52 protein-coding genes, 2 tRNA genes and 2 pseudogenes (1 of these 56 running past the window's edge) are annotated in these 56,757 nt (G+C 62.1%); 22 read left to right on the top strand and 34 right to left on the bottom strand.

The annotated features are described in order from the left end of the window. Window positions 1-206: 206 nt before the first annotated feature. From V1277_RS18445 to V1277_RS18425, 5 genes are all read left to right on the top strand, one after another. On the top strand, window positions 207-1,985 hold the full coding sequence (locus tag V1277_RS18445; protein ID WP_334417541.1) for a glucan ABC transporter ATP-binding protein/ permease: 1,779 nt from the start codon (window positions 207-209) through the stop codon (window positions 1,983-1,985). A gap of 211 nt (window positions 1,986-2,196) precedes the next feature. Then, entirely contained in the window at window positions 2,197-3,654 is a 1,458-nt protein-coding gene (locus tag V1277_RS18440; protein ID WP_334417540.1) for a D-alanyl-D-alanine carboxypeptidase family protein, read from the top strand. Between the two features lie 176 nt (window positions 3,655-3,830). After that, the gene (locus tag V1277_RS18435; RefSeq protein WP_334417539.1) at window positions 3,831-5,513 is read left to right on the top strand and encodes a long-chain fatty acid--CoA ligase; all 1,683 of its coding nucleotides are present in this window, start codon (window positions 3,831-3,833) and stop codon (window positions 5,511-5,513) included. A gap of 22 nt (window positions 5,514-5,535) precedes the next feature. After that, a complete protein-coding gene (locus tag V1277_RS18430; RefSeq protein ID WP_334417538.1) occupies window positions 5,536-6,087 on the top strand; it encodes a DUF924 family protein in 552 nt (183 codons plus the stop codon). Between the two features lie 186 nt (window positions 6,088-6,273). Then, complete coding sequence (locus V1277_RS18425) at window positions 6,274-6,759, top strand: peroxiredoxin (protein WP_028348108.1); 486 nt, start codon at window positions 6,274-6,276, stop codon at window positions 6,757-6,759. A 204-nt stretch (window positions 6,760-6,963) separates the two neighbouring features. On the opposite strand, the gene rnhA is transcribed toward V1277_RS18425, so the two are convergent. The 3 genes from rnhA to ispH are packed head-to-tail and all read right to left on the bottom strand — an operon-like array spanning window position 6,964 to window position 9,379. After that, on the bottom strand, window positions 6,964-7,428 hold the full coding sequence (rnhA, locus tag V1277_RS18420) for a ribonuclease HI (protein WP_334417537.1): 465 nt from the start codon (window positions 7,426-7,428) through the stop codon (window positions 6,964-6,966). Beyond that, window positions 7,425-8,405 (bottom strand): homoserine kinase, encoded by a 981-nt coding sequence (locus tag V1277_RS18415; protein WP_334417536.1) that lies wholly within the window; start codon window positions 8,403-8,405, stop codon window positions 7,425-7,427. Before V1277_RS18415 ends, rnhA begins: the two co-directional genes overlap by 4 nt. Window positions 8,406-8,410: 5 nt before the next feature. Then, window positions 8,411-9,379, bottom strand: coding sequence for a 4-hydroxy-3-methylbut-2-enyl diphosphate reductase (ispH, locus tag V1277_RS18410; RefSeq protein ID WP_334417535.1), 969 nt, complete (start codon window positions 9,377-9,379; stop codon window positions 8,411-8,413). A gap of 220 nt (window positions 9,380-9,599) precedes the next feature. On the opposite strand from ispH, the gene V1277_RS18405 reads away from it, so the two are divergent. Next, window positions 9,600-10,295, top strand: coding sequence for a DUF1013 domain-containing protein (locus V1277_RS18405; protein WP_057844387.1), 696 nt, complete (start codon window positions 9,600-9,602; stop codon window positions 10,293-10,295). A 223-nt stretch (window positions 10,296-10,518) separates the two neighbouring features. On the opposite strand, the gene V1277_RS18400 is transcribed toward V1277_RS18405, so the two are convergent. From V1277_RS18400 to V1277_RS18380, 5 genes are all read right to left on the bottom strand, one after another. After that, a complete protein-coding gene (locus V1277_RS18400; RefSeq protein WP_334370644.1) occupies window positions 10,519-10,737 on the bottom strand; it encodes an alkylphosphonate utilization protein in 219 nt (72 codons plus the stop codon). Window positions 10,738-10,881: 144 nt separating this feature from the next. Further along, window positions 10,882-11,088, bottom strand: coding sequence for a DUF6494 family protein (locus V1277_RS18395; protein ID WP_334417534.1), 207 nt, complete (start codon window positions 11,086-11,088; stop codon window positions 10,882-10,884). A gap of 12 nt (window positions 11,089-11,100) precedes the next feature. Continuing rightward, a complete protein-coding gene (locus tag V1277_RS18390; RefSeq protein ID WP_028348101.1) occupies window positions 11,101-11,361 on the bottom strand; it encodes a hypothetical protein in 261 nt (86 codons plus the stop codon). Between the two features lie 236 nt (window positions 11,362-11,597). After that, window positions 11,598-13,508, bottom strand: a complete 1,911-nt coding sequence (locus tag V1277_RS18385) for a propionyl-CoA synthetase (RefSeq protein ID WP_334417533.1) — start codon at window positions 13,506-13,508, stop codon at window positions 11,598-11,600. Window positions 13,509-13,776: 268 nt separating this feature from the next. Next, entirely contained in the window at window positions 13,777-14,541 is a 765-nt protein-coding gene (locus tag V1277_RS18380; protein WP_334417532.1) for a tetratricopeptide repeat protein, read from the bottom strand. 211 nt (window positions 14,542-14,752) lie between these two features. Here V1277_RS18380 and V1277_RS18375 point away from each other — a divergent pair, with 211 nt between their 5' ends. Together V1277_RS18375 and V1277_RS18370 are read left to right on the top strand one after the other, a co-directional pair. Beyond that, a complete protein-coding gene (locus V1277_RS18375; RefSeq protein ID WP_334417531.1) occupies window positions 14,753-15,523 on the top strand; it encodes a hypothetical protein in 771 nt (256 codons plus the stop codon). Between the two features lie 125 nt (window positions 15,524-15,648). After that, window positions 15,649-17,202, top strand: a complete 1,554-nt coding sequence (locus V1277_RS18370) for a cation:proton antiporter (RefSeq protein ID WP_334417530.1) — start codon at window positions 15,649-15,651, stop codon at window positions 17,200-17,202. Between the two features lie 28 nt (window positions 17,203-17,230). Here the strand turns inward: V1277_RS18370 and V1277_RS18365 are convergent, their stop codons facing one another. Further along, window positions 17,231-18,034 carry an SDR family NAD(P)-dependent oxidoreductase gene (locus tag V1277_RS18365; protein ID WP_334417529.1) on the bottom strand — a complete coding sequence of 268 codons (804 nt, stop codon included), beginning with the start codon at window positions 18,032-18,034 and terminating at the stop codon, window positions 17,231-17,233. 243 nt (window positions 18,035-18,277) lie between these two features. Between V1277_RS18365 and V1277_RS18360 the strand changes: the two genes are divergently transcribed. The 3 genes from V1277_RS18360 to V1277_RS18350 all read left to right on the top strand — a co-directional run bounded on the left by V1277_RS18360 (window position 18,278) and on the right by V1277_RS18350 (window position 22,929). Beyond that, on the top strand, window positions 18,278-20,305 hold the full coding sequence (locus tag V1277_RS18360; RefSeq protein WP_334417528.1) for a TRAP transporter permease: 2,028 nt from the start codon (window positions 18,278-18,280) through the stop codon (window positions 20,303-20,305). Between the two features lie 26 nt (window positions 20,306-20,331). Beyond that, window positions 20,332-21,291, top strand: a complete 960-nt coding sequence (locus V1277_RS18355; protein WP_334370654.1) for a TAXI family TRAP transporter solute-binding subunit — start codon at window positions 20,332-20,334, stop codon at window positions 21,289-21,291. A 420-nt stretch (window positions 21,292-21,711) separates the two neighbouring features. Then, a complete protein-coding gene (locus V1277_RS18350) occupies window positions 21,712-22,929 on the top strand; it encodes an EAL domain-containing response regulator (protein ID WP_334417527.1) in 1,218 nt (405 codons plus the stop codon). 7 nt (window positions 22,930-22,936) lie between these two features. On the opposite strand, the pseudogene V1277_RS18345 reads toward V1277_RS18350, so the two are convergent. Beyond that, a pseudogene (locus tag V1277_RS18345) lies at window positions 22,937-23,417 on the bottom strand (hypothetical protein). Between the two features lie 199 nt (window positions 23,418-23,616). Here V1277_RS18345 and V1277_RS18340 point away from each other — a divergent pair. Beyond that, entirely contained in the window at window positions 23,617-23,922 is a 306-nt protein-coding gene (locus tag V1277_RS18340; RefSeq protein WP_334370660.1) for a hypothetical protein, read from the top strand. 189 nt (window positions 23,923-24,111) lie between these two features. Here V1277_RS18340 and V1277_RS18335 read toward each other — a convergent pair whose 3' ends face one another. From V1277_RS18335 to V1277_RS18325, 3 genes are all read right to left on the bottom strand, one after another. Beyond that, window positions 24,112-25,305, bottom strand: a complete 1,194-nt coding sequence (locus V1277_RS18335; RefSeq protein WP_334417526.1) for a hypothetical protein — start codon at window positions 25,303-25,305, stop codon at window positions 24,112-24,114. Window positions 25,306-25,396: 91 nt separating this feature from the next. Continuing rightward, a complete protein-coding gene (locus V1277_RS18330) occupies window positions 25,397-26,377 on the bottom strand; it encodes a Bug family tripartite tricarboxylate transporter substrate binding protein (protein ID WP_334417525.1) in 981 nt (326 codons plus the stop codon). Between the two features lie 138 nt (window positions 26,378-26,515). After that, entirely contained in the window at window positions 26,516-27,145 is a 630-nt protein-coding gene (locus V1277_RS18325) for an NUDIX hydrolase (RefSeq protein ID WP_334417524.1), read from the bottom strand. An 80-nt stretch (window positions 27,146-27,225) separates the two neighbouring features. Here V1277_RS18325 and V1277_RS18320 point away from each other — a divergent pair, with 80 nt between their 5' ends. The 3 genes from V1277_RS18320 to V1277_RS18310 all read left to right on the top strand — a co-directional run bounded on the left by V1277_RS18320 (window position 27,226) and on the right by V1277_RS18310 (window position 29,173). After that, window positions 27,226-27,651 carry a PaaI family thioesterase gene (locus V1277_RS18320; protein ID WP_247510296.1) on the top strand — a complete coding sequence of 142 codons (426 nt, stop codon included), beginning with the start codon at window positions 27,226-27,228 and terminating at the stop codon, window positions 27,649-27,651. A 133-nt stretch (window positions 27,652-27,784) separates the two neighbouring features. After that, a complete protein-coding gene (locus V1277_RS18315; protein WP_334417523.1) occupies window positions 27,785-28,807 on the top strand; it encodes an aldo/keto reductase in 1,023 nt (340 codons plus the stop codon). 120 nt (window positions 28,808-28,927) lie between these two features. After that, entirely contained in the window at window positions 28,928-29,173 is a 246-nt protein-coding gene (locus tag V1277_RS18310; protein ID WP_334417522.1) for a PilZ domain-containing protein, read from the top strand. 88 nt (window positions 29,174-29,261) lie between these two features. On the opposite strand, the gene V1277_RS18305 is transcribed toward V1277_RS18310, so the two are convergent. After that, the gene (locus tag V1277_RS18305) at window positions 29,262-29,552 is read right to left on the bottom strand and encodes a hypothetical protein (RefSeq protein WP_028348084.1); all 291 of its coding nucleotides are present in this window, start codon (window positions 29,550-29,552) and stop codon (window positions 29,262-29,264) included. 356 nt (window positions 29,553-29,908) lie between these two features. Next, the gene (locus tag V1277_RS18300) at window positions 29,909-30,097 is read right to left on the bottom strand and encodes a hypothetical protein (RefSeq protein WP_334417521.1); all 189 of its coding nucleotides are present in this window, start codon (window positions 30,095-30,097) and stop codon (window positions 29,909-29,911) included. Window positions 30,098-30,260: 163 nt separating this feature from the next. Here V1277_RS18300 and V1277_RS18295 point away from each other — a divergent pair, with 163 nt between their 5' ends. Further along, entirely contained in the window at window positions 30,261-30,755 is a 495-nt protein-coding gene (locus V1277_RS18295) for a YciE/YciF ferroxidase family protein (protein WP_334417520.1), read from the top strand. A 789-nt stretch (window positions 30,756-31,544) separates the two neighbouring features. Here the strand turns inward: V1277_RS18295 and V1277_RS18290 are convergent. From V1277_RS18290 to V1277_RS18280, 3 genes and pseudogenes are all read right to left on the bottom strand, one after another. Further along, window positions 31,545-31,835: a hypothetical protein gene (locus V1277_RS18290; protein ID WP_334370674.1), complete on the bottom strand. Its 291-nt coding sequence runs from the start codon at window positions 31,833-31,835 to the stop codon at window positions 31,545-31,547. 60 nt (window positions 31,836-31,895) lie between these two features. Further along, window positions 31,896-32,094, bottom strand: a pseudogene (locus V1277_RS18285) (DUF3606 domain-containing protein). A 121-nt stretch (window positions 32,095-32,215) separates the two neighbouring features. Continuing rightward, complete coding sequence (locus tag V1277_RS18280; RefSeq protein WP_334417519.1) at window positions 32,216-32,593, bottom strand: tautomerase family protein; 378 nt, start codon at window positions 32,591-32,593, stop codon at window positions 32,216-32,218. 301 nt (window positions 32,594-32,894) lie between these two features. On the opposite strand from V1277_RS18280, the gene V1277_RS18275 reads away from it, so the two are divergent. After that, on the top strand, window positions 32,895-33,494 hold the full coding sequence (locus V1277_RS18275) for a TetR/AcrR family transcriptional regulator (RefSeq protein WP_334370678.1): 600 nt from the start codon (window positions 32,895-32,897) through the stop codon (window positions 33,492-33,494). 114 nt (window positions 33,495-33,608) lie between these two features. Next, window positions 33,609-34,574 (top strand): magnesium/cobalt transporter CorA, encoded by a 966-nt coding sequence (corA, locus tag V1277_RS18270; protein ID WP_334417518.1) that lies wholly within the window; start codon window positions 33,609-33,611, stop codon window positions 34,572-34,574. A gap of 155 nt (window positions 34,575-34,729) precedes the next feature. Here the strand turns inward: corA and V1277_RS18265 are convergent, their stop codons facing one another. Continuing rightward, the gene (locus V1277_RS18265; protein WP_334417517.1) at window positions 34,730-35,968 is read right to left on the bottom strand and encodes a CHRD domain-containing protein; all 1,239 of its coding nucleotides are present in this window, start codon (window positions 35,966-35,968) and stop codon (window positions 34,730-34,732) included. 621 nt (window positions 35,969-36,589) lie between these two features. Here V1277_RS18265 and V1277_RS18260 point away from each other — a divergent pair. Further along, a complete protein-coding gene (locus tag V1277_RS18260) occupies window positions 36,590-37,255 on the top strand; it encodes a glutathione S-transferase family protein (protein ID WP_334417516.1) in 666 nt (221 codons plus the stop codon). Between the two features lie 675 nt (window positions 37,256-37,930). Here V1277_RS18260 and V1277_RS18255 read toward each other — a convergent pair. The 11 genes from V1277_RS18255 to V1277_RS18205 all read right to left on the bottom strand — a co-directional run bounded on the left by V1277_RS18255 (window position 37,931) and on the right by V1277_RS18205 (window position 46,755). Next, a tRNA-Phe gene (locus tag V1277_RS18255) sits at window positions 37,931-38,006 on the bottom strand. A 137-nt stretch (window positions 38,007-38,143) separates the two neighbouring features. Beyond that, window positions 38,144-38,359, bottom strand: a complete 216-nt coding sequence (gene yacG, locus V1277_RS18250) for a DNA gyrase inhibitor YacG (protein WP_334417515.1) — start codon at window positions 38,357-38,359, stop codon at window positions 38,144-38,146. Then, complete coding sequence (locus V1277_RS18245) at window positions 38,349-38,972, bottom strand: Maf-like protein (protein WP_057845441.1); 624 nt, start codon at window positions 38,970-38,972, stop codon at window positions 38,349-38,351. The genes yacG and V1277_RS18245 overlap by 11 nt, the downstream gene beginning before the upstream one ends. A 384-nt stretch (window positions 38,973-39,356) precedes the next feature. Continuing rightward, window positions 39,357-39,824 (bottom strand): arsenate-mycothiol transferase ArsC, encoded by a 468-nt coding sequence (locus tag V1277_RS18240; RefSeq protein ID WP_334417514.1) that lies wholly within the window; start codon window positions 39,822-39,824, stop codon window positions 39,357-39,359. A gap of 26 nt (window positions 39,825-39,850) precedes the next feature. Further along, complete coding sequence (locus tag V1277_RS18235; protein WP_334370690.1) at window positions 39,851-40,354, bottom strand: UPF0262 family protein; 504 nt, start codon at window positions 40,352-40,354, stop codon at window positions 39,851-39,853. Next, window positions 40,351-41,646, bottom strand: a complete 1,296-nt coding sequence (hisD, locus tag V1277_RS18230) for a histidinol dehydrogenase (protein ID WP_334417513.1) — start codon at window positions 41,644-41,646, stop codon at window positions 40,351-40,353. Before hisD ends, V1277_RS18235 begins: the two co-directional genes overlap by 4 nt. A 179-nt stretch (window positions 41,647-41,825) precedes the next feature. Continuing rightward, window positions 41,826-42,278, bottom strand: a complete 453-nt coding sequence (locus V1277_RS18225) for a DUF2948 family protein (RefSeq protein ID WP_334417512.1) — start codon at window positions 42,276-42,278, stop codon at window positions 41,826-41,828. Window positions 42,279-42,288: 10 nt separating this feature from the next. Then, on the bottom strand, window positions 42,289-43,578 hold the full coding sequence (gene murA / locus V1277_RS18220) for a UDP-N-acetylglucosamine 1-carboxyvinyltransferase (protein WP_334417511.1): 1,290 nt from the start codon (window positions 43,576-43,578) through the stop codon (window positions 42,289-42,291). Window positions 43,579-43,788: 210 nt separating this feature from the next. Next, the gene (locus V1277_RS18215; RefSeq protein ID WP_334417510.1) at window positions 43,789-44,613 is read right to left on the bottom strand and encodes an alpha/beta fold hydrolase; all 825 of its coding nucleotides are present in this window, start codon (window positions 44,611-44,613) and stop codon (window positions 43,789-43,791) included. 137 nt (window positions 44,614-44,750) lie between these two features. After that, window positions 44,751-46,457, bottom strand: coding sequence for an FAD-dependent oxidoreductase (locus V1277_RS18210; RefSeq protein WP_334417509.1), 1,707 nt, complete (start codon window positions 46,455-46,457; stop codon window positions 44,751-44,753). Window positions 46,458-46,536: 79 nt separating this feature from the next. After that, window positions 46,537-46,755 (bottom strand): hypothetical protein, encoded by a 219-nt coding sequence (locus V1277_RS18205; RefSeq protein ID WP_334417508.1) that lies wholly within the window; start codon window positions 46,753-46,755, stop codon window positions 46,537-46,539. A 322-nt stretch (window positions 46,756-47,077) separates the two neighbouring features. On the opposite strand from V1277_RS18205, the gene V1277_RS18200 reads away from it, so the two are divergent. The 3 genes from V1277_RS18200 (at window position 47,078) to V1277_RS18190 (ending at window position 50,126) form a co-directional block, all read left to right on the top strand. Continuing rightward, window positions 47,078-47,152, top strand: a tRNA-Thr gene (locus tag V1277_RS18200). Between the two features lie 80 nt (window positions 47,153-47,232). After that, window positions 47,233-48,861: a DUF6538 domain-containing protein gene (locus V1277_RS18195; RefSeq protein ID WP_334417507.1), complete on the top strand. Its 1,629-nt coding sequence runs from the start codon at window positions 47,233-47,235 to the stop codon at window positions 48,859-48,861. Window positions 48,862-49,484: 623 nt separating this feature from the next. Further along, window positions 49,485-50,126: a recombinase family protein gene (locus V1277_RS18190; protein ID WP_334417506.1), complete on the top strand. Its 642-nt coding sequence runs from the start codon at window positions 49,485-49,487 to the stop codon at window positions 50,124-50,126. Between the two features lie 49 nt (window positions 50,127-50,175). On the opposite strand, the gene V1277_RS18185 is transcribed toward V1277_RS18190, so the two are convergent. From V1277_RS18185 to V1277_RS18170, 4 genes are all read right to left on the bottom strand, one after another. Further along, window positions 50,176-50,550 (bottom strand): hypothetical protein, encoded by a 375-nt coding sequence (locus V1277_RS18185; protein ID WP_334417505.1) that lies wholly within the window; start codon window positions 50,548-50,550, stop codon window positions 50,176-50,178. A gap of 67 nt (window positions 50,551-50,617) precedes the next feature. After that, window positions 50,618-53,740 (bottom strand): type I restriction endonuclease subunit R, encoded by a 3,123-nt coding sequence (locus V1277_RS18180; protein WP_334417504.1) that lies wholly within the window; start codon window positions 53,738-53,740, stop codon window positions 50,618-50,620. Then, complete coding sequence (locus V1277_RS18175; protein ID WP_334417503.1) at window positions 53,737-55,113, bottom strand: restriction endonuclease subunit S; 1,377 nt, start codon at window positions 55,111-55,113, stop codon at window positions 53,737-53,739. Before V1277_RS18175 ends, V1277_RS18180 begins: the two co-directional genes overlap by 4 nt. Further along, window positions 55,110-56,757 carry the 3' portion of a type I restriction-modification system subunit M gene (locus tag V1277_RS18170; protein WP_334417502.1) on the bottom strand. It continues 188 nt past the right edge of the window, so 1,648 of the gene's 1,836 nt are visible here — the last part of the coding sequence; the start codon falls outside the window, past its right edge; its stop codon occupies window positions 55,110-55,112. The genes V1277_RS18175 and V1277_RS18170 overlap by 4 nt, the downstream gene beginning before the upstream one ends.

Genomic DNA, 56,757 nt, shown 5'->3' with positions numbered 1-56,757 from the left:
TTTCTTCTCACTTTGCAACAGGTTGCAACATCCAACATGCGATTCCCCTGCCCTTGCGGGGGAGGGTTAGGGAGAGGGGTGCCGCTTGCTCAACTGCCTGCCGAAGTCGCCTACCTCACTCCTGACGAATGCCTCTGCCTCACTAGTCGTCCCAAGCGATCCCAGTTTACAATGGGCGATTGAATCGCCTTGCGAGTCCTCATCTGATGTCCATGCTGCGCCTTTACACCCGTGTCCTTGAGCTGCTTGGCAAGGAGGCGCGGCTGGGCTGGATTCTCGCCGTCGCCAATCTCCTGCTGGCCGGGGCGCAATTCGCCGAGCCGGTGCTGTTCGGCAAGATCGTCGACGTGCTCTCCGGCAAGCCGCAGAGCGGGATGCTGGCCTCGAACTCGGCCTGGCCGCTGCTGGCGGCCTGGGTTGTATTCGGCCTGTTTACCATCGTGTGCAGCGCGCTCGTCGCGCTCCATGCCGACAAGCTGGCGCACCGCCAGCGCCAGGTGGTGCTGACCGATTACTTCGAGCACATCATGCAACTGCCGCTCACCTTCCACACCGGCACCCATTCGGGGCGGCTGATGAAGGTGATGCTGAACGGCACCGACGCGCTGTGGCGGCTCTGGCTTGCATTCTTCCGCGAGCATTTTGCGGCGATCCTGTCGCTGGTCGTGCTGCTGCCGCTGGCGCTCTACATCAATTGGCGGCTGGCGATACTGTTGTTCGCGCTGTGCGTGGTGTTCACGGTGCTGACGACGCTGGTGGTACGCAAGACCTACGGCATGCAGACCGAGGTCGAGGCGCAGTACAGCGATCTCTCGGCGCGCGCGTCTGATGCGCTCGGCAACGTCGCACTGGTGCAGAGCTTCGTGCGGATCGATGCGGAAGTTCAGGGCCTGCGTTTCGTCGCCGACAAGCTGCTCGCCGCGCAGATGCCGGTGCTAGGCTGGTGGGCGATGGTCACCGTCATCACCCGTGCTTCCACCACCATCACCGTGCTCGCGATCTTTGCCGTCGGCATCTACCTGCACACGCAGGGACAGACGACGGTCGGCGAGATCGTGATGTTTGTCAGCTTCGCGACCATGCTGATCCAGAAGCTCGAACAGGTGGTGAGCTTCATCAACAGCGTGTTCATGGAGGCCCCAAGGCTGCAGGAATTCTTCGACGTGCTGGACGCTGTCCCCGCGGTGCGCGACCGGCCCGGAGCGGTCGATACCGGCCGGCTTTCCGGCCTCGTCGAATTCCACGACGTCTCGTTTTCCTATGACGGCAAACGGCCCGCGGTCGAAGACGTTTCGTTTACCGCTCTGCCCGGGCAGACCATCGCCCTCGTCGGCCCGACCGGCGCCGGCAAGTCGACGGCGATTGCGCTGTTGCACCGCGCCTTCGATCCGCAATCCGGCATCATCAAGATCGACGGCATGGACATTCGCGCGTTGAAGCTGACGGCGCTGCGGCGGAACATCGGCGTGGTGTTCCAGGAGGCCCTGCTGTTCAACCGCTCGATCGCGGACAATCTGCGCGTCGGCAAGCCGGATGCGACCGATGAGGAAATGCGCATCGCCGCAAGCCGCGCCCAGGCGCTGGAATTCATCGAGCGCAGCGAGAAGAAATTCGAAACCCATGCCGGCGAGCGCGGCCGGATGCTGTCCGGCGGCGAGCGGCAGCGTCTGTCGATCGCCCGTGCGCTGCTGAAAGACCCGCCGATCCTGATTCTCGACGAGGCGACCAGCGCACTCGACGCCGTCACCGAGGCCAAGGTCAATGCCGCGCTCGACGAGGTGATGAAGGGCCGCACCACCTTCGTGATCGCGCACCGGCTTTCGACCATTCGCAACGCGACCCGCATTCTGATGTTCGACAACGGGCGGGTGATCGAAAGTGGAACTTTCGATGAACTGGTGGCCATGGGCGGTCGCTTCGCGGAACTCGCCAAGGCCCAGTTCATGGTGCAGGAGAATGCTCGGGCCGACATCAAGGTCAAATAGGCCGGCAAGCATCTGTTACGGTTCAATTATCGCCGAAATTGCGCCTACTTCGTCCACGATTAAATCGCCGGGCCTCTGTTCTGAATCGCCAAGCCGGTATAGGTTTGCGACCTGCCGCAATGCGACGGCGCCGGACACGCTTGAAACCCGAACGTTTGATTTAAGGACCTCTCCTTTTCGAAGGCGGGTCTCAAAGGACCGGAACGGAAAAGTGCATCTTCTTCGCCCGTTGCTTCGCGCTTTCTCACTGAACCTGATTTTCCTGGCGACGGCGCTTGCCGTCATAACGCCGCGCGCCGCGCACGCCGAAGCGCTGCTGGTGGTCGAAGCCGATACCGGCAAGGTGCTGCAGGCCGACAACGCCACCATGCCCTGGTATCCCGCCTCGGTGACCAAGATCATGACGGCTTACGTCACGCTCAAGGCGGTCAAGGAAGGACGACTGTCGCTCGACACGCTCTTGACGGTGTCGCCGGTCGCCGCCTCGCAGTCGCCCTCCAAGATGGGTTTCCCTCCGGGCACCCAGGTCACCGTCGATAACGCGCTCAAGATGATGATGGTGAAGTCGGCCAACGACATGGCCGTGGTGCTCGCCGAAGGCGTCGGCGGATCGGTCGACGGTTTCTCGGCGATGATGAACCAGACCGCCCTGCGGCTCGGCATGACGCAGACAAGCTACGTCAATCCGAACGGGCTGCCGGCAGACGGACAGGTCACCTCGGCGCGCGATCTCGCGATGCTGGCACGCGCCGTCATTCGCGACCTGCCGGAATACGAATACTTCATGCAGATCGCCTCGATCCGCTACGGCCGCAGGGTGACGCAGAATTTCAACAAGCTGATCGGGCGCTATCCCGGCGCCGACGGTTTCAAGACCGGCTTCATCTGCGCTTCCGGCTACAATCTGGTTGCGTCTGCGACGCGCAACGGCAAGCGGCTGATCGCCGTCGTGCTCGGCGCATCCTCGGGCCAAGCGCGCGCGGTGCGCGCGGCGCAATTGCTGGAGCGCGGCTTCGGCAACGGGCTGGGCTGGCTGACGCCCGCACTCGGCACCGTCGACAAACTGGTTCCGGTCGATGCGACGCCGCCGAACCTGCGCGACGAGATGTGCAACGGCAAGCGCAAGCGGCCGGCCACCGATGAGGATCCGGACATCGTGGCCTCCAATGGCAATGCATCGACCGGCGAGAGTGCGGTCGCCTTCTTCACCGCCGGACTGCAACCGCCGGCGGGCAAGCCAGCGGAATTGCTCGCAGCCGCGGCGGCGCCCTCTGAACCAGTACCGGTCTATACCGGCCCGACCAAAACCGGACCGGCGCTGATCGCAGCGGTCGCAGCGGACGCCGAGAAGCAGACGCCAAAGCGTGGCAAGAAATCGGCGATTGCAGCGAAGAAGCCTGACGCCGCAGCACCAAAGGCCGAAGCCAGCGCGAAGCCGCCAGCCAAGCCTGCTGCAGTCCGGCATGCGACCGCCAAACCGGAGGCTGCCGCCAAGCCGGCCGCCTTGGCCGAGAAAAAGCCGGCCGCCTCGGCCGAAAGAAAGCCGGCCGCTTCCGCCGACAAAAAGCCGGCCGCCAAACCCGTCGCCGTCGGAGACAAGCCCGCGCCGAAGCCGGCCAAGCCGAAAGCCGCCGCTAAACCCAAAGGCGAAAACAAGCCGGCTGGTTAACGGGCCGCGGAGCCACGTAATTAGGCAGCTTTCCTGCCGTTCGGCCGAACGATTCCAGATCGCCGAAATGGGTCGAGAGCGCGCAGCCGCTTGCCATCGGCGGCGGCATTCACAATACTGCCCAAAACAAGGCATGCCCGGCCGAGAAACAGGGAAACAAGCAGAGGGGAAATACCATGGAGCGGATCTGGCTCAAGCAATATCCGGCCGGCGTGCCAGCCGATATCGACGTCACCCAGTACTCGTCGCTGGTTGAGCTGTTGGAAGAAAGCTTCAAGAAGTTCGCCGATCGCAAGGCGTTCATCTGCATGGACAAGTCGATCAGCTACCGCGACCTCGACGAGATGTCCCAGGCACTCGGCGCCTATCTGCAGAGCAAGGGCCTGCAAAAGGGCGCCCGCGTCGCGCTGATGATGCCGAACGTGCTGCAATACCCGGTCTCGACCGCCGCCGTGCTGCGCGCGGGATATGCCGTGGTGAATGTCAATCCGCTCTACACCCCGCGCGAGCTCGAGCATCAGCTCAAGGATTCCGGCGCGGAAGCGATCATCGTGCTGGAGAATTTTGCCACCACGGTGCAGCAAGTGATCGCGAAGACCTCCGTGAAGCACGTGATCGTCGGCAGCATGGGCGACCTGCTCGGCTTCAAGGGCGTGATCGTCAATCTCGTCGTGCGCAAGGTGAAGAAGATGGTGCCGGCGTGGTCGCTTCCAGGCTCCGTCTCGTTCAACGATGCGCTCTCTGCCGGCCGCAGCATGAAGCTCAGCAAGCCGCAACTGACGCGTGATGACGTCGCTTTCCTGCAATATACCGGCGGCACCACCGGCGTCTCCAAGGGCGCGACGCTGCAGCACAAGAACATCCTCGCCAACGTGCTGCAGAACGACGCCTGGTTGCAGCCGGCGCTGAAGAAGTCGCCGCATGTCGACCAGCTCTTCGTCGTCTGCGCGCTGCCGCTCTATCATATCTTCGCGCTGACGGCGTGCTTCCTGCTGGCGGTGCGCGCCGGCGGCGTCAATCTCCTGATTCCCAACCCGCGCGATATCCCAGGCTTCATCAAGGAATTGATGAAGTACCAGGTCAACAGCTTCCCGGCGGTCAACACGCTCTACAACGCGCTGCTGAATGCACCCGGTTTCGAGAAGGTCGACTTCTCCAAGCTGAAGACCTCGTTCGGCGGCGGCATGGCGACGCAAAAGGCGGTCGCCGAGAAATGGCTGAAGGTGACCGGCTGCGCGCTGTCGGAGGGCTACGGCCTGTCCGAGACCTCGCCGACGCTGACCTGCAACCCTGCCGACACCGACCAGTTCTCCGGCTCGATCGGCATTCCCGTGCCGTCGACCTATATCTCGATCCGCGACGACGAGGGCAAGGAAGTGCCGCTCGGCCAGCCCGGCGAGATCTGCGCCAAGGGACCGCAGGTGATGGCCGGCTACTGGAATCGGCCGGAAGAGACCGCGAACGTGATGACCGCGGACGGCTTCTTCCGCACCGGCGACATCGGCGTCATGGACGAACGCGGCTACACCAAGATCGTCGACCGCAAGAAGGACATGATCCTGGTCTCGGGCTTCAACGTCTATCCGAACGAGATCGAGGAAGTGATCGCGGGGCATCCAGGCGTGCTCGAATGCGCCGTGATCGGCGTCTCCGATTCGAAGTCGGGCGAGGCGGTGAAGGCCTTCATCGTCAAGAAGGACCAAAACCTCACGGCCGATGACGTCATCAAGTACTGCACCACGCAGCTCACCGCCTACAAGGTCCCCAAGCAGATCGAGTTCAGGACCGACCTGCCCAAGACCAATGTCGGCAAGATCCTGCGCCGCGAACTGCGCGACGAGAAGAAGGCCGCGGCGTAAGGCGCACGCGGGACCTCTCGACATGACGGAGACGAACGTCGCGCCAGCCGACATTCTGGCCTTCTGGCGCGACGCCGGCCCTGATCGCTGGTACACGCGCGACGACGCTTTCGATGCGGAGGTGTGCCGGCGCTTTCTCGGCCTTTGGCAGAGAGCGGCGGCCGGCGAGCTACCGTCGTGGGAGACGAGCGATGACGGCGCGCTGGCGCTCGTCATCGTGCTCGACCAGTTTCCCCGCAACATGTTCCGCGGCGATATCAGGACCTATGCCAGCGACCGCCTCGCCCGTGAGGTGGCACACCGCGCCGTCGACCGCGGCGTCGACGCGCGGATCGATCCCGCTTTGCGCGAATTCCTCTATCTGCCTTTCATGCATTCGGAGCACCTGGGCGACCAGTTGCGCTGCATCGAGCTGTCACGCACGGCTGGCCATACCGAAAGCCTGAAATGGGCCGAGCACCACGCCGATATCATCCGGCGTTTCGGTCGCTTTCCCCACCGCAACCACCTTCTGGGTCGCGCTACCACGCCGGAGGAACAGGCATTCCTCGATGAAGGCGGCTTTTCGCCGTGATGACGCAAGCGTGAACGGTCTCGACCGTTGCCGTTTCTCCTCCCCTGAATATTGTGCCGATCACCTGCCCGGTCTGGAGCGTCCGCTCCAGATTCTTGTTTTGACGCGTTTTCTTCACGCGAACCGGTACCCACTTCGCTCGAAAACGCTATAACACACACACCGCTCAGTGAGGGAGAATTGACGATGACGATCCAAGTTGGCGACAAGCTGCCGGAAGCCAAGTTTCGCGTGATGACCGCAGAAGGCCCGCAGGTCAAAACCACCGACGACATTTTCAAGGGCAAGAAGGTAGCGCTGTTCGCGGTGCCCGGCGCCTACACCGGCACCTGCCACAAGATGCACCTGCCGAGCATCTTCCTCAACGCCTATGCCATCAAGGACAAGGGCGTGAACACCATCGCCATCGTCTCCGTCAACGACGCCTTTGTCATGAATGCGTGGAAGCGCGACACCGACCAGCGCGACGAAGCCGTATTCCTCGCCGACGGCAATGCCGACTTCACCAAGGCGATCGGCATGGAGCTTGATGCCTCCGGCAATGGCCTCGGCATCCGCTCCAAGCGCTATTCGATGCTGGTGGAAGACGGCGTGGTGAAGAAGCTCAACCTCGAGCCCGCGCCGGGCAAGGTCGAAGTTTCCGGCGGCGATACGCTGCTGGGGCAGTTGTGAGCTGAAGCGCGTCATCCGCTTCTTCCCTTCTCCCCTTGTGGGAGAAGGTGGCGGACGCAGTCCGCCGGATGAGGGGTTCCATCCGCGGACGCAGACGTTTCAGACGAGCGACACATGTCCGCGGAGAGAACCCCTCACCCGTCTCGAATGAGCTTCGCTCATTCGATCCACCCTCTCCCACAAGGGGAGAGGGGAAGAGGAGCGCTACTTCCCCACCCTCTGCTGCAACCTCGCCATCGCCACGCCCTCGCGCGCCAATTGATCGGCGCGCTCGTTTTCGGCGTGGCCGGCGTGGCCCCTGATCCAGTGCCAACGTACCTGGTGCGGTTTCAGCGCGGCGTCGAGGCGCTGCCAGAGATCGACGTTCTTGACCGGCTTCTTGTCCGCGGTGCGCCAGCCGTTCCGCTTCCAGCCATGGATCCAGCCGCTGATGCCCTGGCGGACATACTGGCTGTCGGTGGTGAGGTCGACCACGCACGGCTTCTTCAGTGCTTCCAGCGCCGAGATCGCCGCCATCAGCTCCATGCGGTTGTTGGTGGTGTGCGGCTCGCCGCCCTTCAGTTCTTTCTCTTTATCGCCGAACCTCAGAATCGCGCCCCAGCCGCCGGGGCCGGGATTGCCCGAGCAGGCGCCGTCGGTGAAAACCGTCACGTGAGGCAATTCGCTCAAGCGGCAAATCCGGGCTGGGTCAGGCCGTAATCGCGCACGCTGGAAACGCTCTGGTGGAAGCGCAGCTTGCGGACGTATTCGAGCGGGTCCTTCGGCTTCACCAGCGCGCCCGTCGGCACGTTGAGAAAATCGACCAGCCGCGTCAGCAGGAAGCGCAGCGCCGAGCCGCGCGCGAGCAGCGGCAGCGCTTCCTGCTCGGTATCAGACAATTGCCGCGCGCGGCCATAGGCGTTGAGCAGCGCGCGCGCCTTGGTGACGTTGAACGAATGATCCGGCTCAAAACACCACGCGTTCAGGCAGATCGCGGCGTCGTAGGCCAGGATGTCGTTGCAGGAAAACGGGAAGTCGATCAGGCCGGACAGCTTGTCGCCGAGGAAGAAGACATTGTCGGGAAACAGATCGGCGTGGATGACGCCGAGCGGCAGATCTTTCGGCCAACTTGCCTCGAGGTGATCGAGCTCGCGCGCGATGAAGTCCTGCAAGCCAGGCGCGACGCTGTCGGCGCGCGGTGCGGCGAGATCGAACAGCGGCCGCCAGCCCTCCACCGACAGCGGGTTCTTGCGGAACATCGGGAAGTCGCGGCCCGCCAGATGCATCTTTGCGAGCGCCTCGCCGACGCCGGTGCAATGCGCGGCGTTGGGCCGCCGCGGCCACATGCCTTCGAGGAAGTTGATGATCGCCGCGGGACGCCCGGCCAGTTCGCTGTAGACTTCGCCCTTGCGGTTGCGGGCGGGCTGCGGGCAACGCACGCCGCGCTCGGCCAGATGCGCCATCAGCGACAGGAAGTACGGCAGATCGTCCACCGCCACGCGCTTCTCATAGAGCGTGAGGATGAACGCGCCCTTGCTGGTATGCAGCAGAAAATTGGAATTCTCGACGCCTTCGGCGATGCCCTTGTAGGAGAGCAACTCGCCGATTTCGTAACCCTTGAGGAACTCCGCGAGGTCTTCGGCGGCGACGTCGGTGTAAACCGCCATCGCGACTACTCGGCGGCAGCTTCAGGCCGCAGCGAACGCGGCAGCGGGAAGAACTCGTTCTCCTCCGCGGCCGACACCGTCTCCACATGCAATTCGAAGCGCTCGGCGAAGGCGCCCATGATTTCCTCGACGATTACTTCCGGCGCGGACGCGCCTGCCGTGATGCCGAGGCTCTTGATGCCCTCGAAGCGCGACCAGTCGAGGTCCGAGGCGCGCTGCGCCAGCACCGAGACCGGGCAGCCCTCGCGCTCAGCGACTTCGCGCAGGCGCTGCGAGTTCGACGAGTTCGGCGCGCCAACCACGATCAGGGCATCGACAACCGGCGCCACCTTCTTCACCGCGAGCTGGCGGTTGGTGGTGGCGTAGCAGATGTCTTCCTTGTGCGGGCCGTTGATGTTCGGGAAGCGCTGCTTGAGCAGCGCGACGATCTCGGCGGTGTCGTCGATCGACAACGTCGTCTGGGTCACGAAAGCGAGGTTGTTGGGATCCTTCGGCGCGAACGTCTTGGCATCCTCAGCGGTCTCGATCAGCGTCACCGCGCCCGTCGGCAACTGCCCGAGCGTGCCGACCACCTCGGGGTGATGCGAATGCCCGATCAGCAGGATTTCACGGCCGCGCTTGAAGTGGATCGCGGCCTCGCGGTGCACCTTGGTAACCAGCGGGCAGGTCGCGTCCAGCGAGAAGAAATTGCGGGCGCGGGCATCCGCCGGAACCGATTTGGGAACCCCGTGGGCAGAAAACACCACCGGGGCGTTGGTATTGTCGGGAATTTCGGCGAGTTCCTCGACGAAAATCGCGCCCTTGGTCTTCAGGCTGTCGACCACGTAGCGGTTATGCACGATCTCGTGGCGGACATAGACGGGGGCGCCATAGATGGCGAGCGCCCGCTCCACGGTATCGATGGCCCGCACCACCCCGGCGCAGAAGCCGCGGGGAGAACAAAGCACGATTCTGAGGTCTGGTTTGGCTGGCATGGGGCGCTATCTCGGGACCGAATCACCCCTTGCCGGCGGGCAGGGAACGGCCAATTCGTATAAGGACTTGGGACTGGTTTCGGGCTGTGTCAAGGCACTTTAGCAGACCATTGCGCCGAAGGGGTTGGAAGGCGTATATAGCCCTCAATTCCCGTCATCAACGATGACCACAGGCTTCGCCTCCCAAAAAGAGGTGGGCGAGGCACAAAGGAGATTTGCCATGAGCAATGCACCGCTGATGCCCAAGGCGACGGCCGTGTGGCTGGTCGACAATACGGCGCTGACCTTCGACCAGGTGGCCGATTTCACCAAAATGCACCCCCTTGAGGTCCGCGCCATCGCCGATGGCGACGCCGCCCAGGGGATTAAGGGTATGGACCCGATTTCGACCGGCCAATTGACCCGCGACGAGATCGAAAGGGGCGAAAAGGACCCGAATTACCGCCTCAAGCTCGGCGAGAGCAAGGTGGTGCTGCCGCCGGCTGCCAAGAAGAAGGGCCCGCGCTATACCCCGGTGTCACGCCGCCACGAGCGGCCGAGCGCGATCCTGTGGCTGGTCCGCAACCATCCCGAGCTGAAGGACGCGCAGATCATGCGCCTGGTCGGCACCACCAAGACCACCATTGCCTCAGTCCGCGACCGCACCCACTGGAATGCCTCGACGCTGACCCCGATGGACCCCGTGACGCTCGGCCTGTGCTCGCAGATCGAGCTCGATTTCGAGGTGCAACGCGCGGCGAAGGAAAAGCCGGTGCCCGCGGCTTACGGCGGCGCCACCCTGCTGCCGGCCTCCGAGACCACGAAGAAAGAGCCGGAGTTCGAGCCGAGCGAGAAGTCGGAGGACGACCTCAACGTCGATGCCGTGTTCGCCAAGCTCAAGAATATCGGCGGCAAGAAGCAGGACGAGGAAGAGTAGGGATCATCGGCTAGGGCCGGTGCCGAGCGCGGCGGGGCAACCTGCCGCGTTTTGTTTTGGCGGCCAACCATCCCTCAGTTGTCAGCCCCGCTAAGGCAGGGCATCCAGTACGCCGCGCTCTATCGTTTCAATCACCACTTTCCCAGAGTACTGGATCCCCCGCCTTCGCGGGGATGACGAGTTGAGTCGGGTGATGACGGAGGTGCTTGAGCAGCGCACCCCCTCACGCCTTCTTCAAGAACTCCGTGCGCAGCACGAGGCCCTTGACCTTGTCAGTGCGGCCTTCGATTTCCTCCTCATTGTCGGTGAGGTGGATGTTCTTGATCACGGTGCCGCGCTTGAGCACGGTGGAGGATCCCTTCAGTTTCAGATCCTTGATGAGCGTGACGCTATCGCCCTCGGCGAGCAGTGCGCCGTTGGAATCCCTGACCTTGATGTCCATGTGATGCTTTCTTTGTATGAAGTCCGGCGTCCTTCTCTTGTGGGAGAAGATGGCGGACGCAGTCCGCCGGATGAGCATGCGCTCATTCGACTCACCCTCTCCCACAAGGGGAGACGGGGAAACAAGATCGCGCCGCTGCTCTTCTCAGCCCAGCTCGATCTCGTCGTCAATCTCATGCGACAGGCCGATGCCGCTGATCGTGAGAACCATCTTTGCCGGCAGCTTTTCATGGCCCTTCAGCTTTCCCGACTCGATGGCATCGCGCACGGCCTTTTCGACCTCACGCTGCGAGGTGACGCCGACTTGCTTGAGAAATTTGCGCAGGCTGGCGTTGAAGACGTCTTCGTTCATGGTGGCCTCCCGTTACGGCCTCGTCGGATTGTTCAGCATCTGCTCGGCGAGATTGCGCTGGGCGCGGTCGGTACGCGCGTTGGCATTGGCGCGCTGAACGTCGCGGTTCTTGCGGCAGATGACGTAGTCGTTGGAGCCCGGCGCGACATTGTTGGAGCGACAGAACGCGTCATCGTCGGCGCTGGTGTCGACCATGGTCGGCTGGCCGCGTTCGAGGCAACCGGCGAGCAGTGGTGCGATGAGGAGGAATGCGAGTGGCAGGTTACGTCGCATGCTCTGTCCCTTCCAGGTTTCATCATTGCCGGGCGAGCGTCCCCGACTTGATCGGGATGAGCCGGCAATCCATCGAAATAATGGCAGCCTGCTTTGACGATGATGGATGCCCGGGTCAAGCCCGGGCATGATGAGGAACCCGCCGTCATTCCGGGGCGATGCGAAGCATCGAACCCGGAATCTCGAGATTCCGGGTCTGGTGCTTGCGCACCATCCCGGAATGACGATTGCAACAACTACACCCTGCCCTTCAGCGCGTCGCCGATTTCGTCGAGCACCTTGGGGTCCTCGATGGTGGCCGGCATGGTCCAGCTTTCGCCATCGGCGATCTTCTTGATGGTGCCGCGCAGGATTTTTCCCGACCGCGTCTTCGGCAATCGCCCAACTGCGATGGCGAGCTTGAAGGCTGCGACGGGGCCGAGCTTGTCGCGCACCAGCGCCACGATCTCCTTTTCGATCTCGGCCGGCTTGCGGGCCACGCCTGCTTTCAACACCAGGAAGCCGCAGGGCACCTCGCCCTTGATGGCGTCCTTGATGCCAAGAACCGCGCATTCGGCGACGTCGGGATGGGAGGCCAGAATTTCCTCCATGCCGCCGGTCGAGAGCCGATGACCGGCGACGTTGATGATGTCATCGGTGCGGCCCATCACCCAGACATAGCCGTCCTCGTCCTTGTAGCCGGCATCCGAGGTCTTGTAGTAGCCGGGAAACTCCGTGAGATAGGCCTCCCTGAAGCGCTCATCCTGCTGCCACAACGTCGGCAGGCAGCCGGGCGGCATCGGCAGCTTGATCACGATCGAGCCCATGGTACCCGCTGCGACCTGCTTGGAGGCCTCATCGACCACATCGACCTGATAGCCCGGCATCGGCACGGTCGGCGAGCCGTGCTTGACCGGCAGCATGCCCAAGCCCACCGGATTGCCGGCGATGCACCAGCCGGTTTCGGTCTGCCACCAGTGATCGATGACCGGCACCTTCAACTGCGCTTCTGCCCATTCCACCGTCGGCGGATCGGCGCGCTCGCCGGCCAAAAACAGCGTGCGGAATTTCGACAGATCGTATTTGCGGATGAAGGCGCCGTCAGGGTCTTCCTTGCGGATGGCGCGGAAGGCAGTCGGCGCGGTGAACAGTGCGACGGCCTTGTGTTCGGAAATGACACGCCAGAACGCGCCGGCGTCGGGCGTGCCGATCGGCTTCCCCTCATACATGATCGAGGTGGCGCCATGGATCAGCGGGCCGTAGACGATATAGCTGTGGCCAACGACCCAGCCTATGTCGGAGCCGCACCACCAGACCTCGCCCGGCTTGACGCCGTAGAGATTGAACATCGACCATTTCAGCGCGACCAGATGCCCGCCATTGTCGCGCACGACGCCCTTCGGAATTCCCGTGGTGCCTGAGGTGTAGAGAATATAGAGCGGATCGGTCGCGAGCACCGGCGTGCACGGCGCGGCCTTGCCGGCGTCGAGCGCCGCGCGGCGGAGCGCCGCCCAGTCGTGATCGCGGCCGGCAGTGAGTTCGCAAAGATGCTGCGGCCGCTGCAGGATGACACAAGCCTGCGGCTTGACGCTTGAAAGCTTGATCGCCTCGTCGAGCAGCGGCTTGTATTGCACGATGCGGCCGGGCTCGATGCCGCAGCTCGCCGAGAAGATCAGCTTCGGCTTGGCGTCCTCGATTCGCGTGGCGAGCTCTTTCGCCGCAAAACCGCCGAACACGACACTGTGCACCGCGCCGATCCGCGCGCAGGCCAGCATCGCGAACACCGCTTCCGGCACCAGCGGCATATACAGGATGACGCGGTCGCCCTTGGCAACACCGAAATCGGTCATCACGGCGGCGAGCGTCTGCACCTCATTGAGCATCTCGGCATAGGTGAACTTTGAGATGGTGTTGGTGAGCGGCGAATCGTGGATCAACGCCACCTGGTCGGCGCGTCCGCCCGCGACATGGCGGTCGAGCGCGTTGTAGCAGGTGTTGACCACGGCGCCGGCGAACCATTGACCATAGGCGCCCATCGAGGAATCGAAGATCTTTTTGGCGGGCTCGATCCAGTCGATCTCGCGCGCGGCCTCGGCCCAAAACCCTTCCGGATCGGCCAGCGAGCGGGCATGGACCTCGTGATAGCGGCTGTTGTCTTGGATGTTCATGGGCGCACTCCCCGCTGGCCCGCCTGTGTCGTCATGCCCGTGCAGGGCATCCACGTCCTTGCTTCAGGTCAAAGAAGGGCAAGACGTGGATGGCCGGGACGAGCCCGGCCATGACGCTCGGCGGCTTTGTTTGCCGCATTGTCACGGGAAGCGGCAGGAGATCAAGCGGGAATGGCTTGACCGTTCGACTAAACTCTACTGTCATCGGGCCGCGCTGCGCGCGCACCCGTTGGCGCTCCTCACCATGAGGGGCCATGACGCAGTAAGGCTAGTATCCGGCGATCCCGTTGATCTGCTGCAGGCGCTCGCGCATGGCCTTGTTCAGGTCGTAGCCGGGCTGGCCGTATTCCGCGTTGCGGCGGGCGATGTATTGCTCCTGCTCGCGCCGCAGCTTGCGCGCCTGCTGCAGGGTCATTTTCCCAGCGGCCGCCCTGACATAGGACGCTTGAAGCTCGCGATCGAGATCGGCGAGTTCCGGATTGGCGCAGATCGCCTTCTCCACCTTACGGCGGGCAGCGGCACAGTTGAAGCTCGGTTTGCCGGCGACCGCCTTCAGCGCGCCTTGCCGCTCCGCCTCCTGCGCCAGCGCCCGGTGGTTGGCTCTTGCGACGACGTGATCTGGGTTGAGCTTGATTGCCGCGGCGAAATCGGCCACCGCCTTGGGTAGATCACCTTTCTTGCGCCAGAGTTCGCCGCGCGCGTTGTGAACATCGGCGTGCGCCGGATCGAGCCGCAACACGCCATCATAATCGGCGATGGCACGGTCGATCATGTCCTTGCGCTCATAGGCGGTCGCACGTGCAATCAGCGCCTTGATGCGATCGGCCTTCTCGGTCTTTGCGTTGTCGATCAGCGCACTGCAAAGATGCACCGTCCTGTCGTGATCATGTGCAAGGCCGGCGGCAAGACAGGACGCAGGATCGATCCGCAAATCCTTTGCTAGCTCGGTCCCGGTCGCCGACGCATCATGCGCAAACGCCATCCACAGCAGAGAGGCCGCGACCAGGTTGCGGATATCGGGATTGCCTCGCATCAATTGATCCGGAAAAAGCACTATCGATTGCTACGCGATCCTAGCAAGCGACCTGCGTTTTCGACAAGCTGCCTGCAAATTTCCTGTTCGCGAGAACGGATTTTGGCCGAAACGTGACCTGCGGGAACGTAATCCTCTTCACAGACGGAAGAACACAATCCGTGAGAAAATCTGCCGTGAACCTTTTGCAGTTCACGCGGACTCAACCACCATGACCACACTGATCGACTTCAATCCGCCGCGCGCCATCGCGCAATCCCAAACCGGCTACTTTTACTTCTACATGGCCCTGGCCTGCATGGCCGTCGCCTTTCTCGGCTTTGCGCCGACCTACTGGCTGCCGCTGGCGAAACGGACGTTCTCGGCCTCGCCGGTCGTTCACTTTCACGGTATGCTGTTTTTCGCCTGGACGCTTTACTTTGCATTCCAGAGCTGGCTTGCCGCATCCGGCAAAGTCGCCCGGCACCGCGCCATCGGTATGGTCGGCGTCTCGCTGGCGACATCGATGACGATCTTCGGCTTCCTGGTTGCGGTCAACGCGATGAAGCGCTCGGCGGCGGCCGGACTGACCGACGAGGGAATCGCGTTCGCGGTTGTTCCGCTCAGCGGAATTCTATTCTTTGCCGTGGTGTTCACGCTGGCGATTGCCGCCATCCGGCGGCCGGAAACCCATAAGCGGCTGATGCTACTGGCCAGCATTTCGCTACTGGACGCCGCGGTCGCGCGTTGGTTTCTCACTTTCCTGGCGCCTCCCGGATCACTCGGCCCGCCTCCGGTCCCCGTGACCATCCCGCCGGCTATCGTCGCCTATCTCCTGCTGGTGGCTGCCATAGTTTTCGACTGGCGCACGCGCGGCCGGCCGCATCCGGTCTACGTCTACGGCGGCATTGCGCTAGTCGCTGTAAAACTTCTGAACTGGCCGACCAGTGTCACGCCGCTCTGGCATTCCTTCGCGGGCGGCATTTTGGCGATGGCACAGTAGCGACGAGTACAACTTGCGAGGCTGAGCTGATCCTCCGAACAAGAACAAGCTTCAGCCGGGAAAACCTGCCGGTTTTGGTGCTAGATTGATGGCGACATTGATCTCGGCCGGCAGGGAATCCCGAATTGCAAGCATTTGAATGGATCATCGGGCTGCTGCTCGGCGCGGTGCTGCTGTCCGCGCTGGCGCGGCGGCTCAAGGTACCCTACCCGACATTTCTTGCGCTCGGCGGCATGCTGCTGGCATTCGTGCCATCGGGGCCGCTATGGACACTGGAGCCGGATCTGGCGCTGGCGCTGTTCGTGGCGCCGGTGTTGCTGGATGCGGCTTTCGACACCTCGCTGCGCGACCTCCGAAACAACTGGCTGCCGGTCTCCACGCTCGTGCTCGTCGCCGTCGGCCTCACCACCGCGTCGGTCGCGGTATTGGTGCACTGGCTTCTGCCCGACATGCCCTGGGCCGCAGCGGTCGCGCTTGGCGCCATCGTCGCACCGCCCGATGCTGCTGCAGCGACGGCAATCCTGCGTCAGGTCAACCTGCCCTATCGTCTGCTCAAGATCCTCGAAGGCGAGAGCCTGCTCAATGACGCCAGCGCACTGTTGGTCTATCGCGTCGCCGTCGGCGTCGCGATGGCCCATCATTTCAGATGGAGTGAGCATGCCCCCTCGATCGCGTTCGCGTTAATCGGAAGCCTGCTGGCTGGCTATCTGTGTGCCCGGCTTTGGATGCCGTTGACTCAGCGGATAACGGAAGCACCGAGCGCGATCATCACGCAATTCGCCGGCACCTTCACGGTATGGATCGTCGCCGAGCATATCGGCCTGTCCGGGATTCTCACCATCGTCGCCTATGCGATCACGCTCGCGCGCACCTCACCGGCGCGAATGCCGGCGCGGCTGCGCGTGCCCACCTACGCGGTGTGGGAAACCGCCGTCTTTGTCCTCAATGTGCTGGCATTCGTGCTGATCGGGTTGCAGTTGCGGCCGATTTGGGAACGGCTCGATGATGCCGTGCGGTTGAAGTATTGTCTGGTCGCCGCCGCCGTGCTCGGTATCGTAATCCTGACGCGCATCGCCTGGGTGATGTCGTACGGCGTGGTGCTGCGGCTCGTAATCGCGCGCCGCCTACTCCACCCGAAACGGCCGATGACCGCGCCGACCATTCGCGGCGGCATAGTCGTCTCCTGGTGCGGCATGCGCGGCATCGTTACGCTGGCGGCGGCATTCGCGCTGCCCGAAAACTTTCCATATCGCGACTTGATGCTGCTGACGGCGTTCACGGTGGTGCTGGGATCGCTTGTGATTCAGGGCCTGACACTACGGCCGCTGATCACGGCACTGCGGCTGCGGGATGAGAACCCGGTGGCATCGGAAGTCGCACGCGCGCGAGCGGCAGCCTATCGGGCGGCGCTAGATGAAATCGACGGCGACCCATCCGAGGCAGCCGAGTTGCTCCGGCTTGAGTACCGCGCGCTGTTGCTCGGCGCCGGAGACGATGGCGGCCTTTCCAGCGGCGAACTGCCGGCCGACCCGTTGCGACGCCGCGCGATTCGCGCCGCACGGCAATCGCTCCTCAATCTGCGGGAATCCGAGGAAATCGGCGACGATGCATTTCATCAGCTCGAAGAGGAACTGGACTGGGCGGAATTGAGCGCGCGGGGCTCAACTCCGTCATCATGATCCGTTGTTCACGCAGGCAGCGAGCGCATCAGCTCGACTTCACCGTTATCCCGCCGTCGACCACGAGCTCGATCCCGGTGACGTAACGGGATTCGTCGGAAGCGAGAAACAGCGCCGCATTGGCAACGTCCCAGGCGTCGCCCATGTGCCCCATCGGCACCTGCGCATCGCGCGCCCGCCACATCGCTTCGACGTCGCCGGCCGAATAGCTTGCAGCAAGGCCGGCTGAGTGCTCGACCATCGGCGTTTTCATCAGGCCGGGCAGGATGCAGTTCACGCGAACATGGTCTTTCGCGAATTGCACGGCGGTGGTGCGCGTCATCTGGTTCATCGCCGCCTTCGAAGCGCCATAGGTGACGTAGGAGATGCCGAGATGGCGAATGGATGCGATCGACGAGATGTTGATGACTGAGCCGCCACCCTGCTTCTGCATCACGGGAATGACGTGCTTCATGGCAAAATAGGCGCTCTTGAGATTGACCGCGAAGACGTGATCCCAGCTCGCCTCGTTCACTTCGACGACGCTGCCCATTTCGGCGATACCGACATTGTTGTCGAGCACGTCGATGCGGCCATAGGCCTTCAGGCACGCCGCCACCATCGCCTCGACCTCGACCTCGCGCGAGACGTCGGCGGTGAAGGCGACGGCCTTGCCGCCCTCGCCCGTGATGATGCTGACGGTTTCGTTTGCGGCAGCCGCATTGCGATCGACGCAGAACACGCTGGCGCCCTCGCGTGCGAAGGTGACGGCGGTCGCCTTGCCATTGCCCCAGCCGGGACCGATCGATCCCGCGCCCACCACCATCGCCACCTTGCCTTTGAGCCGTTCCATCGACTTCTTCTCCCTTTGGGTTGTCGTTGCATTGCAGCGCGCACGAATGCGGCGCATCCGAATTTTGGGGCGGGAAATTGGACGTCCGGCGCCCCTGGGTCAACCTCTCCAAAAAGCTAAAGCAGCGACTTGGACATAGGCCGAAAAGCCCCTTGCCACCGCCACCCAAAACGGACTGAATGCGGCCCGCGAAGGAGGCCCGCCGCAGTCGGGCCGGAAAGTTAACCGGTCCCCGGGGGAAGCATGGCCGTAGACAAGACAACGCCGCCCAATGACGAGGTCGTCGCCGTTTCGGACGAAGCCTTGCACAAGGCGGAAGCCTACATCGAGGCGGAAGAAGGCGCGGCCAACCGCCTGATGGGGTGGGCGGGAAGGATTTCGACCACAATTGCCGTGGTCATGAGCCTGTTTCACCTCTATGCGGCCTATGCCATCGTTCCGACCCAGGAGCTTCGCTACACCCACGTCGCCTTCACCTTGATCTTGAGCTTCCTGCTGTTTCCGCTGGCGACGCGGTTTCGCAACCGTGTGCGCTGGTGGGACGTCGTTCCCGGGATCGTCGCGGTGGCGACCGTCATCTACGCGCTGTGGGGTGGCGAGGACTTTACCGACCGCGCCACCACGCCCGATCGCTGGGACGTGATCGTCGGCATCGTCTTCATCGTGATGCTGCTAGAGGCGACGCGGCGCACCACCGGCGCAATCATGCCCGTGGTGTCGCTGCTGTTCATCGCCTATGCGATGCTCGGCCCCTATTTGCCGGCGCCCTGGACCCATCGCGGCTACGACCTGGACCGCCTGGTCGGTCACCTCTTTATCACACTGGAAGGCATTTTCGGCGTCGCAGTCGACGTGTCGGCGACGCTGATCATCCTGTTCACGATCTATGGCGCATTCCTGCAGCATTCCGGCGCCGGCAAATTCTTCATCGATTTCTCGCTGGCCTTGATGGGCGGCAAGCCGAACAGCGCCGGCCGCACCGTGGTGTTGTCGTCGTTCCTGCTCGGCGGCCCCTCCGGATCGGGCGTCGCCACGACCGTGATGATCGGCACGGTGGCCTATCCGATGATGGCGAAGGCGGGCTTCGAGAGGAACGCCGCGGGCGGATTGCTCGCTGCCGGCGGGCTGGGCGCGATCCTGTCGCCGCCTGTGCTCGGCGCCGCCGCGTTCCTGATCGCCGAGTTTCTCAAGATCAGCTATCTCGACGTCATCTGGATGGCGACCATTCCGACCTGTCTTTACTACATGTCGCTGTTGTTCATGGTCGAGCTGGACGCCAAGAAATTCCACGCCAAGAACGTGACCTTCACGCCCGAGATGTCGCTCGGCCAGATGACCAGGCGGTATGGCTTCCACTTCATCTCGCTGCTCGCCGTGGTGTTTTTCATGGTCATCGGCTACTCGCCGTCGCTGTCGGTGTTCTACGCCATTGTCGTCACCTTTGCGCTGAGCTTCCTGCGCCGGGAGACCATGCTGGTGCCGACCAAGCTGGTGAAGGCGCTGGCCGACGGCTCGATCGGCGCGCTCAATGCCGCGACCACCTGCGCCTGCGCCGGCATCGTCGTCGGCATCGTGACGCTGACCGGTCTCGGCCTTAAATTCTCGTCGATCGTCATCGCCTATGCCGGCGGCAGCCTTTTGCTGACCGCGATCTACACCGCGCTGATCGTCTGGATTATCGGCCTCGCCGTGCCGGTGACGGCGTCCTACATCATCTGCGCGGTCATCGCAGCGCCCGCGCTGGTCAAGCTCGGCGTGCCTGATTACGCCGCTCATATGTTCATCTTCTACTATGCCGTCCTGTCGGAGGTTTCGCCGCCGACGGCGCTGTCTCCGTTCGCGGCGGCCGCCATCACCGGCGGCGATCCCTACAAGACCACGCTGCAGTCCTGGAAATATACGCTGCCGGCGTTCCTGGTGCCGTTCGTCTTCGTGCTCGATCCGCAGGGCGGCGGCCTCTTGATGTCGATCCCCAAGGGCGGATCGTGGATCGACATTCTCGAAATCGCGATCAAGACAAGCTTGGGCCTGCTGGCGCTGGCTGCATTTGCCCAGAACTGGGCGCTGCGACAAAATACAGCGGTCGAGCGCGGCCTGCTTCTGCTATCCGGATTGCTGCTGGTGTTCCCAAGCCTGATTGAGGCAATGGTCGAATGGATCACCGGACGCGATATCAGCTACACCTATGTGCCGGGCCTGATCATTGGTTTCGGCGTATTGCTGTGGCAGGCCAGAACGCGGTCGCCAGAGCGGCCTGCGGTCACAACATAGAGAAGAAGCAATTGAGGGAGACAAAAATGAAAAAGACCACAGCGATACTGGCGATGGCTCTGGGGCTCGCCTTTGCCGGCGCAGCCCATGCGCAGCAGAAAACCATGTCGATCGGCACCGGCGGCACCGGCGGCGTCTACTATCCGCTCGGCGGTGCGGTTGCCAACGTGCTCTCGAAGAACCTGCCCAACATGCAGGCTACCGCCGAAGTCACCGGCGGCTCGGTCGACAATCTCAAGCTGATCGGTGCCGGAAAAAGCGAGCTTGCCTTCACCATGGCCGATGCGGCGCTCGATGCGTTGCAAGGGCAGGACAAGTTCAAGAGCGGCAAGGTGCCGCTGCAGGCGCTGCTCGTGGTCTACCCGAACCGCATGCATGTGGTGACGGTGGAAGGCACCGGTATCCAGACCATGGCAGATCTCAAGGGCAAGCGTGTTTCGACCGGTTCGCCCGGCAGCGCCACCGAAGTGATGGCATTCCGCGTCATCGAGGCGGCCGGCCTCGACAAGGACAAGGACATGAAGCGCGAGCGGCTCGGCGTCGCCGAATCCGTCAACGCGGTCAAGGACCGCAAGATCGACGCCTTCTTCTGGGTCGGCGGCATTCCGACCGCCGCAATCACCGATCTCGCGGCCACTCCCGGTCTGAAGATGAAGCTGATCGACCATGGCGATCTGGCCGAGAAGATGAATGCCAAATACGGCAAGCTCTATTCGTCGAGCAAGATCAAGGCGGGCTCGTATCCCGGCTACGACAAGGACAACTCCATCACCGACGTCTGGAATCTGATCGTCACCGGCGACAAGATGAGCAATGAGGACGCCTACACCATCGTCAAGACGCTGGTGGAAAAGAAGGCCGACATTGTTGCCGTGCACAAGGAAGCCGAGAGCTTCTCGCTCGACAACCAGGTGCAGGACCGTTCGCCGATTCCGTTCCATCCTGGCGCGTTGAAGTACTTCAAGGAGAAGGGTATCGGCGGCTAAGGCATCGCGCTCGAGCTATTTGGCTTGCGTCATCAGTGACCGCGGTCTGCCGAGGACCGCGGTCATTCTTTTGGCCAGGGTTGTGAGCCTTGCGGCATTGCTGCGCCTGCGAGGGAGCGTTCAGGCGACGTTCGCTGAGCCACGAACATCGCGGCGCCGGCGAGCGACCACAGGCGTTAACACGCGAGGCTGATCAAATGTTGCCCAAGCCGGGCATCAGCGCGTTGAAGCCGATGAAATGACCCCGTCGAGTGTCCCGGCGCTGGTTGGCTGCTTCGCGGCAGCAGCTTCCCTAAAATTTTATTCTTGTCGGCTGCTTTAACCCTACCGAAGTAATCATGTGACCTGCCGCAAAATTCCATGATTGCGACCGCAACGCCGATGTACCACTGGCGTTGGGGTAGCTAGCGGGAGGGTGGCATGGAGCAAATCAACTTTGTCGAGTATTCGCGCGCGGCGCACTTTGGGCATCGGAAGCTGGCGCCCAGAGCGTGCGTCGTCGACAGCAAAAGGCACCTCCGATTGTTTCTTTCCGACGCTCTCGAGGATCTCGGGTTCGTCACCTGCGAATGCGGCCAGGCCGGCGATTTGGCCGGCATACTGCAGGCGGAGCAGCCGGACCTGATCGTGCTCAGCGTGTGCGCCGACGGGATCAATGTCGGCGAAATTCTCGAGGCAATCGTCCGGAAAGATTTCGGCGGCAAGGTTCTCGTGATCGGTCAACCCGACACGATCATGGTTAAGGCGGTCAGGCAGATTGGCGAAGAATACGGCATTGCCATGCTGCCCTCCTTGCCGACGCCATTCGGCGCAGCGAGCCTGCGCGCCAGCCTCGCGACGCTGCTGCCTGCCGAGCCGGCGCCAAGCCCGGCCGTCGACGTCGCCGAGGCGTTGAAGGCTGGCTGGCTCGAATTGTGGTATCAGCAGAAGATCAACACCCGCACACTGGTCCCCAGCGGAGCGGAGGCGCTGGTCCGCATGCGGCATCCGGCCTGGGGCGTGGTCCCGCCGGCCTACTTCATTCCCGACGACAAGGATCCGCATTTTTGCAAGCTTTCCGAATTCGTGATCGGCCGCGCGATCGAGGACTGGCGCTACCTGCTGGAGAGCCAGGGTCCGGTCGACCTCTCGATCAACCTGCCAATATCGTTCTTCGACGACGCAGCGGCGGTGCGCGATCTGTGCCGCGCCATGCCCGCCCACCCGGCGTTCGGAGGACTTTTGATCGAAATCAACAGCAGCGAGGTGGTCGACCATCCGGATCTCGCAGTGGACACCGCAAGACGGCTACGCCTGCACAATATCGCGATCGCCATCGACAATGTCGGCGCGGAATGGCCGTCGCTGCTGGAGCTTCGGAGCTTCCCGTTCGTCGAGCTGAAGGTCGACCAGCAATACGTCAAGGGCTGCGCCGACGATCGGCTGAAGCAGACGGTATGCCGACGCATCGTCGAACTGGCCCGAGACAACGACGCTCGCGCCGTCGCCCAGGGCATCGAGACGCGCGCCGATTACCTTGCCGCGCACGACATGGGATTCGATCTGATCCAGGGCCATCTGTTCGGTAAGCCCGTCGGCGTGCGCAAATTCGCGCGGTCGCGCCCTCAGCTTGCAGCCGACCCCGAGAAGGCTCCCTGAGCGAAGCTCACTCGAATTTCATGTCGATACATTTCGCGATGTCGGAGCCGAGACCGGACGAGATGATGATGCAGCCGCGCACCTTCAGATTACTGTTGTCGCTGGCCCACACCGCATAGCCACCGGGACCGAAGAACGAATTGGTGTTCGGCGGCTCGGTCTCGGTGGCATCCGAACGAATAGTTCGCGTCGGTATCGAAGATGCGGGGCTTCTTGGTGCAGCCGCCGTCGGCCTGCACGTTGATGACTTCCTTGTTGTCCCGCGTCAGCGCCATCGAGACCTGGCAGCGGAAATACTCTGACGTCTTGGTGTTGAACACGTAAGCATAGGATTTGCAGGTCGAGGTGTTGAGCTTGCCCGCACTCAATCCCCGACTGCAGGCGATCCGCTGGTTGTTGGACAGTTTGAAATTGTCAGCCTCTGCCGCTTGAGCCGGCGTCATGAACGATAGCGCAACACCAAGACCGAGCTTCATGACGTGATTCATCCTAACCATCCCTATGACGTTTTTCGCAATGCATGCTTGTAGCCGGAAAGGCGAACATAGTCGCGAAGTCGGACGCGGGAAATCACAAAGTCTCAAGGGCCGTGTGATGCGTCGAAGGTGGCAATTGACGGCGCAATGCCGTTCGTGATTTGTTCAAAACGTGGGACAGAAGCCGCTTAAGGCCGCTGGGAGGATGACGATGACGAGCGTTTCGACAAAATCAGTTTTGATGGCGGCCGCACTGACGGGGCTGGCGACATCGGCATTTGCGCAAGGCGCGGCACCGACTCCCTGGGAATTGAAGTCGGACATGGGTTACGCCTACGGCAGGGACGGCAAGACGCTCGCCTACAAGCTGGGCACCAATAATGCCGGCTTGCTATTGAAGGGCGCCAAGAAAGTGCCGAAGGGCACGTTGTTCTTCCTTGGCCAGAACGGGCAGCTCTACATGCGCTCCGGCCCCTATCTGGAAGGCGACGGCAAGTTCATGTTCGGATCGGAGTGAGGCGCTACGAGGCTGGCGCTGCGATACCCTCCCCTGGAGGGGGAGGGTCGACGCTCATGAAATGAGCGGCGGGGTGGGGTGACGGTTTCTCCACATCCAACAGTGCCCGAGTGGAGAGATCACCCCACCCCGTCTCTCATTCGCTGCGCTCATGTGAGCCGACCCTCCCCCTCCAGGGGAGGGTGACACCTAAAACGCCGTCGCCAACTCCTTTGCGCCGGGCTTGCTGGAGTTGAAATCCATCCGCTCGTCGGTGATCGCCAATAGTTTCGCCACCGTGTTATGGCGGATTGCGACCGGGTTACGCTCGTAGCCGCCACGCTGGAAGAAATTCGAGGTCGGCACCTGCTCGCGCATCGCCTGCGGCATGGTGACCATGTCGAGGCCGGTGCCGTCACCGGTGAGGTTCATCATTTCGAGTTCAGCCGCCGTCAGCGGACGATTGTAGCCCTTGGCGCGCGCGAAATGGACCGATGTCAGCAGCTTGTGGGTCTGCAACATCGGTCCGACGTCGACATCGAGCACCATAGCGTGCACAGCCCAGCCCTGCGGGGTGTTGGCGAGCTTCTCATGCTCGGACCAGGTATCCGGCACGGTGCGCGTAAACGCCACCATCCTTTTCAAGACGGCAAGCTTCTGGTCCATCGCCTTGCGCGGCGCGCCCGACAGCGTCGCGGCCCTAGCCGTCAGTTCCTTGATGATTTCGTGGCCCTGTTCGGCCAACAGCTCGACGCTGTTGGTGGTGAGCAACTGATTGTAGCCGATCGCGGTCGAGATCGCGCGCGAGCCCGGCTTCGAGGGGTTCAGCCCCGACTGCATGTCGTAATTGCCGCTACCGCCGGTCTCGAACGAGTAGACCCGCACCGCCTGCTCGCGCGTTAATCCCGCGGCCAACGCGTAGCGGGCATAGGCGCGCTTGAACTCGACCTCGGTTGCCGGCCGTTGCGGCGTGAACTGGAAATGCTCGGCGGCCGCTTTAAGAAAATCGGCAACCACCGGCAGCGGCTTGCGCTCGCGCGGCGGCTTTTCTTCTTCCGGCTCCGGACTGACCGGGCGCTTCGGACCGGTGTAGACCGGCGGCTGCGTCAGCACGTAATCGTTGAGCGTGATGGCCTGGCGTTCCCGGCGCTTGGCGTTACGGCCCTTTCGCTTCTCGGAGATTGAGGTCCAATAGGCGCCCGCCTGCTCTTCGAACGCTGCGCGGGCTTCCTGATACTCTTTCAGCTTGCGACGGTATTCGGCCATCGCCTGCGGCGAGGCGGCTTGCGCCATGGCGTCGGCGGTTGAGGGAGGGAGCAGCTCCGTCGCCACGGCAGGCGGCGCACTCGCGAGCAGCGCGAGCGCAGCTAATCCGGAACCCATGCGAATCAATGGCAGGCGCATGGCACGGTTGTAGCAAGCGCGCCTACGATGTCAGCCCCGAAAGGGCGCGACTCTTTTTCCCTTCCCCTTGTGGGAGAGGGTGGAACGCCGCTCACTCCTGCTCAACGCCGCTGGCCTTCACCAGTTGCGACCACTTCTTCTCGTCCTTGTCGATGAAGGCCGCATAGTCTTCCGGCGTACCGGGGGTAATTTCGGTGCCGTCATTGCTCAACTGCTTCTTCACCTCGTCGGAGGCGAGCGCGTCGCGCAGCGCCTTGTTGAGCTTGTCGACGATCGGTCGCGGCGTGCCGGCGGGCGCGACGAGGCCGTAGTAGAGCGAAGCGTCGAAGCCGGATAGCCCCGCCTCCATCAGCGTCGGCACATCGGGCAACAGGCTCGATCGCGTGGTGCTGGTGACCGCAAGTGCGCGCAATTTGCCGGCGGAGACGTTGGCGTGCGAGGCCGGGATCGGCGCGAACGCCATCGGGATGTGGCCGCCGAGGAGATCGGTCAACGCCGGGCCGGTGCCCTTGTAGGGGATATGCACCAGCTTGATGCCGGCCGCGCGGGCGAAATATTCGCCCGTGATGTGGCTGGCGGTGCCGGCGCCGGCCGAGCCGAAATTGACCTTGTCGGGATTGGCCTTCGCATGGGCAATCAATTCGGCGACACTCTTTGGCGGGAATGATGGATGCACCACGAGCGAATTCGGTGCGTTGCCGATCATGCCGATCGGTGCAAAATCCTTACGCGGATCGTAGCCGGGATTCTTGTAAAGTGAGGGGCCTATCGCGAGCGTGCCGGTGTAACCCAAGAGCAGCGTGTAGCCATCCGGATCGCTTTTCGCGACCGCCTTGGTGCCGACCGTGCCGCCGGCGCCGGGACGGTTGTCGACCACCACCTTCTCGCCAAGCATCTCGCTCATTTTGTCGGCAATGGCGCGGCCGACGATCGAGGTGCTGCCGCCGGGCGCGAACGGAATGACCAGCGTGATGGCGCGGGCGGGATAGGTTTGAGCGCGCGAAACGTCTGTTGCCGCGCTCAAGCCGAGCATGGCGGCTGCGACGCAAAGCCACTTTCTCCCGATGGACATGGTGGGCGACTCCCGGATCTGTTCTTCTTCTTGACGCAGCTATCGTCTCCGAAACCACCAACATCCGCAACCCGCGCTGCATGAGCACGCTCTCTCACATGGTGAGATGAGCAGCCGCTTCGGCGGCTAGCGCCGACTCTATTTCCAGGCGAACACCGGCTGCTCCAGTTCGGCCACACGGGTCTCGCGACCCGCCAGGACTTCGGCAAACTGATAGATCAGCGCCGCCGTTGGCGCGTGGATTTGCTGGCCGGCATGGCGGAAGCGGATCACGCGCCGCGTGCTTTCGGGAATCCTGGTGAAGCTGAAGACGTCGGCTCGCTCGATGTCGTCGAGCGCGACGCGATGTACCGAGGCGACCTCCGCCGGATTGGGGACGATATCGCCGTTTGTACCGACCCAGACCACCACCGGCGTGATCAGATAGCCTGAGCGCGTCGGGTAGTCGTCGAGCAGGCCCAGCACATCGCTTTCGCCGAGGCCGACGCCGAGTTCTTCGTGGAGCTCGCGCAGCGCGGCCTGTGCCGGCGCCTCGCCGTGGTCGCAGCGCCCACCCGGCAACGCCCATTGGGCGGCGTGGGCGCGCAGGCTTGCGGCGCGGCGGGTCAACAGAAATGTGGTGCCCGGGCCGCTCTCGGCTTCCGCCAGCGCGATGGCGACCGCGGCGCGCTTCAGCTCAGGCTCTGCGCGCTCCGAGGGCACCCGCGCAAATGCCGCGCAAAGCTCTGCAATATTCCGCCGCGTGGTATCGTCAAATGGCCTGGCCATCCCGCTTGACTACAACACCAGCGCATCAGATGAAATGACCCCGGACAGCAAGATAGCCCGCAGGAAACGGAAAGCACGGCATGACAGCCAAGGCCGCGGACAAGCTCAAATCCGACGGCTGGAAGATCGTCGAAACCTCCGGCTTCCTGCACCTGATCGGCCCGCTGTGGCAGCGCGTCGTCGACGGCGCGCACGAATACGCGCTCGCCACCGAGGACAAGCACCACAACCGCCGCGGCCTGGTGCAGGGCGGCGTCATCATGACCTTCGCCGACCGCACCTGCGGCATGACCGCCCGCTTCGTCTCGGGCAAGCCGACGCTGGCGACCGTGCAGCTCGATACGCACTTTGTCGAAGCCGGCAAGATCGGAGAGGTTTTGGTGTCGAAGCCGCATGTGGTGCGCTCCACCCGCAGCCTTATTTTCATCACGACGGAAGTGACGGTCGACAAACGCTGTATCGCGATGGCGAGCGGTGTGTTCAAGATATTGAAGAGCGAGGGTTGAGAGTTGCCGTCATTCCGAAGCGATGCGGAGCATCGAACTACGGGGCGGCCTTCCGCCCCTGAGAATCTCGAGATTCCGGGTCTGGTGCTGACGCACCATCCCGGAATGACTGCCAAAGACTGAGGAGCGATTGATGCAATACCGCCAACTCGGCCGCAGCGGCCTGAAGATTTCACCGATCTGCCTGGGCACCATGATGTTCGGCGGCCCCACCGATGAAGCCACGTCGTCGCGCATCATTGCGAAAGCGCGCGAGGCCGGCGTCAACTTCATCGACACCGCGGATGCCTATAATGGCGGCCAGTCCGAGCAGGTGGTCGGCCGTGCCATTTCAAACAATCGCACGAACTGGATTCTGGCGACAAAACTCGCCAACCAGATCGGCGACGATCCCAATCGCGGCGGGCTGTCGCGGCGCTGGGTGATGCAGGCGGCGGAAGAGAGCCTGCAACGGCTCGGCACCGATTTCATCGACATCTATTATCTGCACAAGGAGGACCACGCGACGCCGCTGGAGGAGACGGTGCGCGCGATGGGCGATTTGATGCGCCAGGGCAAGATCCGCTATTTTGGCGTCTCCAACTACCGCGCCTGGCGCGTCGCCGAGATCTGCAACATCTGCGACAACAACGGCATCGATCGCCCGATCGTCAGCCAGCCCTATTACAACGCCATGAACCGGATGCCGGAGGTCGAGCACTTTCCGGCTTGCGGCTATTACGGCCTCGGCATCGTGCCCTATAGCCCCTTGGCGCGCGGGGTGCTGACCGGCAAGTACAGGCCGGATGCGGCGCCCGGCGAGGACACGCGTGCGGGGCGCGCCGACAAACGCATGATGCAGACCGAATGGCGGGCGGAATCGCTGCAGCTCGCCCAGGAGATCAAGCGGCACGCCGAAGCGCGCGGCATCACCGCCGGGCAATTCGCGGTTTCATGGGTGCTGAATTCGTCATTCGTGAGCGGGGTGATCGCGGGCCCCCGGACCGAACAGCAATGGGATGATTATATCCAAGCGCTGGACTATCGCTTCACGGCGGAGGACGAGGCGCTGGTCGACCGGCTGGTGGTGAGCGGCCATCCCTCGACGCCGGGGTTCAATGACCCGGCCTACCCGATCGAGGGCCGGCGGGCGCGGACGGACGGCCAAGCTCGATGAGCGGGAACGGCGGTTCCGCGGCGGCCCACGACTTGGCGTTGCATCCGGGCTGGAGCGCTCGGTAACGGGATAGTAACCTCGCCGGTAGAAAACTCCCTGTTCAGATGGGAGGTCCATGTGGTGGACGAGCACAGGATAGCACCACGGCGTCGGCTCTTGAAGGCGGGCAAGATTTCGTTTGGCGGCGGCGCCGTCATTGATTGCACGGTGCGCAATCTTTCCGAAACCGGCGCTGCGCTCGAGGTAAGCTCTCCCGTCGGCATTCCCGAACGCTTCACGCTGGTGATCGAAGCCGACCACATCCATGTGCCGTGCCGCGTCGTCTGGCGAAAAGAGACGCGGATCGGGGTTCATTTCGAAACCTGACCGGCGCATTTCAGCAGCCATCGCGCGCGGCACGCGACCGCGCACGACAAATCGTCTGAAACACACGCCGAGTCCCGGACTCGAAGAGTCAGTGTCTGGATTCGAGACTGACGATCACGCCTGTCGGCTCGGGCTCGTGTGGCGACAATTTCGTCAGCGTCTCATCGCTCCAATAAGCAAGGTTTACGATCATGCCGATTGTGGTTTCCCGCTCGGAAGCCTCGGTCGGCTCCAGGACGTTGAGCCCGCCGCTGTCGAGGAAGAATGTATGATCCCCAAACATGCTGGCTAGCTGCGGAACCACCGGATGATCGTCGGGAAGCGCCTGGGCTTCGAATTGCGTCAGAGCGCGTTCTACCTGTGCCGAGTTCAATTTCATGCACGATCTCCTTACTTGGCTTCTGGTTGGTGAGCACCGCGTGACGGCCTTGACCGCGCGCGGCTCTTTCTGCGGAGGGAATGACGTCAAGCGTGTCGGATCCTGATCGCTCGTCCCCACCGGCGTCACGCGCCGGCTCGCAGCTTCGCTTTCAATTCCGCAAGCACGCCGAATTGAAGTCGGGACAGTGGTGCCTCTTGGCGCCGCTTCAACCCGGCAACGAAATTAAATTCGCAATGTTCCGCAGAAAGGCATGTTTGAAATCGCACGGAACCAGGCGGAAAAGTTCCAGCGCCCGCGATTGCTTTCGGCCTGGTTCTTTCGAACGACCGCCGGCATCGCGTGACTGTCGCCGGCTATTTCCCCTCGGGAATGGGATGCCGCCTTGCCAGTTCGTCGAGCGGCAGATGCGCTTCCTCGTCGCTCAGCGCAAAACGCACGATGACATCCTGACGCCCGACCTGCCCCCAAAGCCCATCCGATGACCATTTCTGTGGCGCAGGCCCTCGCAGGCCTTCCACCCAGACAAAGTACCATTCCGTCATCGCAGCACCTCTTGGGTCTTCGATCAGGTCTCTTCGATCAGGTCTTGGAGATCAGCTCTTGGAGATCAGCTCTTGGAGATCAGCTCTTGGACCGGAACCAGATGCGTCGTGGCCTCGTTGGAATGATATCGCCTCATACGCATCCTGACAGAAGGATTTCGCCATGGAGATCAAGAATTTCAAGGACATGTACATTGCCGAACTGCAGGAACTGGTGAGCGTCGAGGACCAACTTGCGGAAGCACTGCTGCGGATGGCGGCGGCGGCAGCCCACCCGGCACTCAAGGACGCGCTGGTGGACCATCACGCGGAGACGGTCACGCAGAAGGGCCGCCTTGTGGCCATCCTTCGCCAGCATGGCGCAGACCCGGCGGCGCATGTCGACCAGGCCATGGAGGCGCTCATCCGTGAGACCCGGAAGATGCTCGCCATGCTGGAGGGCGACGACCTTCGCGATGCCGGCCTGATCGCATCCGCCCAGAAGCTCGAGCACTATGAAATCGCCGCCTACGGCTCGGCCGCCGCGCTGGCGGGGCAGTTGGAATTGCGCAACGACCAGGCGACGCTGCACGAGAGCCTGATGGAAGAAAAAGAGATCGATGCGCTGCTCACCGATATCGCCAAGGGTGAGGTCAATCCGGATGCGCTGGCGGCGTGACTTCGGGGCTGCTGGCGCTCGCAAACACGCAAACCGCGCCAGCATGAGGTGCAGCGTCCGTGCATGTGACGCTGCCGCTCAGGACGGCGACACGCGCTGACAGCGCCTTCGCGACGATCTTCGGGCGCGATCTTCAGCGTGTTCGGGATTTAGGCCCGCTGCTCTTGGTTTCGGATTTCTTGGTTTCGGATTCAACTGTCAAACAGCGAGAGGGTGTGCGTCCGCGTTCTCGCGGCGTGAAGCGCCCGAGCTTTGCTTGAACTTCCGCCCTCCATCGAAACAAGGGCGCAGGGAAAGCCGGGTGCTCGCTGCACCCGAGGTCTCGTGTGCTGTTTGCGCATAAGGAAATGCACACGAGCATACAGGGCAGCGGAGGCATTCCGGCTTTCCCTGCGCGATGGTTTACGGCTTACTTCGTGCTCTTCCCGGAGAACGGCTCTTTTGCCTCCGTCGTCGGCGGGACACTTCCCGCCAACTTAACGCCAGCACCGCGGCGCCCGAACCACACGACTTCGCCGTCCGCTTCAGGCGCCGACGTCAGCTAGCGCCATTCACGTCCACCGCATCTCACCGCGCGTTCGTGACGTGGCCAACGCCCCTTGGGTGGGTGAGACGGGCGGAGTTATGCCGGTGATTTGGGTTGCAAGTGAAGTGGAATATTTTTAGTCACCGGACTTGACACGACTTCTGAAAATCAGAAGTGATTTGCCTGTCGTGCCAATTGGTCGCACTCGCGCGCAGCAACGCTACGCGTGCGGCAGAAGGCGGGACGTCTCGAATCGAACAGACTCACTTCCGATCTTCGCCCTCGCGACGCTCCTTGAAATGCGGACTGGCGGCCTCGTCGTGACCGCTTCGGCTGCTGAAGAACATCAGCGCCATCAGGCCGCACCCGATCAGGAGCGAGAAGAACGTGCCAAGGCCAAGCGCGATCCAGCCGTGCGTGCTCATCGGAACGTCGCTGCTTGCGTTCCAGACGTAAGCGGCCCACACGCCGGTGAGGACAAGCAGAGCAGCAAGCACAATGAGCAGGACGATTTGCCCCGAGCCAATCTTGGCTCTTTCCGAAGATTGCTGCATGCACCAACTCCACCTTCCGGTGAACCAAACGGACTGGAGCGTGTCCGTTCCTAAGAAAAATTACCTTTTCTTCCCCCTCAGCGCCTTCACCACCCGCTTGCGGCTGCTGCCGACCTTCTTGACAGCTTTCTTCACGGCCGAGACCGACTTGCGGGTTTTCTTTGCGATGTACCGTACCTCGTAACTCTGCCTGCCCGCCGGCCACGCGCGCACGATCCTGATTGCGTCCACGCAGCGACTTCTTCGCCTTCTTCGCCATTTCGAATTTCCTCCAAGTGCCCCGCAGTGCAACGCGAGGTATGGAACGGAGTTCCTGGCCATCCCGGCTACGCTTGCTGCGCGGGACTGCGGTGGAGGTCGCAACCAGTTCGCCATATCGCTCACGCGAATTGCGCGAGGCCGTGGCCGACCGACCAATTCTCTTTCGCGGCCTCCAGAACGTTCACGAACACGTTCTCCGACCGGATGCCGGGGCTTTCGGCGAGCAACTCCGCCGTCCGCCGGAACAGCGCTTTCTTCTGTTCTGATGTACGGGTGTTGAACACGGTGATTTGGATGAACACAACATCGTCGCTGCGCGCGACGCCATAGGCATCGCCGTAGCGGAAGTTCGCCGCGTCATGTTCGGTGATGGTCATGAACTGGTCGTCTTCGGGCACACTGAGCGCTTCCCGCATCGCGCGGTAAAGGCTGTCGAAGATCGCCTGTCGGTAGGCTTCCGGCTTTCCGGCGCGCAGAGAGATGTGAACGAGCGGCATCGCGGATCCTCCTTGACGAAGTGAGCTATCTCGTAGTTTTTGACACGATGAAAAAAAACGTAACCATTATTAACACCATGTCAAATACTTTTTTGACCTGCGTCGGTCCTATTGCCAGACCCTCGTGGTGGGGTGGCGCGCACGCGCCGTCAGCGGACGATGCTTCGCAGCGCCGCGAGAACCATGAGGCCCGGACACCGGCTCTCGGCCTCGTCCTTCGAGACGCTTGCTCACGCAAGTTTCTATGAGGAGATAGAGCCCGGGAGGTCGCGATAGGACCTGTGGAGTGGAGAAGAGAAGCATGAGACCGCGAGAGTTCGACCACGACGACGTCCTGCGCATCGCGTTCGATCAATTCTGGCGCAAGGGGGTGCGCGGCACGTCGCTGTCAGACATTGCGCGTGACGCCGGCGTCCAGCGCGGCAGTCTCTACAATGCCTTCGGCAGCAAGGAAGCGCTGTTTCTCTGCGCCTACGAGCGCTATGCGCGCGAATATCTCGGCTCTGTCCAAAAGGCGCTCGGCTCCGGGACCTTGCGAAAACGCCTCACGGGATTTTTCGATCTGACCATAGAAAACTTCCGTTCCGGCTCGCCGCCCCGCGGATGCCCCACCACGCGGGGACTGATGGAGCTGGCGTCGGTCGAAGGCGAAGGGCTGGATGAGAACGCGCGCAAAACCTTTGCGGATCTGGTGGCGCGCATCACCGGCCTAGTTCAGGAAGCCTTGTCAGAGGGCGTCAAGCGAGGCGAGTTCAATGGCGACCCCGGAACCGCGGCCTTACACATCGTCACCGTGACGCGCGGATTGGCCGTGCTCGAACGAGCTTTTGGTGATGAGGCCCAACTTCGGAAGATTGCGAGGCACACGATCGATCTCGTGCTTGGCGGGGCGCGCCGCTAGAGCAAAGCGTGTACGCTGCGCTCCAAGTGGATCTGCGGGGCCACGACAACATTAGCGCACAAACAGGTTATTTTCGGAACCTACCCTGCTTAATACAATCGGAGGAAGTTCGTTGTGAGCGTCGTTGCAGCCCACCTTTATCGTAAAGGCAAGAAGGTGAGAGCCGTTTCCCTGGACGAGCCGATCGACTGCAAGGGGAAATCCGAATTTGTCTGGATTGGATTGTTCGAGCCTTCGAAACGGGAGCTTGAGCAACTCGAGAAGAACTACGGGCTTCATCCTCTCGCGATTGAGGACGCCTTCAAGGCTAACCAAATGCCGAAGGTTGACGTTTATGGCGACCAGCTCTTTGTGATGACCCGCACCGCTCACCTTGAGCAGGATCACATAGCTTACGGCGAGACGGCACTGTTTGTCGGAAAGAACTTTATCATTTCGGTGCGGCATGGCTCCGCACGGGCACATACCGATCTCCGCACCCAACTGGAAGCGGCGCCCAGCTTACTATCCCAAGGTCCGGACTACGTTCTTCACGCCATACTCGACTTTATCGTTGATGGTTATCTCCCGATTGTCGAAACGATCGAGGAACGCGTTCTAACCATGGAGCAGAGTGCTCTCGACAGCTTTCTCAGCCGTACAGAGGTCAAGCGGATCTTCGGCCTGCGCCAGGAGCTAATCCGCTTTAAGCGGATCATCGGCCCCATGACGGAGGTCTGTGGCCGGCTCGTACACCTTGATTCACCGTGTCTAGACGCTAACGCCCGTCCGTATTTCCAGGACGTTCTGGACCACGTACGACGAGTCGATGCGATGGTGAACTCATTGCGAGACGTTCTGACTTCGGTTTTCGAGGTGAGCAATCTGTTGGAGCAGCAGCGTCAAGGCGTCATTACGAGACAGTTGGCCGCCTGGGCCGCGATATTGGCCGTACCCACTGCGATTGCCGGGATCTACGGCATGAATTTCGAGAACATGCCCGAGCTGAAAACCCAATACGGCTACTACGTCGTCGTCGGCATTATCGCCCTGCTGTGCACCGTGCTTTACCTGCGGTTCAAGCGGGCTCGATGGCTTTGATACGGGTTGCTCGCGGCTTTGCCGCGTGTCGCGCCAAATTCGGGTGCACGACATTCTCGCGGCGGAGGCCCAATCGCGGTGATTTGAGCGCGACGACAACCGGCGCCAACAGGCGTGCCGGAGGCGGGCCGTGGATCCGGCCCGCCTCCGCGACCTCAAGCGGTCACGAGGAAATTCGCGGCGTTCAACTCGTTCGGAAGGAGACCCAAGAACAGCACCTGATTGTCCTCGCCGAGATCAAGGGTGGTACCCGAAGCTCCCGCGCTCAGATTTTCCAGCGGGTCAAAGTCGGCTCCAAAGCCTTCCAACACCACGACGTCCTGCGTTACGTCGAAGTCGGTAATGGTATCACTGCCTGGTTCAGTCTCGCGAAAGATAAACTGATCAGCTCCACCTAAACCTGCGAGGTTGTCGTCGCCGGCGCCGCCTTCGATCGTATCACCAGCATTGCCGCCGAAGATGGTGTCATTCCCGCGGTCTCCGAACAGACGGTCGGGCGCGTGATCCGCCAACTGCTGGTTGGCGACCGCCCGGATCAGGTCGTCACCGTTACCACCAAAGATCGTGTCGGCGGCAACGTCGCCGCCTCGCAGCGTGTCATTCCCGGCGTCGCCAAACACGACATCGCCCGTAGGGTCGTTCCAGATGATGGAGTCATCGCCGGCACCGCCGAAGACTGTATCGGCTCCGGCCATGCCGCCAACGGTGTCGTTGCCGCGACCACCGAAAACCAGGTCATTGCCAGCGCCTGTATTGATATCGTCGTTTCCCTGGCCGCCCCTGATAATGTCGTCGCCGTCGCCGCCTTCAAGCCTGTCGTTCCCGGCGAGGCCACGGATGATGTCATTGCCGCCGAGCCCGGGAAGAAAATCGTCGCCCGGCGTTCCGACGACAACGTTGTCGTTGTCATCTGCGATTGCGATCAACTGACCTCGGATCTCGCCTCCTTGAAATTGGTTCGTATGAACGTTGAAATAGATCGGGATCTCCGATCCCACCGGAGCTGAGCCGAGTTCGTCGGCGAAGTCGGTGATTGGAACGCTGGCGGGGTCCGTCGTCTCCCATCGACCGCTTACCGTCCAGGAGCCATCCGTATTCAGGGCGATGTTGAGATCATCTTCGTCCTGTGCCGGGTTGATCTGCCCGAAGACAACGGGCCCGTTTACTCCTCGCGCTTCATTGTGAAAATGCGTGGAGATGACATCGTCGTCGGTCGACGGCGTCTGGGCGGGACCGCCCGTAATCGGGCCATAATCGACGCCCTCGATCTGAAACGTATAGCTCGCGGCAATTTCCGTGCTGTCAAAGATGACGGTGCCAAGACCGCTTGCGGTCGAGTTGTTCGGGGGGACTTCCTGAGTGCCTTCGAGAACCACGCGGAACGCTGTGGACATGAGAGCCTCCTGCTCTTTGCTCAGCAGGTCGGGCGGCCAGCGACGCCGGCCTGCACATATGGCAGATGTTGCACCCGGCACGCGCCGGCATGCATTAGGCGCCGCGTCGCTCCGCTATCGCGGAATCGGCGCGTTGTCCTTCTCGCGGTATTTCGGCCGAGAACAAGGGATCGCTGGATCGCGCCAACCAAGGTTCGCCGCTGTAGGCCATGGACGGGGCGCTATTGTGATTTGTTTATTGCGATCGACGTATTGTGATGCAAATGTACGGTTGCCGACGCTGAAGTTGTGTTCGGTTCCCAACACTCGGTGCGCATCTCGATCTCGCCTAAAGCCGGGCACTCCGTCATTTGACAAGCGAAAACGGAGTGACCGCACGTTTCGCAATCAACCCTCCTAATCCGCTAGCTGTCCGGGCCTGGTAACGGCCGGGGCTGGTGCTTGGAGCGCTGACCGCGAAATCCGGTGGTCAAAAAACGAGGTAAGTTGTCGGAGGCCACGCCGGTCGTTCGTCCTCCTCTAGATACTAAGCGCAAGAACCGGACACGTAACCATGAGAAAGATCGTCGCAATCACGCACCTAGCTCTCGACAGCGTCATGCAATCTCCCGGAGCATGGCAATGACCCCCACCATCACAGCCTTTGAACGGTCGCCCGACCGCGGCAAGGGTCTGGCGCGTGACATGCGCGTTCGCTGGGCGCTCGAAGAAGTGGGCCAGCCTTATGACGTTCGCCTTCTTTCGTTCAAAGCGATGAAGGAACCCGCGCATCGAGCGCTTCATCCTTTCGGGCAGATTCCGACCTATGAAGAAGGCGATCTCGTCCTGTTCGAGTCGGGGGCCATCGTGCTCCATATCGCCGAGCGCCATGCGGGACTGCTGCCAGACGATGCGAATGCCCGGGCGCGCGCGATCGCATGGATGTTTGCCGCGCTCAACACGGTGGAGCCGCCGGTCTTCGACCTCTCCCTCGTCAAGATCCTTGAGCGCGACCAGCCCTGGTTCGAGCAGCGCCTGCGCGCCCTCGAGGACAGCATTCGGAAACGGTTGGGCGATCTTTCCGGTCGCCTTGGCGACGCTGACTGGCTTGACGGTGCGTTCAGCGCTGGTGACCTGCTGATGGTGACGGTGCTGCTCAGGTTGAAAGGATCGGGTATCCTGGACGAATATCCAAACCTCTCCGCCTATGTCGCCCGCGGTGAAGGGCGGCCCGCATACAAGCGTGCTTTCGACGCCCAATTAGCGGCTTTCACTGCGCTCGGCGGGCATTTTCAGGATGCGGGCTAAACGGAAGTTGATGGTGCCCAGGGGCGGGTTAGATTTATTGAACCAAGCTTTGGGCAATTCACTTAGGGCACACCCAAATTGAACCGGTGCGGGCCCGGTGGCCCGGTGCAAATCGTTGGTCGGGTAGTCCGGACGGATTCGCGACAGGTGGCCGCGGTGCCTCACGAGGAACTGTCTTGGCAGTCGCCGATTGAATGACGATCCAACGCGCAGAGGAGTGCGTGCCATGCGCCTTCAGACATATCGGGACAAAGCACACTCCAGACACTTCGACTTAATTGGCGGACGGGCCCATCCCTGGTCAGTTGACTTGGTCACCGTAACGGCTGCGGCCATCCTAGCGATAGGTTTCGCGTGTGCCCTGGTCGCCTTATGGGGCCGGTAGCGATCAGGACCATAGCGCGGGGCGCCGCTGCAACTAAGAGTCGGTTAGCTTTGAGCGAGACCGCTCCGTCTCAAGAATGATTTAATCGGGACATCCAGCGCTTCCGCTACCCGTCACATGCTGATGATGGTTGGATTTCGTTGTCCGAGCTCAAGCCCAGAGACTAACTCACAACCGGTCGAAGTGAGGCTGCGGCGGGTTGGTGCCAGGGGCGGCTTCGCTCTGCGAGCACGCCGGGACGAGCCTTTGCTCGGCGAGCATTTTCAGGAAGCGGGCTAAACGGAACTTGATGGTGCCCAGGGGCGGGATCGAACCACCGACACTGCGATTTTCAGTCGCATGCTCTACCAACTGAGCTACCTGGGCATACTCGAAGGCCCAAAGGCCGGGCGAGCGGGCGGTTTATAGAGAGGTCGGGCGGCCGTGTCCACCCAGCTTCGCCGTTGGCTTCGCTGGGCGCGGCCCGCCTCCTTATCCATCCCCAAATATTTGGCAGAACACGGCTATTCGGCGTCTTCGGGGTCGGTGGGGCGGCCGGGGATGACGTAGCGGCCGGAGAACCAGCGGTTCAGGTCGACGTCGCGGCAGCGTTTGGAACAGAACGGCAGCGTGGCCGGGTCGGCCGGCTTGCCGCAGACCGGGCAAGGTTTCGGCGGCTTGGGCGCGCCGGTATCCTTGGGGCCGTCCTTCGGGCCGTCCTTGGGGCCGTCAACTGGCATTGAGCCAGCCGAACCGGATCGGGAAGCCCTCCCCGCCGAGCAGCGTGACCGATTCGTAGAGCGGCAGCCCGACGACGTTGCTGTAGGAGCCGACCATCTTGACCACGAAGGAGCCGGCGATGCCCTGCACGGCATAGCCGCCGGCTTTGCCGCGCCACTCACCGGAGCCGATATAGGCCTGGATGTCATCCTCGCTCAAACGCTTGAAGCGCACGCGGGTTTCGATCAGGCGCTGGCGGAACGCCTCCTTCGGCGTCACCAGGCAGATCGCGGTGTAGACGCGGTGATTGCGGCCCGAGAGCAGCCGGAGGCACTGCGCGGCCTCATCCACCAGATTGGCCTTCGGCAGAATGCGCCGGCCGACCGCGACCACGGTATCGGCGGCCAGGATGAAGGCGCCGCGCAGCTCGTCGTCGAGGTGGACCGATTTCAGCGCCGCATCAGCTTTGGCCCGCGCCAGGCGGTTGGCGCAGGCACGCGGCAGCTCGCCCCGCTTCGGGGTCTCGTCGACATCGGCCGGGCGCAGCGCATCGGGCTCGATGCCGGCCTGGTTGAGCAGGCTGAGCCGCCGCGGCGAACCGGAAGCAAGAACGAGTTTGGGACGGCCAAGCATGCTGGATGTGTCGGGGAGATAAGGATTCGGGTGGATCGCGCGCGCGGAACCTATCGGAAGGCACTCCATTCCACAACCGGGGAACAAGTGATTGAGTGCGCTTTCGTTTCTGCCCGATCCAGATGAAGCTTTCGTGTCCCGGACGCGGTGCGTACCCTCCCCTGGAGGGGGAGGGTCGGCTCGCATGGAGCGCAGCGAAATGCGAGACGGGGTGGGGTGATCTCTCCACTCGGGCCCTGTTGGACGTGGAGAGACCGTCACCCCACCCCGCCGCTCATTTCATGAGCGTCGACCCACGAGCGAGCTTCGCTCGTCTCGGACCCCTCCAGGGGAGGGTTTAGACAGGCCGTCCGGGGAACGCCGTCCCGCGTTCACCAACGATAGCTATCCGCTCGCGGCGCCGGCCTTGGCGAAGCGGCGGCGGATGCGCATCGATAGGCCGTCGCAGACGTCGCGGTAGGCGGCGAGCTTTTGCTCGCGGTTGCCTTCGGCGTCGGTCGGGTCCGGCGTCGGCCAGTATTCGACATCGGCGGCATGCGTGCGCGTCAGCTCCAGCGCCTTGTGGTGGGCTTCCGGCGACAGCGTGATGATGAGGTCGAAATTGAGCCCTTCCCAATCCTCGAGCTCCTCGAACGTGATCGGCTTGTGGCCGGAAATATCCTGGCCGAGTTCGGCCATCACGGCGACCGCGAACGGATCGAGTTCGCCCTTCTTGACGCCGGCGGATTTCACATAGAGTCCCTGCGGGAACATCTGCTGCAACAGGCTCGCCGCCATCGGCGAACGCACGCTGTTCAGCCCGCATGCGAACAGCACGGCCTGCGGATTGCGCGCGCGGGGCGGCGCCTCCATGCGTCAGGAAATCCGGCCGTGCGACATCATGCGTCCTGCCCCTTCCAGTGCAGCACACAGATCAGCGTGAACAGGCGGCGGGCGGTTTCGAAATCGATGCGGACCTTGCCCTTCAGCCGCTCCTGCAGCGTGCGCGAGCCTTCGTCATGAATGCCGCGGCGTCCCATGTCGATCGCCTCGATCTTGTCAGGCGTGGCGGTGCGGATCGCCTGGTAGTAGCTGTCGCAGATCATGAAATAGTCCTTCACGATCCGCCGGAACGGCGTCAGCGACAGCAAATGCGCCACCACGGGCGTGCCGTCCTCTTGGCGGATGTCGAACATCAGCCGGTTGCCGGTGATCGCGATGTGCAGCGTGTACGGCCCCTGCACCGTCCCTTCCGGCGCGAACAGGTTCTGCTCGATCAGGTCGTAGATCGCAATCGCCCGCTCATGCTCGATATCGGGGCCGGAACGCCCGATCGATTCCTCGTCGAGCGTCACCGCGACGATGCGGTTGTGCTGGTCATCGTCTGGCGGCGGCTTGTTCATGGCAAATTGAGGCGCAATCCGACGGAGCGTGAATGGGCGTCCAGACCCTCGGCCTTGCCCAAGGTCATCGCGGCAGGCCCCAGCGCGCGCAACTGGTCCGGCCCGCATTTGAGAATCGAAGTGCGCTTCATGAAGTCTAGCACGCCGAGCCCCGACGAGAACCGCGCCGAGCGCGCGGTGGGCAAGACGTGGTTGGAGCCGCCGACATAATCGCCGATCGCTTCCGGCGTATGAGGGCCGAGGAAGATCGCGCCGGCGTTGCGGACCTTTGCCGAGAGCCCTTCCGCATCCGCGGTCATGATTTCGAGATGCTCGGCGGCGATCGCGTTGGCGAGCTCGACCGCTTCGTCGAGCTCTTTCACCATGATGATGGCGCCGAAATCGTTCCACGAGGCCCGCGCGATCTCGGCGCGGGGCAGCGTCGCGAGTTGCGACTCCACCGCGCGCTCGACCTCGGTGGCCAGGTCTGCGCTGTCGGTGATCAGGATCGACTGGGCGCTGGCGTCATGCTCGGCCTGCGCCAGCAGATCGGCGGCGATCCAGCCGGCATTGGAGGTGTCGTCGGCAATCACGAGCACTTCCGAGGGACCGGCGATCATGTCGATACCGACCTTGCCGAACACCAGCCGCTTGGCGGCGGCGACATAGGCGTTGCCGGGGCCGACGATTTTTGCGACCGGCGCGATCGTCGCCGTGCCGTAAGCCAGCGCCGCCACCGCCTGCGCGCCGCCGACGCGATAGATCTCGGAGACGCCGCCGAGATGGGCGGCCGCCAGCACCAGCGGATTGAGCTTGCCGTCCGGCGACGGCACCACCATGACGACGCGCGGCACGCCGGCGACCTTGGCCGGCACCGCGTTCATCAAGACCGAGGACGGATAGGCCGCCGTGCCGCCGGGCACGTAGAGGCCGACTGCATCGACCGCGCTCCAGCGCCAGCCGAGCTCGACGCCGAGGGGATCGGTGAAGCGCTCGTCCTTCGGTAACTGCCTCTGGTGAAACGCCTCGATCCGGTCGCGGGCGAATTTCAGCGCGTCGATGGTCACGGCATCGCAGGCCTTCACGGCCGCGTCGATCTCGGCCGAGGTCACGCGCAGGCCTGAGGCCGCAAGCTCGAGCCGGTCGAATTTTTTGGTCGCCTCGATCAGGGCGGCGTCGCCGCGCGCGGCCACGTCGTCGACGATGGCCCGTGTGGCGCGCTCGACATCGGCCGACACCTCGCGCTTGGCGGCGAGGAATTGCTTGAATCGTGAACCGAAATCGGCGCTGCTGGTATCCAGGCGAACGGGCATGGCGGCTTTCTGAGAGACGTCGGAGGCCCCTGCTCAATGGCGCGGCGGCCAAGGGCCGTCAACCCTCGCTCACCGGGAAACCGGAGCCGTAGGGTGGGCTGAGCGAAGCGAGCCCACCAAAATGGCGGCTTGCAGCATCAAAATGGTGGGCACGGCGCGAAGACGCGCCTTTGCCACCCTCACCCCTCCGGCCCCAGGGGCGCGATGGCCAGGTCGCTGGTGCCGAGATCGTCGGTGCCGAGGTCGGTCAGCTCGCATTCCAGGCACTCGAGGTCCAGCCGCAGCGCCTCGCCATGGCTGAACAGGAGAAGCGCGCTGCCGCCGGGGGCCTCGCCCGGGTGGAATTCGATCCCGACCAGTTCCAGCATCGATTCACGCCGCTGCAGATCGATGTTGCGCGATTTGCAGGCCAGCACCCGGTCGAAGCGCAGCGCCGCGATCAAGCGGCGCGGTTCGGTTCCGCCTGACAGCGTCTGCTCCCAGTCCAGCCGGCTCATGCCGACCACCAGCCGCTTTTCGCCCTGCCGCCAGACGATATCGGAGGCCGCCACGCGGGCGTCCTGCACATGGGCCGATATGACGGCGAGATCGTCGGCGTCGAGCGCAATCAGTTTGAGCGGGTCCGCCGGCAAGTCCTAGTCCTCAATCACTGATGCGCTGGATCAACGCACCGCAGGCCGATAGCTTTTCCTCCAGCCGCTCGAATCCACGGTCGAGGTGATAGATGCGGTTGACCATGGTTTCGCCCTCGGCGGCAAGGCCTGCGATAACAAGCGAAACCGACGCCCGCAAATCGGTCGCCATCACAGGCGCGCCGCGCAGCTTTGCGATGCCGTCGATGGTCGCCGTCTCGCCATCCAGCGATATCCGCGCACCGAACCGCGCCAGTTCCTGCACATGCATGAAGCGGTTCTCGAAGATGGTCTCGGTGATCTGCGAGGAACCGCCGGCGCAGGCCATCAGCGCCATCAACTGCGCCTGCAGGTCGGTCGGAAAACCAGGGAACGGCGCGGTCGACACCGTCACCGGCTTTATCGGGCCGCCGTTTCTGGCGACACGAATGCCGTCATTGTTGACGGTAATCTTGGCGCCGGCCTGCGCCAGCACGTCGAGCGCCGACTGCAAGAGTTCGGGGCGGGCGCCGGAAAGCTGCACGTCGCCGCCGGTCATGGCGACGGCCATCGCATAGGTGCCGGCCTCGATCCGGTCAGGCAGCACGGTGTGGCGGGCGCCGTGCAGCTTCTCGACGCCCTCGACCACAATCCGCGGCGTACCGGCGCCGGTGATGCGCGCGCCCATCTTGTTCAGGCAGTCGGCAACGTCGGTGATTTCGGGCTCGCAGGCGGCGTTGGCGATAACAGTCGTGCCCTTGGCCAGCGTTGCCGCCATCAGCGCGACATGGGTGCCGCTCACCGTCACCTTGGGAAAATCGATCGCAGCCCCGCGCAGGCCGCCGGGCGCTTTCGCCACCACATAGCCGCCATCGATTGTCAGTTCAGCGCCGAGCTTCTCCAGCGCCATGATCAAAAGATCGACCGGCCGGGTGCCGATGGCGCAGCCGCCCGGCAGCGAGACTTTCGCCTCGTGCATGCGCGCCAATAGCGGCGCGATCACCCAGAAGCTGGCGCGCATCCGCGACACCAGCTCGTAAGGCGCTGTCGTGTCGATGATGTTGGCGGCGGAGATGTGCAGGGTCTGGCCCTGATATTGGCCGTCGCCCTGCCGTTTGCCCGCCGACATGATGTCGACGCCATGGTTGCCGAGGATGCGCTGCAACTGCGCGACATCGGCAAGCCGTGGCACGTTGTCGAGGATCAGCGTTTCCTCCGTGAGCAGCGCCGCGATCATCAGCGGCAGGGCCGCGTTCTTCGCGCCCGAAATCGCGATGGTGCCGTTGAGCTTGTTGCCGCCGACAATACGAATGCGGTCCATGCCACGCCTCCCTCGCTATGCACAAATTATGTGCGCGTGCGTCCGCAGCAGAAGCGGCGATATTTGCGGCGATTTGATGGGGTGGGCAAAACAGCCGTCGTCATTCCGGGGCGCGCGAAGCGCGAGCCCGGAACCCATTCCTCCTCTAGCGCTTGCGGCCCAATGGATTCCGGGCCTGCGCCAAGAGGCGCATCCCGGAATGACCAAGCTTCACGACCTGATAAACGCCAGCAAATCGGCGTTGATCGTCGCCGCCTCCGTGGTCGACATGCCGTGCGGAAAGCCCTTGTAGGTCTTCAGCGTGCCGTTCTTCAGAAGCTTCGCCGACAGCGGCGCGGAATCTTCATAAGGAACGATCTGGTCGTCGTCGCCGTGCATCACCAAGACCGGCACGTTGATCTTCTTGAGGTCCTCGGTGAAGTCGGTCTGCGAGAAGGCGACGATGCCGTCGTAATGCGCTTTCGCACCGCCCATCATGCCCTGGCGCCACCAGTTCTCGATGACGGCCTCCGACGGCTCGGCGCCCGGCCGGTTGTAGCCGTAGAACGGACCGGCCGCGATATCGCGATAGAAGTTCGTGCGGCTCGCGGCGAGCTGCGCTTGAAATCCGTCAAACACTTCCTTGGGCAGTCCGCCCGGGTTGCTAGGGGTCTGCACCATCAGCGGCGGCACCGCGCTGAGGATCGCCGCCTTCGCCACCCGGCTCTCGCCGTGGCGGGCGATGTAATGCACCACCTCGCCACCGCCGGTGGAATGGCCGACGTGAACGGCACCTTTGAGATCGAGATGCGCCGTCAGCGCCGCGAGGTCGTCGGCATAATGATCCATGTCATGGCCATCGGCCACCTGGCTGGAGCGGCCGTGGCCGCGGCGGTCATGGGCGATGACCCGAAAGCCGTTGTTGAGGAAGAACAGCATCTGCGCATCCCAATCGTCGGCCGACAGCGGCCAGCCGTGGCTGAACACGATGGGCTGACCCTTGCCCCAATCCTTGTAGAAGATCTCGACGCCGTCTTTGGTGGTGATGGTGGGCATTACGAATTCTCCTCTTGTTATGCCGTCATCCCCGAGCACGCGTCATTGCGTGGCCGGAATCCGAATGGTGTTGATGGAGATTCTCGGGGGCGCAAAGGCGCCCCATAGTTCGGGCTGACGCGCGCCCCCACGCCGCATCATGGCGACGGCTTCGCGGCGTCGGCGAGATAGCCATGCAGCGCGGCGACCACCTGCGCGCCCTCGCCGATCGCGCCGCCGACGCGTTTGACCGAGCCGGAGCGCACGTCGCCGACCGCGAACACGCCGGGCACCGAGGTTTCCAGGGGCGGCACCGGGCGGCCGAGATTCTGCTCGGACTGCGCTCCCGTCACCACAAAGCCCGCGCGGTCGAGCGTGACGCCGCAGCCGTCGAGCCAATGGGTCGCCGGGTCCGCGCCGACGAACAAAAACAGGTTGCGGACATCGAAACTGTGCTGTTCGGGCGCCAGCCGGCTCTTCCAGCGCACGCGTTCAAGCGATCCATCGCCGCCGCCTTCGACCGCAATCACCTCGGCGTTGAAGATCAGTTCGATATTGGGCGCCGCCTCGATCCGCTCGATCAGATAGCGCGACATGCTGGCGCCCAGCCCGCCGCCGCGGATGATCATGTAGACCTTGCGCGCATGGCCGGACAGAAACACCGCGGCCTGGCCGGCGGAATTGCCGCCGCCGACCAACACGACATCCTGCCCCAAGCACAGCTTGGCCTCGATCGGCGAGGCCCAGTACCAGACGCCGCGGCCTTCAAATGCGTCGAGATTTTCGATCTCCGGCCGCCGGTAACGCGCCCCGCTCGCCACCACGATGGATTTGGCGCGCAGCGACTGCCCGCATTCGGTGGCCAGCGCGAATACGCCGTCGCGCTGCGAGCAATCCAGCGACCTGATCGAAACCGGTATCAGCATTTCGGCGCCGAATTTCTGCGCCTGATTGTAGGCACGGCCCGCGAGCGCCTGCCCCGAAATGCCGGTCGGAAAGCCCAGATAGTTTTCGATGCGCGCACTGGCGCCGGCCTGGCCGCCGAACGCCCGCGCGTCGAATACCGCCACCGACAATCCTTCGGAGGCGGCATAAACCGCAGTGGCGAGACCGGCGGGACCGCCGCCGACCACCGCCACATCATAGAGCCTCTCATGCGCATGGTTGGTGATCATGCCAACCGCCAGCGCCAGCGACGTCTCCGACGGATTGCGCAGCACGGTGCCGTCAGGACAAACCACCAGCGGCAGGTCGGCCCGCGAGGCCGAATAGCGCGCGACGAGATCGGCCGCGTCCTTGTCGCTTGCGGGATCGAGCACGTGGTGCGGCTGGCCGTTGCGTGCCAGGAAATTCTGCAGCCGCGCCGTGTCGCCGAGGGAGGACGGGCCGATCAGCACCGGGCCGCCGACGCCGCCCTGGATCAGGCTGACCCGGCGCAGGATCAGCGCGCGCATGATGCGCTCGCCGAGCTCGGCTTCCGCGACCAGAAGCGCGCGCAACTGGTCCGGCGGGATCAGCAGCGTTTCGACATCGCCCTCGGCATGGCCGTCGACCAGCGCGACGCGCCCGGAGAGTTGTCCGATCTCGGCCAGAAACTGTCCCGGGCCCTGGTCGATGACAGGCGTGATATGGCCGAGGCCGTCGCGCTGGGTGATCGCGACCGTGCCCGACAGCACCACGAACATGCCGGGGCCGACCTTGCCGGTCTCGAACAGGGGTTCGCCGTCCCTGTAGGCCCGAAGCTCCCCGAATCGGCGCATGCGCGCGATCTCGTGATGGGTGAGCACCGGGAACGTCTGTTCGTAACGTGGAAACGCGGTGGAAGTCGCGCCGGCCGCCGGACCGGCCGTGATGTCTGCACTCATTGTCACCGCCCAGGGAAAGAACAGGAACTGCGCGGAGAGCTGTCAGGCCGCCGGCGAGCGATCGGGGATTCCCCCTACGCTACTGGCCCTGCTTTTCTCCGCTGGCGTCATCTAGGGAGACACTGGGGGTTTCGGAAGATGCGCTGGAATCACTGCGCCCACGCACCTGCGACTTCCGCCGCTTGAGATTTTCGCGCAGCGCCAGCTTCAGCCGGTCCCGTCGTGAATCCTTCACATCAGCGCCGGTCTTTCCTGCGCCCTTGCCTTGATCACCCGTCATCGTCAGTCCGCCGAACATGCCTTGTTCAAAACGGCGTCAGCGACGCCGCCATTCGAAGATAGTCGCTTTCGATCAGCCATGCCGCAATCGCGCCCGGCCCGCCACCGTCCCGAACCCCGCGACAAGTAGCGGAAGCCAGGATTCAGCCGCTCAAGGCGAGGTCGGGAACCGGAGCAAGGCCCGAAGTTGCCCAATTGCACCGGGTCCCGATCGTCGGGACGAATTTTACCCCATTTTGGTGCTTTCCAAGCCTGCCCGCGCGCTTGCACCAGCGGGGCCCTTGTGGCAAGAACCGGCCGCCTGTAGGGGCCTTTAGGGCCGATTCCCTGATACCGGGCATGCTGCCGTAGCTCAGTGGTAGAGCACTCCATTGGTAATGGAGAGGTCGACAGTTCAATCCTGTCTGGCAGCACCACCTTTTCCCCTGAAAGATCAATACCGTATTGATCCGGTTATGGTTTTTGCGGCGCTCCTGTTACACAGGGTGTTGCACAAATGGTTCTGAAAGTCGTGTGTCTGGTAAAGAGAAACGGTTCTGACAACTGGTGGTATCGCAAGACAATCCCCGCCGATGTTAAGCGGATACTGGCGAAGCTGCCCAACCATCCCCGACCGAAGGGCTGGTACGACACGCACATCATGATCACGACCGGCACCGCTGATAAGACCCTCGCGAAGGCGAAGGCTGCGGACATTGCCGCTGACGTGGAGCGCCAGTTCAAGGCACTGCGTGAAGGCCCGAAGCCGCTCACGGCCAAGCAGGTCTCGGCGCTGTCTGGCATCGTCTACCGAGCGTTCGCGGAAGGGCTGGAGAACAACCCCGGCCTGACATCGCAACAGTGGCTGGGTGTCGCAGAAGAGAACAAGGCCGCACAGCGCGGAGAGTACAGCCTTGGCGCTCGCCTTGGCATCTTCAAGGATGAGGATACGCGGCGTGACGTTGACATGGAGAACCGGTTTGGCGCCATCGTTGACGCCACGCTGACACGCGAGGCTGTGTTCACCGATGAGGACAGCCGATGGCAAGTCATCGAAGCTGTTGCCCGCGATCTGACTAAGGGCGTGGAGAAGCTGGCGAGGAACGCTGATGGCGACTACAGTCCCGACACCTACGTCAATCGCTTTCCACCGCCGACAGCCCTGCATGGTGGCAGCGTCCAGACGGGCAAATCGTTGACCGGGCTTGTGGACGCTTGGCACACCGCCGCGCTGGCCAGAGGAGTCCGCCAGCGGAGTGCGGATCAATTGAAGGCCGTCGTTCTCAGGTTCAAAGAATGGCTTGGCCATGATGACCTGAGTCGCATCACACCGGCAGACGTGCAGCGGTGGGGTGACGAACGCAGTGCTGAAGGCAAGTCAGCCAAGACCATCAACGGCACCGATTTCGCAGCGCTGCGAGCCGTGTTCGGATGGGGCACGGGACGACGAGGCTGGCTGACAACCAATCCAGCGGAAGAGGCAAAGATCGAAGGACGCGGAAAGAAAACAACCCGCGAGAAATACTTCCTTGAGCATGAGATCGCAGCGGTCCTACAGGCCGCGCTCGCGGCGGAAGGATCACCGCGCGAGAACTCAAAGACAACAGCGGCGAAGCGATGGGTGCCGTGGTTGTGCGCCTACTCCGGTGCGCGGGTTGCGGAAATGATCCAGTTGCGCAAGCAGGACGTTAGACGCGAGAAGGATCGATGGATCATGCGACTCACGCCCGAAGCCGGTGGCATCAAGACCGACACGTTCCGGGACGTGCCGGTACATGAGCATTTGATTGCGGACGGCTTCATTGATTTCGTGCAGCAATCAAAACCCGGCCACTTGTTCTGTGATGTCGGCAAGGATGGCACCATCGCGGGACCGGCTGCTGGCGTCTACAAGCGCATCTATACCATGGTGCGCGACGTTGTAGATGACCGTGGCGTTCAGCCAAACCACGCATGGCGCTATTCGTTCAAGACCTATGGCTATCAGGCGGGATTGAATGATCTGACGCTCGATGCGATCTGTGGCCACTCGGCAGGGACCAAGGGCCGGGACTACACCAAGGTGACGTTGCAGGTGAGGATGGAGGCCATAGCCCAATTCCCTCGCTACAAACTCACCGGCATCGAGCGGGCAACAGCGGCGTAGGCTGGTCTAAAAATCTGGCAAATTTTCGAGAGGCCAATATACCCCTATCGATCCCGCGCTTCCCCCGGTGGGTGGCCCGTTCTCTCACACACTCGCTCGCCATCGTTGGCATTTGCCTCCGCTTGCTGGTCAGCGGCTGGGTGAACTGGAGACGGGCTGTCATGAAACGCTGGCTGGTGCTGGGCAGGTGGCTGGGCAGGGCGAGGTCGCTGGCGAGGGCTAGGGGACCATCACCACCTTAGTGAATGCACCACCCGGTTCTCATCACATACCCGGAGCCGAACTCTGGGTAGGCAGGGGCTGACCCAATCCCACCCTATCTGCACAGCCGAGACGCTGGCAGACCAATCCACCTGCCGAGACGCTGGAGGACCAATACCCACCGGTACTGCACAGCCATGACGCTGGAGGACCGATACCCCCGGTACTGCACCACCGAACGCCGAGTAGGCCGGGGCTGACCAATCCCCTGCTATCTGAGCAACCATCGCCACCGTGACTGGTACCTTTTGGGTATCCTCTATTCGGACTGGTCTGGAAGCGGTCTGATAATTCCGATTGACAATTCAAAACGGACTGACAATTATCGGACCATTCAAATCAGACTAACGGGGTTTCACAAGATGTTTGTCCGTGCCTACCTCCGCGCCTCCACCGATGAGCAGGACGCCAGCCGCGCCAAGGATCAACTTAAGGCATTCGCCGTTGAGCGCGGTCTATCGATTGCTTGCTGGTACATCGAGAACGAGAGCGGAGCATCGCTCTCCCGCCCCGAACTGTTTCGGCTTCTGGCCGATGCTTCACCTGGAGACGTTCTCTTGGTGGAGCAAGTTGATCGGTTATCGCGCCTGACCGCTGCCGATTGGGAACGGCTCAAGGCGGAACTGACAGCTCGCAAGGTTCGCGTCGTGGCGCTGGACTTGCCAACATCGTGGATGATGACCACGGGCAACGGTGATGAGTTCACCAGCCGACTCTTCGACGCGATTAATAACATGCTCCTCGACATGCTGGCCGCTGTTGCTCGCAAGGACTATGAAGATCGCCGCCGCCGTCAAGCTCAGGGACAGGCGAAGGCGAAGGCTGAAGGCAGGTACAAGGGACGCCCTGAAGATGCAGAGCGCAATGCACGTATCGTCCGCTTGCTAGCCGCTGGACAGTCATGGAACGAGGTAATGGAACTGACGAATTGCAGCCGCACCACCGTAGCCAAGGCTGCTAAGAGACTGGCTGGCGCGGATCAGGCAGAACCCGGCCAATGCTGAGAAGCAACTTGTCACTTGGGGGCTGTGACCGGATGGCTCCCTTCCGCACCTACAGCGTGGGAGCAAACCCAATATACACGCTCTCCTGAGCTGGTGAGCCCATGACCGAATGGAACATGAACGCGTTGGGTATCTCGACGAGCATTGCCAGCTCGTAGACATCTTGTTCAAGGTCTTCTTGCTCTTCCTCGGTCTTCTTGCTCATCGCGGCCTTGATTGCGTCGTCAAATCTTTCGCTGCGGTATTCAAATTCGCCTATCTCGTCGATTGCAGCAAACAAGAGGTGTTCACAATTTCCGACGATCCACTTGTCTATGTTCTCTTCACTCGCGCCCACGGCTATTTTGACCCCGCAGAAGGGACAATGAATGGGATTTTCACCGTCGTCATGGAGTTCAACACACTGCATCTTCACGTTCTTCATTCTTATATCCCCAGATACGCATTGCTATAGCGCAGGCTGAATAGCTCGCCGGAGTAACAAGTCTTCATTAATTTTCTGAACTGCCCACAACTTCACCGGCTCCGCCAGCTCGGTCTCTCAGAGCTTCATAGAGCTGCGCTGGGCCAAGCAATACGTCCTTCAGTCCTTGGCGCACTTTCTCGGAATCGATAGCTTGCTTGCTCATCGTGGTGTGAGCAGCGAGTGCGTCCATGACAGCGTTCATTATTTCCTTGGAGAGCGTCGGCGAATTAGCGAACTGCGCCTTCGTGTTGTTGCTCGCTTGAAGAACCAGCTCCTCGCTTTCAAGGAGCTTTCCTTTGATAACGTTGTTCACGTAGACGAGCTGATCGTCGTCGGTCAAATCACCCTCGAACAGATCGTTGACCTTAGCGATGATCTCTTCGAGCCGCGCCTTCTCCTTCTCATGCAGAGAGGCGGAACCAGCCTCCGACAGCGGCGGCAGTTTGGGCGCTTCACCGTCTCCAAGAGGCAACTGCCGTTTGCCCTGATCCTTCAGGCTGTGATGGGTGAGTTTCACTTTCGAAAGGTCAACGCCTTCGCGCTCGCGACCAAACTCCAGCAGCGGGATCAGCCGCCGATAGAATATGAACCGTTTCTCGATGGCGGTGTTGCCGTAGTCAAATATCTGCGACAGGAAGCTATACATGCGCTGGAACGCGCCCATATCGGCCTTGAACAAGATCAGAGCATTGATCTCGCCGTTGGCCTCTTCGGTGGCTTTGTCGTCCTTTTTGGCTCTTGCTGTTATCAGCTTCTCTTGCGCCTGCTTGAACCGTTTCAGGAGGCGATCTGCGACCGGCTCCAGCGCCGCGATCAGGTCACCCTGCTTGGCCTTGGGGTTCATCTCAACGGCCACGACACGATCCACTTCAAACTCGTCGTAGTGGCCCGATGCATCAAGCTTGGCTCGCAGGTCGTAGACAAGGTTCGGGTCGGTGACGGCCTCCAGCTCCGCCGTGTCATAATAGGTCTTGAACGCTGCCAGCACTTCCTCGGAGCTGTTGACGAAATCCAGTACGTAGGTGGTGTCCTTGCCGGGATAGGAACGGTTCAGGCGCGAGAGTGTCTGCACGGCCTGAATGCCAGCAAGACGCCGATCCACATACATGCCGCAGAGCAGCGGCTGATCGAACCCTGTCTGAAACTTGTTTGCTACCAGCAGTATTTGAAACTCCTCCCCCTTGAAGGCATCGCGGATGTCCCGTCCATTCAGGCCGGGATTGAGCGCCTTGCTGGTCTCCGTGAAGGCGTCGGGTCCGGACTGGCTGTCATTGACCTCACCCGAAAAGGCCACCATCGTCCCAATCTTGTAATCGCGTGACTTGATGTATTTCTCGATGGCGAGCTGCCAGCGCACTGCCTCTAAGCGGCTCCCTAACACTACCATGGCCTTGGCGCGGCCCTCCAGCAGCGGCGCGACAGTCTCACGGAAGTGCTCGATGACGATCTGAACCTTCTGGCTGATGTTGTAGGGGTGTAGACGAACCCAACGCATGATGCTCTTTAAAGCGGCATCACGTTCGATCTCCTTGTCGTCCAGCTCCTTGCCGTTGTGCGCGAGTTTGAACGCTAATCGGTAAGGCGTGTAGTTCCTGAGAACGTCAAGGATAAAGCCCTCCTCGATGGCTTGCCGCATCGAATAGACGTGAAACGGTTCGGGCAGCATATCAGGACCGGGCGTGCGGCCGAACAGCTCAATGGTCTTCGCTTTTGGCGTGGCCGTGAAGGCGACATAGGTGATGCCCTTGTCACTGGCGCGAGCTGCCATCTGCGCTGCTAAGATATCCTCCGTGCTGACCTCAAGACCCTCCTCCAGCTCGGAAATCTCCTCAGGAGATAGAACCTGCTTGAGCTTCGATGCTGCCTCCCCGGTCTGCGACGAATGCGCCTCGTCAGCAATGACCGCAAACCGCTTGCCCTCCGTGGCGGCGAGTTTCCGAACCTCCTCCAGCGCAAACGGAAAAGTCTGGATGGTGCAGACGATGATCTTCTTGCCTGCCTTCAATGCCTCCGCGAGCTGCCCGCTCTTGCTCGCTCCCTCTGACTTGATCGTCGCAACCACGCCGGTGGTGCGCTGAAAGTCGAACAGCGCGTCCTGGAGCTGCGCATCGATCACGTTGCGGTCAGAAATAACGATAACCGTAGAGAACAGCTTCTCGTTGTTGGCGTCATGCAGATCAGCGAGAAAATGAGCGGACCACGCAATCGAGTTGGTCTTGCCCGAACCTGCCGAATGCTGGATGAGGAACTTGCCACCCGCTCCCTCCTCCAGAACCTTAGCTTGCAGCTTCCGGGTGGCGTCGAGCTGGTGATAACGGGGGAAAGTGATGCTGGTAATCTTCTTCTTGTCGTCGCGCCGGGTCACCAGATACCTGCCGATGATCTCCAGCCAACTATCGCGCTGCCAGACCTCCTCCCAAAGGTAACCGGTCCGGTGACCAGCAGGATTAGGCGGGTTGCCTTTCGCGCCGTGGTCGCCCTTGTTGAAGGGGAGAAAGCCGGTCGCGGGACCGGCAAGCTGCGTGGTCATGTGGACTTCGCTGTTGCTGACCGCGAAGTGAACCAAAGCCCCGCTGGGGAAGTGCAGCAGCGGCTCAACGCCCTGCCCCTTGGGGCGCGGGTTGCGGTCAAACCTATACTGATCGATAGCGTCGTCGATGTGCTGGGTGAAGTCGGTCTTGAGTTCGGCGGTGGCCACCGGTAGGCCGTTTAAGAACAGCACAAGATCGATGCAGTTTTCGTTCGCTGACGAGTAGCGCACCTGTCGCACGACGCGCAGCCGGTTGGCAGCATAGCGAACGAGGATGTCGGGATTCATTGCCAAGGCTGGCTTGAATTGCGCCAGCGCGAGCGGCTGACGTAGCCCGATCAGCTCGATGCCGTGCCGCAGCACGTCGAGGGTGCCGCGATCATCAAGCTGCTTGCGGATGCGGTCCAGCAATATGGGCTCGGCGCTGGTGCCATGATTCTTGGTCAGCGTCTGCCATGCGGAGGGCTGCGTCGCCTGCACCCACGCAACAATGTCGGACGGCAAGAGAGCGCGAGATCGGTCATACAGCGCCGCATCGCCCTCCGCGTAGAGCCAGCCATTCGCGGTGAGATAGCCGCAAATCTCGTCCTCGAAGCTGATCTCCTTGTGAAGGCTCATGCGGCGACCACCTTGGGGACCGGTCCATCCGCTTTGACCCGCCCGCGCACATCAATCTTGCCGGTGACGGCGGCGGAGATGAGGGCGGCGCGGCGTTCTTGAAGAAGAGTAACGGCGGCTTCGGATTCAGCGACAAGGGCGTTCATTTTGAGAAGCACTTGATCAAGAAATGTCGCAATTTCGGCCTGCTCGGTCGCGTTGGGAACAAGGACAACGAGATTGCGAACTTCCTCGACGTTTACCCTTTTGAAAGTTGAGCCAATCATCAGATTAGCAAGTTGACTGATTACACAATCAGATCGAAGCACGTACCAAAGATAGTCGGACGACAACTCAGGGCGGCTCTTCCGCAGGAGGCAGACATCCTGCCCCATAGCAAATGCAGGATGCCAATCAGCAACTTGCGCGACCTCACCAACTGTAGCGTTTCTCGTGAAGATCAGGTCGCCCGGCTGTGGTTTACGTCCACCTTCGACAAGTTGTTCGTAATAGCTATCGGTTGTTTGTTTCGCATATTGCAGATCGACGAACCTGCTCTGTGCTTCGCGGATACTCGCCAACGGCACCCCCTCGTCCACGAACTCGGCTGTAATATGCTTACAGTCCGTAACGTGCCAGTGCCGCTTCAAGGTGGCTATCTCCCAATGTACAGGCACTTCCCCGAGCCACTCGACGCCCGAGTCCTTCATCGGCGTATTCGGGTCGAGACCCTTGGTGACTGCGTGGGAGACGACGGCCCGCCGCTTTTCCTTCAACAGCTCGACGAGTCGCCTTTGTTCATCAACCAACGCATCGATTTTTACCGTCTCGCGGTCTAGGAAAGCGGCAATCGCAGCTTGCTCATCAAGGCTGGGCACACAGACAATAGTTTCCGAGAGCGGCTCAAGGTTAAGCGCTCGAAAAGTTGCTCCTCCGACGCTGCTTTCCCATTGATGAAACGAAGGCGTTGAGCGGAGAACCCAAAAGAAGAACCGTGGAATGTGTTCCTTTGCCACGGCGATGCGAGCGGTGCCTTGCGTGAGATTAGCGCCGACAAGCGATTGCGGAACTATCATCACCTTTCCAAAACTCGGGCCAATCGAACAAACCAAGTCACCTCGTTGTAGCGTACTACGCGCGTATGACGAGGCGATCTCCTCGGATGTTTTGAGCAATCCCTCCTCATTGGCTACACCGGCTTCATCCAGCATATCCGTAGGTCGGATGTATGGTATACCTCCCGACACATGCGGTCCGCATTGTACGATGCCGTAGGTAATTGGACGGGATTGATCTACAATCCTTTTGAGAGGGACTGCAGTCCAATGACGCGGCACTTTCCCCAGCGACTCGACGCCGCTGTCTTTGTAGCTCTCATACCCTGGAAAGCTCATGCCGCCAGTCCTTCAATCATCGCTTTGATTCGGTCCGTGACGACCAATAGATCGGCATCGATCTCTGCGAGCGGTCGTGGCGGCTCGAATACATAGAAATGCCTATTGAAAGGAATTTCGTATCCGGTCTTGGTTTTCTCCTCGTCAATCCACGCATCCGGCGCATGAGGCAGCACCTCACGTCTGAAGTAGGTCTCGACCTCTTCCGACAACGGCACGTTCTCGGTGTCGCGCAACGAGGCATCGGCTTGCGGCTTACCCTTATGCTTGGCCTTGGCACTAAGCACGATCTCGCCTCTCTTATCGCGCAATGGCCGTTCCACCGTAATGCTGCGGTAGCCAAAGACCTCATTGGGGAAGATGCGCGACAAGGGAGCGATCTTCACCTTGCCGCCCTCGGGAACGACCGGTTGCTTGCCGCCCGGTTGCACCACCTGCCGCGACATCTGCTTACCCTCAGCGTCGAAGACGGTGGCGAGCCGCGCTTCGACAAAGGAGCCGAACAGTTTCGTCACCTCAGCAATATGCGCCTCACTCATTTCCTTGCGTTTGGATCCGAGGCTCTTGCGCATCTTCTGCCAGAACGACGAGGCATCGATGAGCTGCACCATGCCCTTGCGCTGGGCGGGCTTGCGGTTGGAGACAATCCAGATGTAGGTGGAAATTCCCGTGTTGTAGAACATGTCCGTCGGCAGGCCGATGATAGCCTCGACTAGATCGTTCTCCAGCAGATAGCGACGAATTTCGCTCTCGCCCGAACCGGCGCCGCCCGTGAACAGAGAGGAGCCGTTCAAAACGATGCCGAAGCGGCTGCCGCCATCCTGCGCCGGGCGCATCTTGGACAGGAGATGCAGGAGGAACAGCAGAGAGCCATCCGACACGCGCGGGAGGCCGGGGCCGAAGCGGCCATTGAACCCCTGACCCTCGTGTTCCTTGCGGACCTCCTTCTCGACCTTCTTCCACTCAACGCCGAAAGGCGGATTGGACAGCATGTAGTCGAACTTCGCATGAGCGTGGCCGTCTTCCGAAAGCGTGTTACCCGCGACAATGTTGGCAACATCTTGCCCCTTGATCAGCATGTCAGCCTTACAGATCGCATAGCTCTCGTCGTTCAGCTCCTGTCCGAACATGGTGAGCCGGGCTTGCGGGTTCAGCGCCGCGAGGTGTTCGCCAGCTACGGACAGCATTCCGCCCGTTCCTGCTGCGGGGTCATAGATGGTGCGTACCACACCGGGCTTGGACAGAACCTCGTCGTCCTCAACGAACAGCAAATTAACCATCAGACGAATGACTTCGCGCGGCGTGAAGTGTTCACCGGCGGTCTCGTTCGACAGTTCCGCGAACTTGCGGATCAGTTCCTCGAAAGCCAATCCCATCGCATGGTTGTCAACGGCCTCGGGATGGAGGTCGATGCCCGCAAACTTCTCGGTGACAAGATAGAGCAGGCCGCTCTTGGACAGCTTGTCGATCTGCGTTGAGAAGCTGAACCGCTCGAAGATATCGCGCACTGCAGGCGAGAACCCCTGAACATAGGCGTAGAGGTTCTGGCTGATGTGGTCCTGATCCCCCATCAGCTTGCGGAGGTCCATATCGGACGTGTTGTAGAAGCTCTGGCCCGAGGCGCGGAGCAAGAACGGGTCGGGG

This window comes from Bradyrhizobium sp. AZCC 1588 (genome assembly GCF_036924735.1).
GTDB lineage: Bacteria > Pseudomonadota > Alphaproteobacteria > Rhizobiales > Xanthobacteraceae > Bradyrhizobium.
Note: the sequence above shows the minus strand (reverse complement) of the source record. Positions and strands in the feature narration are given on the sequence as shown.

Coding starts and splice junctions, on each gene's coding strand:
- V1277_RS18265 (WP_334417517.1), bottom strand. CDS start 35,968: ATGTCCACAGCGTTCCGCGTGGTTCTCGAAGGCACTCAGGAAGTCCCC.
- murA (WP_334417511.1), bottom strand. CDS start 43,578: ATGGACCGCATTCGTATTGTCGGCGGCAACAAGCTCAACGGCACCATC.
- V1277_RS18350 (WP_334417527.1), top strand. CDS start 21,712: ATGGAGCAAATCAACTTTGTCGAGTATTCGCGCGCGGCGCACTTTGGG.
- V1277_RS18320 (WP_247510296.1), top strand. CDS start 27,226: ATGACAGCCAAGGCCGCGGACAAGCTCAAATCCGACGGCTGGAAGATC.
- V1277_RS18380 (WP_334417532.1), bottom strand. CDS start 14,541: ATGCGAGGCAATCCCGATATCCGCAACCTGGTCGCGGCCTCTCTGCTG.
- V1277_RS18275 (WP_334370678.1), top strand. CDS start 32,895: ATGAGACCGCGAGAGTTCGACCACGACGACGTCCTGCGCATCGCGTTC.
- V1277_RS18305 (WP_028348084.1), bottom strand. CDS start 29,552: ATGAAATTGAACTCGGCACAGGTAGAACGCGCTCTGACGCAATTCGAA.
- V1277_RS18375 (WP_334417531.1), top strand. CDS start 14,753: ATGACCACACTGATCGACTTCAATCCGCCGCGCGCCATCGCGCAATCC.
- V1277_RS18325 (WP_334417524.1), bottom strand. CDS start 27,145: ATGGCCAGGCCATTTGACGATACCACGCGGCGGAATATTGCAGAGCTT.
- V1277_RS18365 (WP_334417529.1), bottom strand. CDS start 18,034: ATGGAACGGCTCAAAGGCAAGGTGGCGATGGTGGTGGGCGCGGGATCG.
- V1277_RS18315 (WP_334417523.1), top strand. CDS start 27,785: ATGCAATACCGCCAACTCGGCCGCAGCGGCCTGAAGATTTCACCGATC.
- V1277_RS18390 (WP_028348101.1), bottom strand. CDS start 11,361: ATGCGACGTAACCTGCCACTCGCATTCCTCCTCATCGCACCACTGCTC.
- V1277_RS18210 (WP_334417509.1), bottom strand. CDS start 46,457: ATGAGTGCAGACATCACGGCCGGTCCGGCGGCCGGCGCGACTTCCACC.
- V1277_RS18360 (WP_334417528.1), top strand. CDS start 18,278: ATGGCCGTAGACAAGACAACGCCGCCCAATGACGAGGTCGTCGCCGTT.
- V1277_RS18330 (WP_334417525.1), bottom strand. CDS start 26,377: ATGTCCATCGGGAGAAAGTGGCTTTGCGTCGCAGCCGCCATGCTCGGC.
- V1277_RS18235 (WP_334370690.1), bottom strand. CDS start 40,354: ATGAACAAGCCGCCGCCAGACGATGACCAGCACAACCGCATCGTCGCG.
- V1277_RS18240 (WP_334417514.1), bottom strand. CDS start 39,824: ATGGAGGCGCCGCCCCGCGCGCGCAATCCGCAGGCCGTGCTGTTCGCA.
- V1277_RS18335 (WP_334417526.1), bottom strand. CDS start 25,305: ATGCGCCTGCCATTGATTCGCATGGGTTCCGGATTAGCTGCGCTCGCG.
- V1277_RS18430 (WP_334417538.1), top strand. CDS start 5,536: ATGACGGAGACGAACGTCGCGCCAGCCGACATTCTGGCCTTCTGGCGC.
- V1277_RS18215 (WP_334417510.1), bottom strand. CDS start 44,613: ATGCCCACCATCACCACCAAAGACGGCGTCGAGATCTTCTACAAGGAT.
- V1277_RS18405 (WP_057844387.1), top strand. CDS start 9,600: ATGAGCAATGCACCGCTGATGCCCAAGGCGACGGCCGTGTGGCTGGTC.
- V1277_RS18425 (WP_028348108.1), top strand. CDS start 6,274: ATGACGATCCAAGTTGGCGACAAGCTGCCGGAAGCCAAGTTTCGCGTG.
- V1277_RS18400 (WP_334370644.1), bottom strand. CDS start 10,737: ATGGACATCAAGGTCAGGGATTCCAACGGCGCACTGCTCGCCGAGGGC.
- V1277_RS18205 (WP_334417508.1), bottom strand. CDS start 46,755: ATGTTCGGCGGACTGACGATGACGGGTGATCAAGGCAAGGGCGCAGGA.
- yacG (WP_334417515.1), bottom strand. CDS start 38,359: ATGCCAGTTGACGGCCCCAAGGACGGCCCGAAGGACGGCCCCAAGGAT.
- V1277_RS18415 (WP_334417536.1), bottom strand. CDS start 8,405: ATGGCGGTTTACACCGACGTCGCCGCCGAAGACCTCGCGGAGTTCCTC.
- V1277_RS18445 (WP_334417541.1), top strand. CDS start 207: ATGTCCATGCTGCGCCTTTACACCCGTGTCCTTGAGCTGCTTGGCAAG.
- V1277_RS18295 (WP_334417520.1), top strand. CDS start 30,261: ATGGAGATCAAGAATTTCAAGGACATGTACATTGCCGAACTGCAGGAA.
- V1277_RS18195 (WP_334417507.1), top strand. CDS start 47,233: ATGGTTCTGAAAGTCGTGTGTCTGGTAAAGAGAAACGGTTCTGACAAC.
- V1277_RS18245 (WP_057845441.1), bottom strand. CDS start 38,972: ATGCTTGGCCGTCCCAAACTCGTTCTTGCTTCCGGTTCGCCGCGGCGG.
- hisD (WP_334417513.1), bottom strand. CDS start 41,646: ATGCCCGTTCGCCTGGATACCAGCAGCGCCGATTTCGGTTCACGATTC.
- V1277_RS18290 (WP_334370674.1), bottom strand. CDS start 31,835: ATGCAGCAATCTTCGGAAAGAGCCAAGATTGGCTCGGGGCAAATCGTC.
- ispH (WP_334417535.1), bottom strand. CDS start 9,379: ATGCCAGCCAAACCAGACCTCAGAATCGTGCTTTGTTCTCCCCGCGGC.
- V1277_RS18280 (WP_334417519.1), bottom strand. CDS start 32,593: ATGCCGCTCGTTCACATCTCTCTGCGCGCCGGAAAGCCGGAAGCCTAC.
- V1277_RS18395 (WP_334417534.1), bottom strand. CDS start 11,088: ATGAACGAAGACGTCTTCAACGCCAGCCTGCGCAAATTTCTCAAGCAA.
- V1277_RS18175 (WP_334417503.1), bottom strand. CDS start 55,113: ATGAGCTTTCCAGGGTATGAGAGCTACAAAGACAGCGGCGTCGAGTCG.
- V1277_RS18185 (WP_334417505.1), bottom strand. CDS start 50,550: ATGAAGAACGTGAAGATGCAGTGTGTTGAACTCCATGACGACGGTGAA.
- V1277_RS18355 (WP_334370654.1), top strand. CDS start 20,332: ATGAAAAAGACCACAGCGATACTGGCGATGGCTCTGGGGCTCGCCTTT.
- V1277_RS18260 (WP_334417516.1), top strand. CDS start 36,590: ATGACCCCCACCATCACAGCCTTTGAACGGTCGCCCGACCGCGGCAAG.
- V1277_RS18340 (WP_334370660.1), top strand. CDS start 23,617: ATGACGAGCGTTTCGACAAAATCAGTTTTGATGGCGGCCGCACTGACG.
- V1277_RS18385 (WP_334417533.1), bottom strand. CDS start 13,508: ATGAACATCCAAGACAACAGCCGCTATCACGAGGTCCATGCCCGCTCG.
- V1277_RS18435 (WP_334417539.1), top strand. CDS start 3,831: ATGGAGCGGATCTGGCTCAAGCAATATCCGGCCGGCGTGCCAGCCGAT.
- V1277_RS18300 (WP_334417521.1), bottom strand. CDS start 30,097: ATGACGGAATGGTACTTTGTCTGGGTGGAAGGCCTGCGAGGGCCTGCG.
- V1277_RS18180 (WP_334417504.1), bottom strand. CDS start 53,740: ATGAGCCTTCACAAGGAGATCAGCTTCGAGGACGAGATTTGCGGCTAT.
- V1277_RS18190 (WP_334417506.1), top strand. CDS start 49,485: ATGTTTGTCCGTGCCTACCTCCGCGCCTCCACCGATGAGCAGGACGCC.